The sequence below is a fragment of the Corynebacterium sp. KPL1824 genome, assembly GCF_000478095.1.
Taxonomy (GTDB): domain Bacteria; phylum Actinomycetota; class Actinomycetes; order Mycobacteriales; family Mycobacteriaceae; genus Corynebacterium; species Corynebacterium accolens.
Window position 1 is genome coordinate 386010 of sequence record NZ_KI515750.1, and the last position, 57259, is coordinate 443268.

A 57259-nucleotide genomic window follows, 5' to 3' on the forward strand; every position below is an offset into this window, starting at 1 on the left:
GTTTGTACCTGCGGAATAAGGCTGGAGGAAATCACCGAGCCATTCGTGCCGTAATAGTCATTCGTAGCGAAGTTGATCTCCGGTTTTTCGGGCTTATCGCTGATGATGGTCACGGCCTGCTCAGAAAAGTTCTTCGGGATAGTCACCACCATCAAGTACTTGCCCTTGACCAGACCCTCATCACCTTCTTCCTTATTGACCTCAGAGAATTTGAGGTAATCGGTCTCTAGCAGGCCCTCGACCACTTGGTCGCCATAGTTGGTGTGCTTGCCCTGCTTGTCCACGCCGGCGTCTTCATTGACCACTGCGAGGTCAATATTGCGCATGTACTTGGATGGATCCCACATGGCCCACATCATGGTTCCGGCCACGATGATGGGCGCAACGAGGAAGAATACGATAAGCACCCGCGACAAAGCGCTGCGTGGGCGCCAGTCCAGGAGGCGGTGCCAGCCCAGCACTCCCCGGCCCTTATGTTCCTCGCCGCTTATCGAGGCCATCGCTGCGGTGTCCTCGGCACCGTGACCGCTATCGGCCGCACGACTCATAGTTGTCTCCTTATGGCAGTAGTTCAGCGTCCCCCTTGCCCCCATCTGCCCAGGAGCACCTCGCTGAAGCAGGAGAAGAAGGACGCCATTTACTTAGTTTTGCCAAACTTACCATTATTGGATGCGGGAGTCCGCATCGATTGTAATGTGGCGGTCATATTTTTCGGGTCGTCCGCGGTTGGCGGGGATATTTTCCCCACCGCGGCCTCAAGCAGCGGCCCACCCTGCGGTGCTGGTAGGCCGCTGCACAGAGAAGCTAGAAGCCGGCCTTCTTCAGGGCATCGGCCATGGTCCCCTTGGCTGCCGGGCGCCCGCGGGAGCCTCCACGATCGGAGTTGCGTCCGCCCTTCTTCCCCGCTGCGCGCGAAGGCTTTTGACCGCCGCGCTTGCCGGATCCGCGCTGCGAGTCGCCGCCACGGCGCTTCGGCGCGGGCTGGCCCGGCTCATCATCCAGCCGCAGCGATAGGCCGATGCGCTGGCGATCGACGTCGACCTCCATCACCTTGACCTTGACCACCTGGCCGGAGCGCACGACCTCATGGGGATCAGAAACAAACTGATGGCTCATTGCAGAGACATGGACGAGTCCGTCTTGGTGCACGCCGATATCCACAAACGCGCCGAAGGCCGCGACGTTGGTGACCGTGCCCTCCAGCACCATGCCTGGGGTAAGGTCAGAGACCTTATGCACGCCTTCTTTAAAGGTGGCGGTCTTAAACTCAGGGCGCGGATCGCGGCCGGGCTTATCCAGCTCGGCGATGATATCGCTCACAGTTGGGATACCGAAGGTTTCATCGGCGAAATTGGCGGGATCCAGCTTGTCCAGCACGCGGGTATTGCCAATGAGCTCGCCGATGCCCAGCCCCGTCTGCTCCGCTATCCGCGTCACGATGGGATAGGCCTCCGGGTGAACCGCGGACGCATCGAGCGGGTCCGCTCCCCCATTAATGCGCAGGAAGCCGGCGGACTGTTCAAAGGCCTTCGGCCCCAGGCGCGGCACCTTCTTCAGCTCCTTGCGGGTGGCAAAAGAGCCGTTGTCATTGCGGTAGGCCACGATATTGGCGGCAATGGTGGGGTTAATACCCGCCACGCGCTCCAATAGCGGCGCCGAGGCCGTATTGAGATCAACGCCAACGCCATTGACGGTGCTTTCCACCACGCCATCCAGCGTGCGCGCCAGCGACGTCTGGTTCACATCGTGCTGATACTGGCCCACGCCGATGGCCTTAGGATCGATCTTCACCAGCTCTGCCAGCGGATCCTGCAGGCGCCGGGCGATGGAGACCGCCCCCCGCAGCGAGACGTCCATATCGGGAAATTCCTCCGCCGCCAACTGCGATGCGGAGTAGACCGATGCCCCGGATTCGGAGACCACGACGGGCGTCGGACGCTGGCCGCCAGCCTGCTTGAGCAGGTCAGCAATCTCGTGTGCAAGTTTTTCCGTTTCCCTAGACGCAGTGCCATTGCCGATGGCCATAAGGTCAACCGAGTGCCGCGCGCACAGCGTGGACAGGGTCTGCACCGCCTGCGACCACTGGTTTTGCGGCTGGTGAGGATCGACAATGGTGGTATCGAGCACCTTGCCCGTTTTATCCACCACGGCACACTTGGTGCCGTTGCGGTAGCCCGGATCGAGGCCGATCGTCGCGCGCTGGCCCGCAGGGGCAGCAAGCAGCACGTCGCGCAGGTTCGTGGCAAAGACCTTGAGGGCGCCTTCTTCTGCTACTTCTTTCAAGCGCATGCGCACATCCAGGCTGGAGGAAACATACAATTTGGTGCGCCATCCCCAGTGCACAGCGTTATCCAGCCACGCGGAGCTGCGATCCAGACCGAAGCGATCCGCAATGAGGTCCTCGTAGTCGGCATCGTCACCGGCATCCAGGTGCAGCTGCAGCACTCCCTCGTTCTCCCCGCGCAGGAGCGCCAGAATGCGGTGGGAAGGAAGCGAAGAAAAAGGCTCGTTGAAGTCGAAGTAATCCTTGAACTTCGCGCCCTCGGCTTCCTTCCCCTCTACCACCTGCGCCTGCATGGCACCCTGGTTAAACATGCGCTCGCGCACGCCACCGACCAAGTCTGCATCGAGTGCGAAGCGATCAATGAGGATGGAGCGCGCACCCTCGAGCGCCTTCTTGGTATCGGGAAAACCTTCCGTGAGATAGTCCTGCGCCAGTTCCTCCGGCTGGGCCTGCGGCTGCGCGATCAATGTATCGGTCAGCTCTTCCAAGCCGGCTTCGCGCGCGATATCCGCCTTTGTCTTTCGCCGCTTTTTATACGGCAGGTACAAATCCTCAAGCCGCGCCTTGGTATCGCAGGCAAGGATCTGGCCGCGCAGGTCATCGCTAAGCTTGCCCTGCTCATCAATGGCGGCAAGGACCGTCTCTTTGCGCTCTTCTAGCTCGCGCAGGTAGGTGGCCCGCTCTTCGATGGTGCGCAGTTGCGCGTCATCCAAACCACCCGTGACCTCCTTGCGATAGCGCGCAATGAAAGGCACGGTATTTCCCTCCGCAAGGAGTTTCAGCGCCGTCGAAACCTGGGTGTCTTGAGCGCCGATCTCCGCCGCGATGGTAGCCGCAATATTCACGTAGATTCCTCACACTTCTATTTCAAAGCTTGGTACGGGACCCACCCAATCTACCGCATGCCTTGTCCACCGCCCCGGCCTGCCACCGCCGGACACACAAAAATCCTCTCCCTCCCGCACGCTACAAGCAGGAAGAAGAGGAGTAAAAGACGCCCCGATTTAGTGGATGACTACCTCGGCCCGATCGCCGCCGGTGCAGCTTACCCGCGAGGAGCTGCCGGAGCAGTACATCGTATAGGTACCACCGGTAGTAGGAGAATAAACGCTCAAGGTGGCATCCGTTCCGCCGCCGGCCACCCAGTTATTCATGAAGGTGTTGTAGACGTTTTTGGCAAAGGCCTCTGAGGTTTTGCTCGTGGCCGCGTAATAGCTCGTGTAATCGCCCCACGAGTGCCCATTGCCACTGCTTGCAGCCGCCTGTGCTGGTGCGGGCGCGGGAGCCTGTTCGGTCTTGGTCACGGTAGCTTCACTGCCAGACTTCCCGTCGTCCTTGGCATCGACCTTGGTGGAGTCAACCTTTTGCTGGAATTGGCTTTCCTGCGCGGTGGCGCTGGACTTATTGCCATTTCCCTGCACGAAAAAGAATGCGGCAGCAGCAACGGCCAATAGCGCCACAACTCCCAAAATGATCGCCGCAATCATGGCCCCATTCCCGCCGCGACTCTGTTGCGGCTGAGAATACGCAGGGTACTGGTTGTACTGCGGCTGTTGGTTGTATCCGCCAAAGTCATTTCCATTGGGAGAAGTCATGCGAGAGAATCCTTGGAGAGCAAGTAAAAAATGCGAGTAAATGCTGCACTTACAGTAGCACTACCCAGCATCGATACACGTTTTTCTAGAGAGCTTTTCTTAAATTTCTTCGGAGGGTTCTGCGCTCCATACCGGCTCGGCCGACCACGCGAATTCGGTATGGCCGATTTCCGTGCTCCCCAACCACGCCGCGGTGGGCGGTAGGCACTCAGCAACCACCGGCGCGACGGAAGGCAGGGCTGCTGTGGTATCGCCATTGACGATGACCCGCCACAGCGGCGTTCCTTCCGCCGCGGTTCCATTGCTGAAGGCATATTCTTGAGCCAATGGGCTATCTTTCGGCGCCGATGGGGCAACCACGGTGGCAAAAATATTTACCGGCGTAAAACCTGCATCGCGTAATTTCTGCGGCATATCTTCCTGGCATCCTTCCCATTCTTCCTGGGTCATCAGCACAGAAAGATCCACGCTGACCTGCACTACTGTGGCTCTCCTTCAGATTCACGCTCGCGCACGTGCGCTAGATATGCCTTGTCCGCCTTGCTCAATTCCACGTGTTCCAATAACTCGGGGCGGCGCTGCCAGGTGCGCTCTAATGCTTGTTCCCTGCGCCACCTATCTACCAGCCCATGGTTTCCAGACGTCAAAACCTCCGGCACCGCAAGCCCGCGCCACTCCCGCGGCTTGGTATAGCTCGGTCCCTCTAACAGGCCATCAGAAAAGGAATCCTCCTCATGCGAGCGCTTATTGCCCAATACCCCGGGGATAAGGCGGACGACGGCTTCTGCAATCACCAATACGGCGACCTCCCCGCCAATGAGCACATAATCCCCGATGGATACCTCCCGAACGCGGTAGCGCTTCTTTGCATCTTCAACCACGCGCTGGTCGATGCCCTCGTAACGCCCACAGGCAAAAACAATATGCTCCTCGGTAGACCATGCCCGCGCATCCGCCTGGGTAAAAGGCGCGCCAGCCGGGGTGGGAACCAAGAGCAGCGGGAGATCGCTATCTTCACTGTTGCTCTCTCGCTCCTCGTGCGCCACTTCGGGGCCATACGCCTGAGCTTCGACGCCCTCTAATTCATCGTGGCGCGGGCGGTTGAGGTGCGGCAGGGAGGAGTCGAGTGTGGGAGCGGTGGTCCCGAGTGCGACATCGTCAAGCGCAGGGCCCCATACCTCAGGCTTCATAACCATTCCTGGGCCGCCGCCAAAGGGCGAGTCATCGACCGATTTATGCGCATCCGTGGCCCACTGGCGCAGATCGTGCACGCCCACCTCGAGGCGGCCCTGCTCGATGGCCTTGCCCAAAAGGGCATGGCGCAGCGGCTGCAGGTATTCCGGAAAGATGGTCACCACATCGAGCCTCATAGATCCAACAACCCTTCTGGGGGTTGGATGGTGCACGTGCCGGCTTCCACATCGACCTCGGGGACGATGGCATGGACAAAGGGAACCAAGGCGGAGCTGCCCGAAGCCAGCTCAACCTCCAAGAGGTCTTGGCTAGGCCCGTGCACGACGGAAACCACAGCTCCGATATCTTCCCCGTCGCGGATAACGCGCAAACCTTCGAGCTCATGATCATAAAAGCCCTCGTCATCATCTTCTAACGGGGCGGCGAAAAATTGGGTGCCGCGCAGGCTATCCGCTTGGGTGCGATCGGCAATTTCCTTGCACGTCACCAAAAGCCTGCCCTTGTGGCTGCGCACCGCAGAGATGGTCAACTCGTGTTCCTTGCGGCCCTGCCTTCCCTGCAGTTTTTCTCCCACTGCAAAGCGCACCTCAGGCTCATCGGTGGTGGGTTCTACCACCACTTCTCCCTTGATACCGTGCGACTTAATGACGCGCCCAATCATCAATTCCATGGCGCAAAGTTTACCGCATGCACCCCGTTGCCTTTATCTCCTGCCGCGTTCCCCACAATCCCGCCGCCAAGGATTAGGCTTGTGGCATGAACGACTCACCCAACCCTGCTTCCGAGCCACGCGGTGCACATCAGGAGGCACCGCACTCGCCCTTGATTGACCTTGACCTCGTAGCCTTGGCGCCTGCCACCGATCCTGAGCGCAAGCGCCCTGGGGTCAAGCGGGTCTTGAACGGTGAGCGCGCCAACCTCATCCTTTTTAGCTTCGCACCGGGGCAAACCTTGCCGGACCACAAAGCCGCCCACCCGATTACCGTGCAGGCCATACGCGGCGAGGTGAAGTTCACCTGCGGGGAGAAAACGGTCACCCTATCCCCGGGTAATATGGTGCACTTGCCGGCTTATACAGTACATAGCGTTGCCGCGCCCCAACCGGATGTTAATTTGGATTCGCCCGCACAACAGGCGGACGCGCAGCCTGCACTGATGCTTTTAACGATGCTTACGGGCTAATTGAAATACACACACGGTTAGGACAGATTTTGGATACAACGCAGTCTCATAACAAGCCTTATCACCACGGCAACCTCCACGACGAGCTGCTGCGCATCGCCGTGCAATTAGGCAAAGAAAAAGGTCCTGAGGCTATTACCATCCGCGCCGTCACCCGCGCGGCAGGAGTGTCCCCTACGTCCGCTTACCGGCACTTTAAGGACCAGGAAGAGCTACACGATAAGGTGGCCGAACTCGCCACCGATGAGCTCGTGCGCCGCCTGCACCGCACCACCAATGAAGCTGGTGACCTTGCCTTCCCCGATCACCTCGTGCAGATAGGTTTTGCCTACCTCGACTTCGCCCTGGATGAAACGAATTTCTTCCGCTGCATGCTGGAGTGGAAGGCGCTGCGCTTTATGCTCGGCGTGGACCCGTCAACCCCCGATGATCCAAAAAGCGAACACCTGAACCTGATTCAGCGCTACTTCGATCTCTTGGCGCGCCATGCGCAGGCCCTAGGCCAAACGCCCAAGAAAGAATACTTCCTGCACAATAGCTTGCTGTCCTGGTCCGCCGTCCACGGGTTTACCGTGCTTGCCATTGACGGCCCCCTGTCCAAGCTGCCGCGGGAAGAAATCTATAAGCTTTTCAAGCCCGTCGTCGCAGGCAGCCTGCGCGGAATGGACTTTGAAGATCCGGACGATGTATATGGCAATTACCCCCAGTTGCGCCCACACGATGGGGAGCATTAGGCACTAGCCTGCGGCGGCCGCGCGCTGGCCAAGCGCGCAAAGTCCCCCACTCGCCACCGTATGTCAATGCAACGATGGCAGGTGGGGGATGAAGTTTATGCAAGCGCCCTCTTATTGGTAGAGGGCGCTAGAAACCCGAGCAGATTACTCTGCGGACTCCTCAGAAGCTTCTGCTTCAGCGTCTGCTTCGCCGGCAGCAGCAGCGGCAGCCTCAGCTGCAGCAGCCTCTTCAGCTTCCTTCTTCTTCTTTGCTTCTTCCTTGGCCTTCTTCTTTTCGGTGATGGCCTCGATGGTTGGGCCGTTATTAGCCTCAGCCAATGCCTCGTTGAAGAGGTCCAGCTTGGACTTCTTCTCCTCAGCAACCTTCAGGGTGCCCTCTGCGCCCGGCAGGCCCTTGTGCTTCTGCCAGTCACCGGTGACCTTCAGCAGTGCCAAGACCGGCTCGGTGGGCTGTGCACCAACGGACAACCAGTGCTGTGCGCGCTCGGAGTCGATCTTGATGAGGGAAGGCTCTTCCTTCGGGTGGTAGATGCCGATGTTCTCGATGACCTTGCCGCTGCGGCGGGTACGAGCATCAGCGATAACTACGCGGTATTCAGCGGCGCGGATCTTACCTACGCGCTGCAGTTTAATTTTGACAGCCATGATGGCTCCTTTTCTAGTCACTGGGCAGTTCAGACACGCGCCTTTTAGCGCGCCGGTTCAACCCTTGGATTTTATCTGCGCGTGACGTACCGGCCGACCGTAGACGGGAACGGTGTTACGCAGAATGAAACGTCTCATTATCAGCAGCAATTCGCACCGCTGCGATAACCTGAACCATTTTAGCGTGTGCAGGCAGTATTTTAAAATCTCCGCTTCCCTACGCTTAGCCTGGGCTCGTTATGCTTCCGAGACCTTTAAAGAGTACCCTTATGAGCCGAATGCAATCCTTTGACCCTGAAGGCTTAAAAGTACGCCGCGTTTGTGCCTCCCACGGACAAGCGCACGAAATGACGTTTTATGACAACAGATTCCCCACGCAACTTTCGATATCGCTATGACCTCGACGGTCTGCGCGGTATCGCAATTGGCCTCGTAGTTATCTACCACGTCTTTGTCGGTCGTGTCTCTGGCGGCGTGGATGTCTTCTTACTGCTTTCCGGTTACTTCTTCTTAGGCTCCCAGCTGCGCTATGCCGGCAAGCCCAACGCATCTTTGAACCCCTGGTGGCCAATCTGGCGCACGTTGCGCCGCTTGGTGCCAAGCCTCGTTTTGGTCATCGGTGTGACGTATATCTTGGTGCGCCTTTTCACCCCGCAGCTCATGCGCACTGAATTTACCCAGCAAATCACGGCAACCATGCTGTACTACCAGAACTGGGAGCTGGCCCGCCAAAACGCCGACTACACCGCGGCCGCCGCCGATACTTCCCCGCTGCAGCATATGTGGTCGATGTCCGTGCAGGGCCAGTTTTACCTGATGGGCATTGCTTTCGCCCTCATTCTGGCCGCGATAATGAAACTGCGCCCGCAGGAGTCCTCGTTGCGCACCAGCCGCTTCCCCACGGTCAACCAGATTGCCGGTCCCATTCTCATCGTGGTGACCATCGCTTCCTTTGCCTATGCCTCGCGCCATGGGCTGCACGGAACGCCGGAGAACTACTACTCCACGTGGTCGCGCGCCTGGGAGCTGACCCTCGGCGCGGTACTTGCTATTTACGGCTCCGCCTGGAAGATTCCGGCCCGTTTTTATGACCTATTTACCGGCCTCGGCCTTTTCATGTTGGTCTTTACCGGCGCCATCATCGCAGAGACCACCGCCTATCCAGGTCCGCTATCGCTGTTGCCTCTGGGCGGCGCCGTGCTCATCATCTTGGGCGGTGGCGGCAAGATCTCCAAGGCCATGGCTTCTGGAAAGGCGCGTTGGCTAGGCGATGTCGCCTATCCGCTATACCTCTGGCACTGGCCGCTGCTCATTTTGTCCACCTCGTACTTGGGTCAGCAAACCCCGCCGTGGTGGCTGGGCATCATTATCATTGCCATCTCCCTGCTGCTTGCCGATGCCACGCACCGCTTCATCGAGCGCCCCTTGCGCCAGCACCGCAAGCGCCCCTTGGCAGAGGACCTTCCAGCCCACAAGGCTCTCTCCGGCCTATCCACCCGTGCTGGGGCCGGTCGGGCCATCGGCGGTGTCGTGGTCGCCAGCTGTGTCACCGCACTGCTTCTCATTCAGCCGCTGTGGCTGCGCACGCTGAATATCGCCGATGCGGAGATTCTCAACCCCAAGCAATATCCGGGCGCCACCACGTTCATTAATGACATCACCCCACCAGATGGCGTAGAGATCAAACCTGATCCCATCGTGGCCGGGGGCATCCAGCCGCCGGTCGCCGCAAACTGGTGCTTTGTTCCCGATAGCCAGCCCGCCGATTTCTTCTTTGAAACGCGCAGGGACGGCAAGACGCCGTGCATTTTCGGCGATACCAATTCCGAAAAAGAAGTCTATTTGGTGGGAGGATCCCACGCGGAGCAATACTCCTCTGCCCTCGACCACTTGGGCCGCGAGATGGGCTTCAAGCTGGTCCCCCTCCTGCGCCAAGGCTGCCCCATCGAGCTTGGCGATGACGTCACGGTCAGCCCCGAGTGCGCCGAGTGGGGCGAGCTGGTCATGGACCGCATTGCCGAGGCCCACCCAGCGCTGGTTATCTCCAATACCACCCGCCCGCAAAACGAATATGGGCATGGCCCCGATGCGGTCCCCGCCGGCTACCAAGCCTTCTGGGATGAGCTGTCCAAGCGCGATATCCCCTTCCTGGGCTTCCGCGATAACCCGTGGGGATTCGATGAAGACGGGGAGCCGCGCGAATTCGATGAGTGCTATGTAGCCAACGAGGATGCTGTGGGCTGTGGCATGCGATTCGAGCAGGTCTATCAACCTTATGATCCAGGCGCTGTAGTCCTATCGCAGTACGAGAACATGCTGTCCCTCGATACCGCGCCGTGGTTCTGCGATGCTAACGGCGATTGCCCGGTGGTCATTGGCAACACCATGGTCTACCGCGATATGCACCACATCACCAATGCCTTCGCGGATTCCGCGATACCGATGATCCGAGAAGCCCTTACGCCCTTCTTGAACGGCGAAAAGGTCCAGCAAGAGGCACCGGAAATCTCCCCCGAAGAGGCGGAGGCAGCACTAGAGGAATCGCCGGCTGCCCCCACCACCGGTGGCACGCGGCGCGCCAACCCAGTGCCGTATCCCAATACCCCGGAAAACGATCCGGTGTAAACGCTCCCGCGCGATGGCACGCACAAAGGTGGCCCATTACCTGCGAAGTAATGGGCCACCTTTTATTTATGACTCTGCGCGGCTACTTTTTGCCCTTGCCAAAGTTGAGGTTATCGAGGTCGATATTCTCCATGCCTTTCGGCATCTTGGGCATGCCGGGGATCTTTCCACCGCCGAGGCCACCGGCACCGCCGGCGCCGCCCATTTGCTGCTGCAGCTGCTGTAGCTCTTCCATCGACGGCATCCCGCCGCCCATGCCCGGCATACCGCCCGGCATCTTGGGGCCGCGGTTGCCACCGCCGCCCTTGCCCTTCTTGCGCTTGCCGTTTTTGCCCTTGCGGCCCTTGGGCTTCTTCTTGGTGGCAGAGCGACCGCCACCGCCCATGCCAAATTGCCCGGCCATCTTGGACATCATCTTCTTGGCCTGGTTGAAGCGCTCGATGAGCTGGTTGACCTCGGACACGCTCACACCGGAACCATTGGCGATGCGCTTGCGGCGCGACGCGTTCAGAATCTTTGGGTTCTCGCGTTCTTCTGGGGTCATACCGCGGATGATCGCCTGGATGCGGTCCAGCTGCTTTTCATCCACCATGGCGGCCATCTCATTCATCTGCTTGCCGCCAGGCATCATCTTCAGCAGGTTGCCAATCGGACCCATCTTGCGGATCATCAGCATCTGATCAAGGAAATCATTCAGCGTGAGCTCGCCGGAGCCCAGCTTGGAGGCTGCTTCCTCGGCCTTCTGGTGGTCCAAGGTGGCTTCCGCCTGCTCAATCAGGGAGAGCAGGTCACCCATGCCCAGGATGCGGCTGGACATGCGCTCTGGGTGGAAGACATCGAAATCATCGAGCTTCTCGCCGGTAGAGGCATACAAAATTGGTTTGCCGGTGACCTCACGAATGGACAGCGCTGCACCACCGCGGGCGTCACCATCCAGCTTCGTGAGAACCACGCCGGTAAAGTCCACGCCATCGCGGAAGGCCTCCGCCGTTTGCACGGCGTCTTGACCAATCATGGAATCGATGACGAAGAGAACTTCATCTGGGTTGACGGCATCGCGGATATTGCGCGCCTGCGTCATCAAGGTTTCATCAATACCCAAGCGGCCGGCGGTATCGATGATGACCACATCGTGCTGCTTCTGCTTTGCCTCAGCAATACCGCGCTTGGCGACGTCCACCGGGTCCCCGTGCGAGGTACCCATCTCGTGGTCATTGGAATCCAGGGAGGTGCCTGGATCTGGGGCGAAGGTCGGGACCTCCGCGCGCTCGCCGACGATCTGCAGCTGCTGCACAGCGCCTGGGCGCTGCAAGTCACAGGCCACGAGCATGGGGGTGTGCCCCTGCTTCGTGAGGTGCTTGGCCAATTTACCGGCCAGGGTGGTTTTACCAGCACCCTGCAGACCGGCCAGCATGATGACGGTCGGAGGATTCTTGGCCAGGTTCAACCGGCGGGTTTCGCCGCCAAGGATCTCAATGAGTTCCTCATTGACGATCTTGACCACCTGTTGGGCGGGGTTGAGCGCCTCAGAGACTTCCGCGCCGCGGGCGCGTTCCTTGATGCGCTTGATAAACCCGCGCACCACCGTCAGAGAAACGTCAGCTTCCAGCAATGCCAAACGAATCTCACGAGTCGTGGCGTTGATATCCGCCTCAGTTAATTTGCCCTTGCCGCGCAGGCCCGCCAGGGCTGACTGTAGGCGGTCTGATAGTGAGTCAAACACTACGGATGCGCTCCCTTAAATTAGATCGATCTAAAGTTCAATTATCCAATCTTAGTCCCTAGCCAGGGCCCTGGTCACATTCCCCACCACCTGGGCGCGAGAAACCGAAGCGCCAAAGAAAACGTGCACAATCATCGTGGCGCCCAAAATCTCATGGCGCAGCCACATAAACTCCGGCAATGACTCCACCAAATAACCCAATGCACCTATTCTCTCCACGGTGCGAATCTCTAAGATTCCGCCTACGTTAAAGGCTGCCGTCGTGGGCTCACCTGCGATATCGGGAAGCTCTGTGTACGTACGCGAATTATAGGACTGGATAAACCTATCCGGTTCCGCGGCCTCTGTGAGCGTCTTTTGCACGGTACGGATGACAAATTCCGCCTGATAGTCACCAGCATCACCGCGCACGAAATTGGCCCGCACGATGGTCCACCCCAAGGCGGAAATCAGCGCAAAAATGCGCTTAAACTCTGCCTTATTGGCACCAGACCACGTCACTGTGACCACTTCCTCTTGCCAATCGACCGCCAGGCCTACCCCGTAATCGTCCTGGGGAACGCGAACTAAAGGGTGGGTGACTATGCGAGGCTTATTCGCTTCCAAAGCGCGGGCCACGATAAGGCCCTGCGCCTGCGCGGTGCGGGCGGACCAGACCCCAGGGCCCGTCGATAAGGCATCCGCCTTGGACAAGGTCGCAAGCAGCGAAATGGTCAATTGGTCATAATGGCAGACGTTTAATAGGGCATCGCGCGCGGCATCCGAGCGCGGATCCATCGTCGCCGCCAATCGCGCCAGGCTCGTATGCTCTGCCACCACGGTTTGCACGCGGGAGATATCTGCAAGGTTAAACCGCATGCGCGCGGCCTGCCGCGCCACCATCTCTGCTCCTACTTGCTCGTGCGGGCGGTCATGGCCCTTTCCCAAATCGTGATACAACGCAGCCAAGAGGAGGAGATCTGGGCGGGCCACCGATGTGCGCACCTCGGCGCAGCGCGTCACGGTGGCAACCAAGTGATAATCCACGGAATGCATGTGGCTGCGTTCCCTGGGCAATAATCCGCGCACATGGCCCCATTCGGGGACTAAACGCTCCCACAGCCCATAGCGATCCAACTCCGCAATCACCCGTGGGGTATGGGCCGGCGAGGACAAGATGGCGAAAAAGTCATCCACGGCCGCCCGCGGCCACCGCTGCGGTGGGGGCGGTAATTCCTGCAGCGCTCGCCACGTCGCTAGCGATACGGAATAGCCCGTGCGCGCCGCGGCCGCCGCAACGCGGGTCAATAACCATGGATCTTCACAATTGGGTGTGCGGGCCAGGGAGATAACGGCGCCATCGGCCACGACGTCCACGTCGAGGGGACGTCGCACGCGGTCTCGCCCCTGCGCCGGACCAGCGCTGCGGCTACCCAAAACGCCGCGGGCTGTGGCCAAGCTACGCTCTACTGCCTCATCGACCGCAGAGGCAGCAGTAACCAACGCCGCGGTGAGCTCATAGCGGCTGCTAAAGCCCAATTCATCAGCAACATCTGCGGCAAAGTCCGGATCCAAAATATCGCGGTGGCGGCGAGCCTTGACGTGCAGCAGGGTCCGGGCATCGAGTAGCAGCCGCCGCTCTTCCTCCAGCGCGGGCAGATCACATAGGTTGCCCAGGGCTAAAGCGCGCAGGAGCTGAATATCGCGCAATCCCCCACGCCCGTTTTTTAAGTCTGGGTTGGTCATGGTGGCGACGGCGCCGGAGCGGTTCCACCGGGCGATGGCGATATCGACGAAGCTATCAAAGCCCCGCTGCAGCTGCCGCCGCCACGCGTGCAGGAGGCGCTGACGGGCGTCATCGACAAGCGGCTTATCGCCTGCGATATACGTCAGATCCAATTGAGCGAAGCCAGCCGAGGCATCCTGCAGGGCAATCTCCGCGCACTCCTGCGGGGTACGCAGGGCAAAGTCCAACCGATACTTGGCATCCCACACCGGGTACCACAAGTTTTCTACCTGGCTGGGGTCTGGCTCGTGGTCCTCCGGGAAAATCAGGATGACATCAATATCGGAATAGGGAGTCATCTCCTGCCGGGCCACAGAGCCGGTTGCTGCTAGCGCCGTGTGCGGCGGCAGGTCCAAACCCTGGAGTATGCGCACCGCCGCGGCATAAGCCTCGCTGCGAAGAGCGGATGCTGCCACCATGTGTGCTTAAAGGGCGGTCTCGCCGCGCTCCCCGGTGCGGATGCGGATGACGTCTTCTACCGGGGTAATCCAAATCTTGCCATCGCCAATCTTGCCGGTATAAGCGGCATCCACGATGGCATCAATGAGGTCTTCCACCTGGTCATCAGCGGTCAAAACCTCCAGCTTCACCTTGGGCACAAAGTCCGTGGCGTACTCGGCGCCGCGGTAGACCTCGCTGTGCCCGCTCTGCTGCCCAAAGCCCTGGCTTTCGGTCACGGTAAGGCCGTGGACATCCTGCTGTTTTAATGCCTCCCGGATATCCGGCAGAGTAAACGGCTTCACAATGGCGGTAATAAGTTTCATTTAATTCTCCTGAAGAAAAGTAAAATTCAACGGCCAAACCTGGCGCGGATATGCTGCATTCCAGTCTAGCCCCGCCCAACTTCCGAATGTGCCCGAATTAAGGTGGCAATCGGCAAATTACGGCTGGCTCCCCGCTGCGCTAAGCACCGCGGCAGCGCAAAAGAAGCGCGGGCCGCACCCCTCCTTGGAGAAGGTACGCACCCGCGTTACTCATGAGGAAAGAATAACCCTAGATTTCGTCTTCATCTGCATAGACGGTCTGGATTTTCTCATTATTGTGTTTGGCGTGCTTGACGTCAGTAACCGCAACGCCATAGATGGAACGGCCCAGGTAGAACGAGCCCACCGAGCCGATAATCCACACGCCGAAGCAGGCGATGAGGCCTTTGATAAGAAGGCCCAAAGAAAAGCCATCTTGGCCAAAATCCACCACGAGCTTGGCGACGATAATAAGCGGCACCGCCAAACCCACGGTCGGGCCCATCAGGTTGGCACGGGTCAAGGCATCCGGCGCGCGCCACAAGGAGACCACGGTTGCCACCACGAGGATGGTGGCGACAATGAGCAAGATCGAAGCAATAATCTCGTAAACAGCCATGACTTATCGCCGACCTTTCGAAATAATGCGTGCCATAGACAAGGTCGGCAAAATACCGGCCGCGATGGCGCCAATCAGGGCAATGTCATAGGCCAAGGGGGCATTGTTGATCATTGACCAGCCGAGGTACATGCAGATCATGCCGTAAAAGACGATGTCTGACATCACCGCGCGGGTGAGTTCATCGCGGGTGCGCAGCGCTAATAGCACCCCGCACCAAGCGGCCCCGCCCATGATGAACACGCACACCAGTACAACCCAACCGAATGGGGACAATGTTGCAAAATCAATCATCGGTCGGTCTCCTTCCTGCGTTGAATTTTCCGGGCGAGGTGCTTGGGCTTTTCGACGTCCGCTTGGCTCTCCGAAAGCGGAGTGTCCTCCGCCCGCGCGAGGTCCGGCGAGCGCATATAGCGACCCAGGGTATCCAAGGGGAATTCGTAGAAAGCCTCATCGAGCTCCGTCGTATCCCCTTGCCCAGGAACGCCATAGTCGATGCTCTTCACGCGCGGTGCCAAGTGCTCTTCCATATCGGCCAAGTCAGCCACAATCGCCGCAGGATCGGAACCCTGTACCGCTTGTACTAGCACGATGCGGGGCAAGCCCTTGCGCGGTGGTTCGCGCAGTCCCAACGACAGCGTGCCAGGGGTGGCGGTGATGGACGAGGTGAACCAAAAAATCTCCCAGGCGCTGGTAACGCGCAGTGGATACCGGATGATCACCGGGTGGTATTCGTTATCGGGCTTAAATGCTGACATCGCCAGGGTGAACCCAGCAACGAAAATCTCCTTGATGAGCCAGAGTGCATAAGCTACGGCATGCATTTATCGGCCCTCCTGAATGTCATCGATATTAGGTAGTGCGGCTGAATCATCACCCAAGATGGTGTCAGTATAAGCCGTCGTGTCCAGCAGTTGCTCGGCTGCGGTTTCCACCGCATCAATAACCACGCCGGAGAAAATGAACATGCCCAGCGAGACCAAGATGAGCGCTGCGGAAGGCGCCATCAGCTTCTTGCGGATGATGAGCTCATCGGGAACCTTGTCCGAGGGCAAATCGTGTCCCCAGAAGGCTTCGCGCCAGACGCGCAACATCGCCAAGAATGCGGCGAAGGAAGCGATGATGATGGCGGCAATAGCAATCCAGGCCCAAGCGCCGCCGTTGCGGGCGACCTCGAAGACGATCATGAGCTTGCCCCACATGCCGGAGAATGGTGGGAAGCCCACCACGGAGAAGGCACCGGCGGCAAAAATCCAGGCGATGATGGTATCGCGGCGCGCGAGGCCGGATAGCTTGGTCAAGTCACCCGTACCGTAGGTCTCTTCGATGGCACCGGACGCCAGGATCAACGAGCCAACGGTCACCATGTGGTGAATCGTGTACATGATACCGGCGGCCAGAGCGCGGCTTGGGTCTTCCGAGGTAAAGGCCAGCATCACCAAGATGAACGGCATACCGTTGAGCATCTGGTAACCCAGCACGCGGCGAATGGTCTTTTCGGTCAGACCACCAAAGGCACCGATCATCATCGAGATCAGCATGAGGACGATGATAAGGACGTTCCACCGCTGCTCAAGATCGAAAAGCTGCACGTACAGCCGGTAGAGCATGTAGACGGCGACCTTCGTGTGCAGGCCGGAGAAAAGGCCCATCACCGCGGCCGACGTGCCTGGATAGGTACGCGGTAGCCAAGACTGCACCGGGAAGACACCGGCCTTGGCGGTAATCGCAATAAGGATAATGCCCGCGGCGACGGTGACCGGGCCGTTGCCGGCAGCGGCCCCCTGCAGGGCAGCCAGGTTAACCGAGCCGGTGACGGAATAGATATAACCGACACCAACCACCAGCAGCGTGGAGGCAAAAAGGTTAACGAGGACGAACGCGCGTCCTGCCGCCAAGCGCGACCACGTGCCCGACATGGTGATAAGGCCGTACGACGGCAGCAGCATGACCTCAATGAATACGAAGAAGTTAAAGAGGTCAGCGGTCAGCAGCGCACCGCACACACCAGTAATAAGGATCAGGGTGAGCGACGGATAGTAACGAGATTTCGTCTCCCCGCCCACGATGGCGAACCAGTTAGCACCAAAGGCCACGATCATCGTGGTGATGATCATCAGCGCGGAGAAGGCGTCCGCAACGAGCGGAATACCCACATTGCCTACGTAGAGGCCCACGGTATGCGCCACTACCCCATTGTTCATGGTGTAGATCAACAGTCCCAGGCCGGCGAAGACACCGACCCCGGGAATGATGAGCATGATCGCATCGCGGACGGCGCGCCACGGCGCCAGCAAGGCAAGAGCCGCGGCAATGAGCGGAATGCCCGGGAAAAGTGGAAGAAGTTGGGCTACAACATCAGCCATTATTTTTCATCCTCCTTCTTCCTATTTACCCCGCGCTCAGCCACGGGAGTGTCGTGGTCTACCCGGCCAATGCGATCGAGCTCATTCGCGGATTCTTCCAAAATCGCACGGTTCTGGGCATCGCGGCCCAAGGTAGAAAATGCGTGATCGATGGTGTTGTCATCGACGGGTTCCACCACATCGGTGTCATCGTTTTTACCCATCGCGGCCATGGTCAACAAGATGGTCGAGGTTGCCATGGAGATAACAACGGCCGTCAGCACGAATGCCTGCGGTAGCGGATCTGCCATCTGGTCATGCGGTACTTCCGAGGGAAAGGCTTCGCCTCGGTAGGAGTACACGCCAGTGGCCAACAAAGTCAGGTTGGCACCGTGGCCGAATGCCATCATGCCCAACACAATGCGGACCAAGCCGCGTTGCTGAATGAGATAGACGGCGCCACCGATGAGGATGGCGATAGTTAACGCGAGAATCATTACTTCTCCCCTCCTCGGTTGGCGTTAGAACGGCGACGTTGCTTTGTCTTTGTCTTTGCCTCTTTGGGGCTCAGCAAAGCGAGCGGATCCGTCGACGGGTTGATTGGGTCTGGATACGGATCGTCCGCATCCTCAACGGCGATGCGCGGCGTGGCCGGCAGGGCCGAGTCATCGTCATGAATCCACGGCAGGAAGTCCCGCTCGGTACCTGGCCTGAGGTAGCCGCCCAAGGCGTTGATGGCCATCGTGAGCATGCCCAACACGGCCAGGTAAATACCGAGGTCGAAGATGAGGGACGTCGTCCAGTGCTGGCCAAAGGCTTCACCGTGCAGGGCGGTGAGGAAACCACCATTGCCAAAGCCGTCGTGCCAGTAGCCAATAAAGCCTGCCAATAGCGCCGTTATGATGCCAATTCCGGTGAGGTGAACTGGGGTCATCCGGCCGAAGACAATTTCATCGGAGCCGCGGGACAGGTAGGTCAAGCCAATAGCCGCACCCATGATGAGCGCCGCTGGGAATCCACCGCCGGAGGAATTGTGCCCGCGGAAGAACACGATGACGGACATGATGATGAGCAAAGGAATGACAATATTGATTCCCTTGCGCAGCGGCACGGAGTTCAGCTGCGACTGACCGAATGGCGCTGGGCGCGTACCCGAGCTGAACGGGAAGCGCGGCAGCGTCGTGGTAATGGCTGCGATAACGACGGCGGCCATGCCCAACACGGACAGCTCGCCCAAAGTATCGAGTGCACGGAATTCCACGATGATGGTGGCCACGACGTTATCGCCACCCGTGATATCCGGTGCCTCGTCGAGGTACCACAGCGCCAAGTCCGAACGTTCGTGGCGGCCCATCAGGCCCCACACGCCGAGGAAGGCAGCGATACCGGCCAACACGGCGATAACGATGGAGCCTACCCTGCGGGATTTATCAGTAACCGGCTGGAAGGTCTCCGGCAGGTAACGCAGCACCATCATCATGACGACCACGGACAGGGCTTCCACCATGAACTGCGTCAGTGCCACGTCCGGTGCACCCAAGAGGAACATCTGCAAGGTAACGCCGGTACCTGCGATGCCGATCATGACGGCGCCGGTGAGGCGGTTCTTGGTACGAACCAGCCCGAATACGGACAAGGCAATGATGCCCAACGGCAGCAGGTCCCACGGGTTATCGAGACCATCGACGCGCGGTTGCAGCGGTACGCCGTCGACGCCCTCACCAAACAAGGTAGTACCGGCGAGGACGATAATCACGATGACAATCGGCAGGATGTGCCGGGACGGGTTGTGGGAATCGGACATCTTGCCCAATACCTGGCCGAGCTTGGCGCAGCCATCCTGCAGGCTTTGCAGGAGCTCGTTGCCGCTGCGCGGCATGAAGTTCCGGCCCTCGAAAGCCGGCCACATCTTCTTGCGGGCAAAGAGACCAGCGATACCGGCCACCAGCACGAGAATCGAGATGATGAATGGCACGTTGATTCCATGCCATACCGCAAGGTGAGAATGCGTTTCCATGCCCACAGCGGCAACGGCATGCTCCAAAGGCTCATCGAAAATACCCAGGACGAAGACGAGCGGCAGGGACATAAAGCCCGGTAGCGCAGCAGGAAGCCACAGGGCAACTGGGGCTTCGTGGACATCGTCCATAGAGCGCGGCCCATCGAAGAATGCACCGAAGACGATCTTTGCCGAGTAGGTGAAGGTAAAGAACGCACCGATACCCGCCACGGCAAGCAAGATTGCTTGGCCTGCGCCGCCAATGGGGGCATCCTCGAAGGCGGTAAGCATGCCTTCCTTGGACACGAAGCCCAGCAGCGGAGGAACCGCAGCCATGGAGGCGGCGCCGATGACGACAGAGCCAAACGTCCACGGCATCTTATTCCACAGCGGGCCAAGGCGACGGATATCGCGCGAACCCGCTTCATGGTCAATGACGCCGATGAGCATGAAGAGCGAGGACTTAAAGAGCGCGTGTGCCAGGGTGTGCACCAGTGCTGCCCCAATAGCGAACGGGGTACCGACACCGATGGTGGCCACAATCCAACCCAGGTGAGACACGGTGGAATAAGCGGTCAGCTTCTTCAAGTCCGTCTTTTGCACCGCGAATACCGCGGACATAACAGCCGTGCCCATACCGACGACGATGAGCACCCAGTTCCACACGGCGACATCGTAGAAGATCGTGGAGAAGCGAATAAGCAAGTAGATGCCCGCCTTGACCACGGCCGCGGCGTGCAGGAACGCCGAGACTGGCGTCGCAGCAGCCATAGCTTCTGGCAGCCAGAAGTGGAATGGGAATTGAGCGGACTTGGTAAAGGCGGACGCCGCGATAAGCACGGCAACGCTTGCGGTCACGCCTGGACGGTCGTCCCATACCGAGGATGCGAGGATCTCAGAAATGGTGGTCGAACCGGTGGTCACTGCGGCAATTCCCAATGCCGTCAATAGTGTAAGGCCACCGATGAACGTCAGGATTAAGGTACGCTGTGAACCTGCCTCTCCCCCGGAGCCAGAACGCGCAATGAGCATGAAGGAAGCCAAGGAGACAAGCTCCCAGGCGAGGAATAGGACAACAACGTCATTGGCCAGAACCAGCAACAAGATGGACAGCGTAAACGCCGTCATCAATGTATAAAAGCTCGTATTTCCCTCATTTTTCGGGAGATACGCTGCCGAGTAGGTCAACACGACAGCGCCAATGACAAGAGCCAACATGGCGAAGAAGATGCTCAAAGCATCTCCGCGCAGAGCGAAACTTACATCAACCCCCGGTGCAATAAAATCGCGTACCCAGGTGGCTTGGAAACTGAGTTCCTCCCCCGCTGCAATGGCAGAAAAATCCTTAGCAATGAGCACCGCTGCGATGAGAAAGAGGACGGCTAATGGATAGCCCGCCTGTCGGTCCATGACCTTTACGGTCACCGGTGCCAAGATCACTGCCAATGCTGCGAGGAGGACAGCAAAAAGTAGCGTCACGAAATACTTGCCTCACGAACCTTGGTCTTGGAATGGTGCGAATTTCGCACCGAATCACTAAATACAGCCCTACCAGATTACCATTGCTCACCAGCTCAATGCAGATCACAGCAATCCACGGCTCCCCATGCTCGCAGGACATACCTGCAAGGCACATAGGCGCGAAAAACTCCCCAGCCCCCGCGACTACTTCATTTTATGAGCAGCCAGGTACTGGGGAGTTATCTAAAACGGTTGAGGGAGAAGACCCTATTTCTCACCTAACAAGGCATCGACGAATCCTTCAACTTCGAATGGCGCAAGGTCATCGGCGCCCTCACCCAAGCCCACAAGCTTGACTGGAACGCCCAATTCCTCTTGCACTTGGAAGACGATGCCGCCCTTCGCCGTGCCATCCAGCTTGGTGAGCACCACGCCGGAAATATCCACGACCTCGCGGAAAATGCGAGCCTGTGCCAGGCCGTTTTGGCCCACCGTGGCATCGAGAACCAAGAGGACCTCATCAACCTCGGTCTTCTTTTCTACGACGCGCTTGACCTTGCCCAGCTGATCCATCAGGTCCGTCGAGGTGTGCAGGCGGCCGGCCGTATCGACCAAGACGACATCGACCTGCTGTTCCACGCCGGTGGCCACGGCATCAAAGGCCACGGAGGCTGGGTCTGCGCCTTCCTTGCCGCGCACGGTTTCGGCGCCCACGCGGCGTCCCCACGTTTCTAGCTGGTCTGCAGCCGCAGCACGGAACGTATCTGCCGCACCCAACAGGACGCTGTGATCCATCGATACGAGGACGCGGGCGAGCTTACCGGTGGTGGTGGTCTTACCGGTGCCGTTGACGCCTACGACCATGACAATGGCGGGCTTTCCGTCATTGGGCATCGCGCGAATCGAGCGATCCATTTCTGGGTGGCAGGCCTCGATGAGGCATTCACGCAGCATCGCACGCGCCTCTTCCTCGCTCGACACGCCACGCTCAGCGATCTTGTCACGCAAAGAATCGGTGACCTTCATCGTGGACTTGGTGCCCAGATCCGCCATGATGAGGGTATCTTCGATTTCCTCCCAAGCGTCTTCGTCCAGATCACCTGCGGAAAGAATTCCCATCAGCCCCTGGCCGATGGCGTTCTGGGAACGAGAGAGGCGACCGCGCAGCCGGCCGAGACGGCCGCCTGCCGGAGCGATGTCTTCGGTGGGCTGGCCCGCCGCAGCAGGTTCGCCATCAGGCACAGGGGTTTGTTCTTTGGCTGCTTCTGCAGCATCCGTTTGTGCATCGGCGGCAGCCGCAGCTTCTTCGGCTTCCTCGCGGTTATCAACGCGTTCTTCGATGTGGTCAGCGTCTTTATCATCTACCACCGCATCGAAGACCGGCGATTCGTCTTCTACCTCGGCGGCCTCGACGGATACAACGTCTTCTGGGTCTTTTTCTTCATGGTCCGGCTCGCCGCGGTGCCGATCGTCTGTGCCTTCTGCTGCGGGTTTCTCGGCTGCAGCTGGGGCGGATTGCTCGCTGCCCTTTGCTTCTTTATCCTCTGCTTCCGCCTCACCGGAAGCAGGTGTGGAAGCCTGCGCGGAATCCGGCTTATCAGATTGGTCAGTTGCCTGATCTGCAGGTTCCTTATCCGCATCATCTGCGGCGGATTCCTGGCGGTCACCAGAGGCTGCAGAAGCGGCGGAGCCGACTCCCCCAGCTGCGGCCGCAGCGGCAGCGGCCGTACCGGCAGTGCCCTTACCTTCAGTCTTATCCGCCGCAGGCTTATCCGCGGCAGGCTTGGACTCCGCTTCCGAAGTGGAAGCAGACTCGGATTTGGACTCGGACTTAGCCTCATCGCCAGCGACGTCGGCTTTTCCTGTGTCCTTATCCTGGTTGGGTACGTCGCCGTCTTCTGCAGGTTTCTTGGATTCCGCGGGCTCTGCGGACTTCTTCGGCTGCTCGTCAGCTGCAGGTTCTTGGCGCTGCGGTTCTTCCTGCTTGGCCTCCTTTGTGGAGGCAGCGTCCTTATCCTTAGCCGGTTCAGGTCGCTTGGCCGCCGGTGGCTCTTCGCCGTTGAGCTGCGCATTGGCGATATCGGTAGCGCTCGGCTCCGATTGCTCCGATTTCTCCGAGGACTCCGGCTGCTGCTCCTGCTTAGCCTGCTGTGGCTGGGCCTGCTGCGGCTTCCCCTGCGCTACCTTTTCGGGTTCTTTTGAGCCCGCTGGGGCAAAGTTGAAGCCAGACTTGGCCTGGTAATTGCCGGACTTTTGCTCCTGCGTTAGCTGCTTAGGCTCTTCTTCCTTGGGTTTCTCGAAAGAAACCTTCTTGGATTCACCGCGCTTTTTGCCAATTGCAATAAAGACGACAATCAGCACAATGACAACGATTGCTATGCCGATCCATAACCATAAAGAATTCATGCCTCTATAGTGCCAGCCTTTCGGGCTTGCGGCACAAAAGGGAGGCGAAAACTTCTATTCCGTTGACTGCGGCGTACCACCTGAGTTCGGCGCATCAACCCCAAGCCGCGTCGCATCCCGGCTTGCTTGCTCGGCTCCCGGCGCGAGCCCGGCTGGATTCATGCGCTGGGAGATGACCCGGGTGATGCCATCGCCGCGCATGGTTACGCCATAGAGGACATTGGCCACATCCATGGTGGGCTTTTGGTGCGTGATGACGATGAGCTGGGAATCCTTCCGCAATTCCTCAAATAGGGCGATGAGCCGGCGCAGGTTGACATCATCAAGCGCTGCCTCGACCTCATCCATGACGTAGAACGGGCTGGGGCGCGCGCGGAAGATCGCCACGAGCATGGCCAGTGCGGTAAGGGATTTTTCGCCGCCGGAAAGCAGCGATAGGCGCTTGACCTTCTTGCCTGGCGGGCGGGCTTCGACCTCAATGCCGGTGGTGAGCATGTCTTCGGGCTCGGTAAGGATCAACCGGCCCTCTCCACCCGGGAAAAGGGTATTGAATACCTTGGGAAATTCGGCTTCCACATCCCGCCAGGCATCGGTAAATAGCTGCAGGATTTGCTTATCCACATCCGAAATTACCCCGGCGAGGTCCTGACGGGCTTGGATGACGTCATCGAGCTGCGTGGACAGGTAGCTGTATCGCTCTTCCAGCGCCTTATATTCTTCCAAGGCCAAGGGGTTGACCTTGCCCAGCGAGTTCAGATCCTTTTCTGCCTGCTGCAGCCGCGACTTTTCGGCGCTGCGGTCGAAATCTTCGCCCGGGGTGAAATCGCGCAAGAGGTCTGCGATGGCGATGCCCAGCTGTTCGCCGATCTTTTTCTCGGCTTCATCCAGGCGCACCTGTGCCTGCGAGCGGGCCAGTTCTGCTTCATGCGCCCGCGCGGTTAGCCGGTCGCTATTTTGGCGTGCGGCCGATACCGCCTGCTTGGCTTGCTGCAATTGGGAATTTAAGGAGTTGCGCTCGTGTACAAACTCATCGCGCTCGGAGGTGGCGCGACTTAAAAGCTGGTTCGCCCGCGCGGCCAAATCCTGTGCGTGTCGCGCCACTGCCGATGCCAATTGCCCCTGCGCCTTGCGGCGAGCCATGGCCTGTTCATGGCGGGCCTTCGCCTGGCGTTCGTGTTGGGCCTGACGCCGTAAATTATCGGCCTTGCCGGCAACTTGGCCCACGCGCTCTTGCGCCGAGCGGGCCGCGACTTGGGCCTCCATTTCCATGGACTTTACCTCTTCCAGCGCGGCCGAGGCGGCGTCCCTATCGGCGGACGAGGGCTCGTCTGGTTGATCGTCGGCGTCGACGCGGGCGAGCCTATCGCGGGCATCGGCAAGCTCCTGGTTGGCTTTCTGCAGCCGGATCTCGATCTCAGTGGCGCGCTGCGCGGATTTTTCCAGCTCCGCCTTATTCGCCTCGTACTGCTTCTCCAGGCGGTGATGATCGCGCTTCCAGGCATCGACTTCGGTATCGTGCTCCCGCAACGCGGCCTTGGCGGACGCGGCCGTCACGCGGGCATCTTCGGCGGCAATCTTTGCCCCCTCCAAAGTCCCGGAAAGCTCGTGCAGGGCTTGATTTGCCTGCTCTAGTTCTTCTTCAGCCTCCGCGATGCGGGCGGTGACCTCCACGGTAGACGAGGAACCGGTGCCGACCTCGACCCAGCCTTCGCCGATGACAACGCCGGAGGCGGTCACGGCGCGCAGGCGCGGATCCTCGGAGACGAGGCGCCGGCCGTGGGCAATATCGGGGACGAGGACGACATCGGCAAGCAGCCTGTGTAACGCCGCCGACACCGCAGATTGGACCGTTATGTGATCCAGCAACCAGGAGGTCTGCGGCGGCAGATCGGCATCGACGCGCCACGAGCTCGCAGGCGCTGCCGCCGCCGCATCCAGCAGCGCTGAGCGCGGGCCCTTCTCCAAATCCGCAATCAAGCCCTCGGTCAACTGCCCTGCCTGCGCCTCCGCAAAGGTGCCCAACGCGGCCGCAACCGCCGATTCATAGGTGGTGGAAATATACGCGGCCAATGGCTGGAATTCTTCGCCCACCTCGACCGACTCGGGAATGGTCTGGGACAGCGTATCGATGCGGGACCGCAGCGTATAGACACTGCGCTCGCGCTCGCGCTGGGCATCGCGGAGCTGATCCAAGCGCTTATCGGCAGCACCGGACTCGCTGGCAGCCCGCGTATGCGCCTCCTCCAAAGGCTGGCGCTCCGCGGCATAATTATCCAGCTTCTGCGCTACCTCAGCAGCTTCTGCCTGCGCATTCTGGGTGCGGCGCTGCAGCGAAGCCACGGCCTCTTCCTGCCGCGTCAACTCCTCTTCCGCGCTGGCTACCTGCCCCGCCGCCTTTTCCTCGGCGGCAAAAAGGCGCACCACGCCCTCGCGGCGATCCGCAATGGCACGCACCTGTGCCATATGTTCGTGCTCGGCGGCCTCGAATGCTTGCCGACGCTCCGCCACTTCCTCCCGGATGCTTTCTAACCGCTCCGCGGCTTCTTCCGCCGCCACCACGAGCTCCTCGTGCTCCTCGTCCGCGCGCGCCGCCTTGGCCTCTAAATCATCCGGATCCTGGCCGGCATAAGCGACCTGGGACCCGGCATTATCCGCCCGCTCCTCCGCGATGCGCTGGGTCGCCGCAATGCGCTCGGACAAGGTGGAGAGATCAAACCACAGTTTTTGGGCGGCTTCCGCTTGCGGATTGACCTCCTCTAGCTGGGTTTCCAGCTCCATTTGGTGCTCGGTCGCCTCTTCGAGCTGCGCCGTGGTCTCTTCCACCTGGGTGGATAGGGCCGTCGCGGTCTGCTCGGCAGCGGAAAGCTTCTGCCGCAGGCCGACGATGCGATCTCCGGCCAGGCGCAGGCGCGCATCGCGCACATCCGCCTGCACTGTTGCCGCGCGCTGGGCGGCTTCTGCCTGCCGCGCCAAGGGCTTGAGCTGTTTTCCCAGCTCATCGGTCAAATCCTGCAGGCGGTCCAAATTGGCCTGCATGCCCGTCAGCTTGCGCTGGGCCTTTTCTTTGCGGCGGCGGTGTTTGAGGACACCTGCGGCTTCCTCGATATAGGAGCGGCGATCCTCGGGGCGCGATTCCAGGATTTCAGAAAGCTTGCCCTGCCCCACGATGATGTGCATTTCCCGGCCAATGCCGGAATCAGAAAGCAGCTCCTGGATATCCATCAACCGGGCCTTTGCCCCGTTGATTTCGTATTCGCTCGCGCCATCGCGGAACATGCGGCGGGTAACGGATACCTCGGAGTACTCGATGGGCAGGGCACCATCGGCATTATCGATGGTGAGCGTAACCTCGGCCCTGCCCAATTGCTTGCGGTCGCCCGCACCGGCGAAGATGACGTCTTGCATCTTGCCGCCGCGCAGGGTTTTCGCGCTGGCTTCTCCCATGACCCACGCAAGGGCATCGACCACGTTGGACTTACCGGAACCATTCGGGCCGACGACGGCGCAGATGCCCGGCTCAAATTTGAGAGACGTCGCCGACGCGAATGACTTAAAGCCTTTGAGCGTCAGCGATTTCAGGTGCATTTGGGATAGTGTAGCAAGCCTTTAAGACACGAGCTGCAGCAAGCATTGGGTTGGCTATTAGCGCTCAACAAAGCCGCTTTCGCCCTTTGCGTCCGCCCACTGCTCGACCACGAGATCGACGCTGCCGGGGCGACGGGTGGTGCTCGGTTGCTCCTGCAATAGTTCCAAGAGCTTCTCGCAGTCTGTGCGCGGGCCCTCAGCAACAACCTGCACGCGACCATCTGCCAGGTTGGTCGCATGCCCAGAAAGGCCTAATTCCAGTGCGCGCGACCGCATCCACCAGCGAAAGCCCACGCCCTGCACGTTGCCGTGCACAAAGGCAGTCATTCTTTCCATGTCACTGCACCTTCCTTATTAGTAGCGATCGGCCTCGCCGCGATCGCGCAAGATTTTGCGGTCCGCATCGCTGCGGCGGGTCACGGGGTCAGAACCGTCCCAGCACTCCACACCGGGGACATCGGGAAGCATATCGCGGTGGAAGACCGGATCGATGCCCTTACTGCGCTGCTCGTTGAAGTTCTTTAACAATTGAATGGCCACGCCGGATAGCGGAACAATGGCGATGATATTCAGAATCACCATCGTCGCCGCACCGGTATCTGCCAGGGCGAAGACCAATGGCAGGGATCCGACTGCGCCGAACCAGACGAAGAACAGCACCACGAGGCGGAAGATATTGAGCACCGTTTTATTGGTGGTGAGGTATTCCAGGTTGGCTTCTGCCAAGTAGTAATTGCCCAAGATGGAAGAAAAGGCCAGGAAGAACAAGATGAAGCTGACGAAGTGAATGCCCCAGTGGCCAACCTCGGCGGACAAGGCCGCCTGGGTAAGGGAAACGCCCTCGGCCTCTTCGCCGTAGGCAACTTCCGGGCCGAGCAGGATCAGGAAGGCGGTAATGGTACAGACCACGATGGTGTCGAAGTACACGCCCAAGGTCTGCACCAAGCCCTGCTTTACCGGGTGGGAGACGGTGGCGGTAGCCGCGGCGTTAGGGGCAGACCCCTCGCCGGCCTCATTGGAAAACAGGCCGCGCTGGATGCCCTTCATCATCGCGGCGCCGATGCCCGCGCCGGCGATTTCCTTAAAGCCGAGCGCGTGGCCGATGATATCGCCCAGCATGCCCGGGACCTTGTCAAAGTTCGTAATGACCACGAAGCCGCCGATGAGCAGGTACGCCAGGGCCATAAACGGAACGACCACCTGGGTGATATTGGCAATGCGCTTTACGCCGCCAAAAATGATGAGGCCCGCGGCAATCGCGATGATGATGCCAATGATGGAGCCAAAGGTGGCATCGTCTTCGCGGCCGAAGGAAAAGGCCACGGCCTCTGCGATGGCGTTGGTCTGGAAGGAGTTATAGACCAAGCCGAAGGTAAAGACGATGGCGATAGAGAAAAGAACGCCGAGCGGGCCCCAGCCCAGGCCGCGCTTCATATAATAAGCCGGCCCGCCGCGGTACGTATCGCCATTGCGGACCTTCCACAGCTGCGCCAGTGTGGATTCCACGAAGGCGGTCGCGCCGCCGAGAAGGGCGATGATCCACATCCAGAAGACGGCGCCAGGTCCACCTACGGAAATGGCCACTGCCACACCGGCCACATTGCCGGTACCCACGCGCGATGCCGCAGAAATGGTAAACGCCTTAAATGCGGAGATACCTCCGCTTCCTGCGCCCTCATCCTCATCATCGCTTTGGGGCCGCTCGACGACGGCGCGCAGCATATCCGGCACCTTGCGGATCTGCACCACTGCGGTGCGCGCACCGAATAACAGGCCTGCACCAATGAGTAGCCAAGGCAGGATGTATGTCCACACGCCATCGTTAAATGTCGTGACGACATTTTCGAGAAATTCCATGCGAATTAATTTACTGCCTAAAGGTGCACAACGTGAACCTCACGGGGGCAGGCTTATTGGCAGTGGGGGCAATAATGGCTCGAGCGGCCCCCTAAAACGCACCGCTTTATGGGCGTGCCGCAACGGGAACATGGCTGGCCAACACGGCCATAGGCCGCAAGCGAGCGCGCAAAATAGCCGGATTCACCGTTGACGTTGACGTACAAAGAATCAAAGCTCGTTCCCCCCGCTTTGAGGGCGGCAGACATCACGGTCTGTGCCGCGCTCAATAGCGCCACGGCATCTTTCTGCCGCAGCGCCGAAGCCTTCTTGCGCGGTGAAATGCGCGCTGCCCACAGCGCTTCATCGGCGTAGATATTGCCAATTCCAGATACCAGCGTTTGATCCAATAGCGCCGTCTTTACCGCGGTTTTCTTCTTCCGCAGGCGGCGCGCGGCGCTGGCGATATCAAAATCGGGTTCCAGGGGATCTAAACCAATATGCGAGATCGCGGACCAGGGCGCATACAGCCAGTACCCAAAGGTGCGCTGATCCACGAAGTGCAGCTCGGTGGCATCGCTAAGTACTACCGTGATGCGGCGGTGCGGCGAATCAGTGTGGCCGATGCGCAGCTGCCCCGACATGCCCAAGTGAATAAAAAGCACGTCGCGGTGGCTATCCATCGGGTCCTCCCCCACGAATTCCAGCCACATGAATTTGCCGCGGCGGGCCACCGCGGCGATTTCCTTGCCCACGACAAGACCCGCCAGGGGTTCATCTTGGCCGCGGTTCGCCCGCGGGTGCGCAATGTCTACCGATGTAATTTCTTTACCCACGACGTAGGTTTCCACCCCGCGGCGCACCGATTCCACTTCGGGCAGTTCTGGCATTATTTAGCCTTCTTTATGAGCGGTCCCTTGCACCAGCAACGGGGTTTCGCGCAGGGTTTGGCATGCTTCTTGCGCGGCCTGCTGCTCCGCTAATTTCTTATTGTGCCCCTGCCCATTTCCCACGCTCAGCCCAGCGACGGTGGCAACCGCGCTGAAGGTTTGATCGTGTTCTGGGCCGGTGGCGGTAGCCGAATAGACCGGCATCGGTGCCTTTAGCTCAGCGCACAGCTCTTGCAAGGTGGTCTTCCAGTCCAAGTGGCGCCCGCTGACAGAGGCATTATCGATCTTTTCCGCGAAGAGGCGCAGGATGACATCGCGGGCGGTTTCAAAGCCGTGCTCGCGGTAAATGGCGCCGAAAATCGCCTCGGTGGTATCCGCAAGGATGGAATCCTTATCGCGCCCACCGGTGGACTGCTCGCCCTTGCCCAATAAGATATGCGGGCCCAGGTTAATCTCACGCGCGATATCGGAAAGCCCATAGCGCGAGACAATGGACGCGCGCATCTTAGAGATATCGGATTCCGGGCGCGATGGATACGTCACGTATAGCTTCGCGGCCACCGAGAGCCCCAAGACGGCATCGCCCAAGAACTCGAGGCGCTCATTATTGGGCAGGTGCCCGTTTTCATTGGCAAAGGAACGGTGCGTAAGCGCCAAGCGCAGGTTTTCCGGCTCCAAGGCAACGCCGAGCGATTCCAAGAGCGGGCTGTGGTCCACCGCCGCAAAGGCGGCCTCCCATGCCTCGTGCCCGGTTAGCTTCTTCTTGCGGCTCATAGGAACTTCTCCAGACCTGCCCAGCGCGGGTCTACCTTCTCCTCTTCCTCTTCTTCCCCAGAAATTCCGGTGGTCACACCCTCTGGGGTCTGAATATCGCAACCGTCTTCGCAGACGGGGGCGAACGGGAGGTCCAGGCCTGCTTCATCGATGACCGCCTGGAGCAGATCCAGCTCATCGTCTTCGATTTCTGGGATTTCATCGCCCGAGCCGGCATCATCAGAATCGGCGTCATCGCCGCTGACAAAAGATTCATCGGCGGCAAAGACCTGGGTCACGTGCAAATCCAGCTGTGGGTGGAGCTCTTTTAAGCAGCGCGCACACTCGCCCGTGAGAACGCCCGAGATATCCGCATCAACCAGAACGCCTGACCCCAGGGGGGTCAGGATCGCGGCAACGGTGAGATCTTCACCCTTAGGGATGGCGATCATTTCCACGCCAATCCTTTCCGGTGCAGGTCCCGTCTGGGTGCGTTGTTCCGGCATTGCGTCAGCGCCTTGGGCGTTTAATAATTCGCCCACATCGAACTTCAATGGAGATGTCATAACAGTTGGTAGTCTACCCTGCCTCGCAAACTCCGCGTAGTTGCTGGCACGGCCGCTTTTTCTGGCAAGAAACTGAAGGTTTGGGCATAAAGCGCTATGGCTTGCCGGTTTTCCCTTTCCTGCAGGCCGCAGCCGCCTTAGCCTAAAGGCATGACTTACCACTTGGCCGCGGCCTCAGGAGATTTGAGCGCTATCGCTCCTAGATTCGGAGTGTTGTGCTGCCTTCCCGTCACCTTCTTGGTCATCTCTGGGACAGTCCTCCATCGCCTGCCCAAGGCTGATCACTCTGGCATCTACGGCGACAGGGGCCTGCGCCTTTCCTCCGCCCTCATCCTCAGCTTGTGCGCGGGGCTTATCGCCGGCGCGATTTTGGTCATCCCTTCCGGACTCGACCTCACAGTACTTACCGGTGCCCTAGTGTTTTCGGCCAGCGCCGCCGCCATCACGTGGCTTTCGCGCGAAGCCCTTGCCTGCGCGCTGCTTAGCGTCGGCACCATGTTCCTTACCGCAGGCGCGGTCATTAGCCTCAGCGCGATGTTCTTCCCCCAAGACTTTATGAGCGGCTCGATGACCTCGCTCTCGTCCTACTTCACCACGGCCTTGGTCACCTTCCTCTTCCCTGGCCTGGTCAGCGCGGGAATCGTGGCCTTCGTGGCGGTCCAGAGCCAGCGCCCACACCCCACTGCACATGCTGTTGACGCCTCGCTTGCCGATGCCCCCTCATCCCCCACGCCGCACCACTCCAACTCGCGCAGCTCGGTCTAGACTCCCACAGGCACAATAAGTCCTGCTACACGGTGCCGCGATTTTCGCGATGTACCCCGTGCAGCAGGACTTTTTAAGCGTCGTGCCTTGTAGTTTAAGCGTTTAGCGCTCGGTATAACGGCGCTCGTAACCGTCATCGTCGCCATAGCGCGGGGCGCTAGCACCACCGCGAGAGGAACCAGCGTTGGTGGACGGCAGGTAGTCGCCGCCGCGAGAGCGCACGCCGGCCCCACCGCGCAAGGCGGAGCGATCGGAATTAACGGTGCGCAAGAGGCCGCTGAGGGAGCTTTCAAATTCGCTGAGCTTGCTATCTACAAAGTCGTCGCACTCCGTGCGCAGCCGGTTGGATTCGGTGTATGCGGTCTCCACGATCCGGTTGGCTTCTTCGTTGGCGCGGCGGACAACTTCAGATTCGGAAACCAAACGTTCTTGTTCCTGGCGGCCTTCGGCCACCGAGCGCTCGTATTCCTCGTTGGCCTGAGCAATGGTGCGGTCTGCATCTGCGCGGGCTTGCTCAACAGTGGACTGGGCGCGCGCCTCGGCATCAGCCATCAGCCGCTGGGCATGTTCTTCTGCCTGCGCGATCGTGGTATCGGCCTCTTGGCGCGCCTGGTTGACCATATCGGTGGCCTGCGCATTCGCCTCATTAATGGTGTTATCCGCACGCTCTTCGGCGCCGCGGATAATCTCGTCTTGCTTGTCTAAAACGTCCTGCGCATCGTCGATTTCTACGGGCAGCGCGTTACGCAGGTCATCGAGAAGCGCCAGCATCTCATGGCGGGGGACCAAGCAATTGGAGGTCATGGGAAAGCCAGAAGCCTGCTCCAAATGCTGAACTAATTCATCAAGGGATTCAAAGACACGGTACATGCTGGGAATTCTACAACGCAGCACCCCGCATTGTGTGGAGGGCGCGCCTTGAATCCTCAGGCCGGTGCAACGAGGGCTAATGCTCTCCGAGTTCGATTCGCACCCCGTGTGCGATTAGTCCATTTTCCCTCCACATACCCGCGGCACAGGTGCATGCGGCCGCGGTGCTTTCGCAGCAATGCAGAAACTCCCCACCTCCCCGCGCATGCGGAGAAATGGGGAGCCGTTGGTTATCGGAGTTTAGATAACGCCCTGTGCCAGCATGGCGTCAGCCACCTTCTTGAAGCCGGCGATATTGGAGCCAGCCACATAGTCGCCTTCACGGTCGTATTCCTTGGCCGTGTTGTCGATGTTCTTGAAGATGTTGCTCATGATGCCGCGCAGGCGGTCATCGGTGTATTCGAAGGACCAAGAGTCGCGGGATGCGTTCTGCTGCATCTCCAGTGCGGAGGTTGCCACGCCACCGGCGTTAGCAGCCTTGCCGGGTGCGAAGTTGATCTTGGAGTCCTGGAATACGTGCACCGCATCCGGGGTAGACGGCATGTTAGCGCCCTCTGCAACGTAGCGCACGCCGCCCTCGACGAGCTTCTTAGCGGACTCACCGTCGAGCTCGTTCTGGGTCGCACACGGCAGTGCAACATCAGCCTGGACATCCCAGATATTGCCACCCTCGTGGAACTCCACGCCGTTGCCAGCTTCCTTGGCGTAGGTGGAGATGCGCTCACGGCGGACTTCCTTGACATCGCGAAGCAGGTCAACGTCCACGCCATTCGGGGTGGTGATGTAGCCGGAGGAGTCAGACATTGCGACGACGGTAGCACCCAGTTCCTGTGCCTTTGCGGCGGCGTAGATGGCCACGTTACCGGAGCCGGAGACGATGACCTTGGCGCCATCGAAGGACTCGCCGTGGGTCTTCATCATTTCTTCGGTGATGTAGACGGCACCGAAACCGGTGGCCTCGGTACGCACCAAGGAACCGCCCCAGGTCAGGCCCTTACCGGTCAGGACGCCGGACTCGTGCTGGGTGGTCAGGCGGCGGAATTGGCCGAAGAGGAAGCCGATTTCGCGGCCGCCGACGCCGATATCGCCGGCAGGAACATCGCGGTACTCGCCAATGTGGCGGTGCAGCTCGGTCATAAAGGACTGGCAGAAGCGCATAACTTCCTGCTCAGACTTGCCCTTCGGGTCAAAGTCGGAGCCACCCTTGCCGCCACCGATGGGCAGGCCGGTCAGGGAGTTTTTAAAGATCTGCTCAAAGCCCAAGAACTTAATAATGCCCAGGTTTACCGAGGGGTGGAACCGCAGGCCACCCTTGTACGGGCCGAGCGCGGAGTTGAACTGCACACGGAAACCGCGGTTGACCTGCACCTCGCCGTTGTCATCAACCCATGGGACGCGGAAGATGAGCTGGCGCTCTGGCTCACACAGGCGCTCAACCAGACCGTAGTCTGCGTAGTGTGGGTCCTTATCCAGGACGATCTTGAGCGAATCCAGCACCTCAGACACCGCCTGGTGGAATTCCGGCTCGCCGGCGTTACGCTTGAGTAGCTTGTCGTAGTACTCAGAAATCTGGCTATCAACAGACATAGTGTATAAATCCCATTCTCGTGGAGTTTGACTAGCAGAAACCAGTTTCCTATCAATCTACCGATAATGCAAGTGCAATTATTTCTCACTCCCCCGCTTACCGGCTTTTACCTGCGATGATAAAGGTAAATATTTTCTGTCGAACGTTCGGATTCCTAGCGGAAAGCCGCCGAACGGGTCTCGGGCTTTATAATCGCGGGCATGCATATTGTTGTCGCGCCAGACTCTTTTAAAGGTACCGCTTCCGCCACGGAAGCCGCAGCCGGAATCGCCAACGGAATCCGCCAGCACTACCCCACCGCCACCGTCACCACCTTGCCCATGGCCGATGGCGGCGAAGGCACCGCCCAGGTGCTGGCCCAGGCCGCCGCGGCGGGCGGGCAAGAAACCCAGACCATTACCCTTCCCACAACTGATGCGGTGGGGCGCTTGACCGAGGCCCAGTATTTCCTCGCTGGACGCACGGCCTTCATCGACGTCGCCGCCGCCACGGGGCTGCCCGCGGTCCGCGACGCACTCGATCCCCTTCACGCGGATTCTTATGGCACGGGCGTGCTGCTTGCCGATGCCCAATCCCGCGGCGCCACCTCCATCGTGCTCGGCCTCGGTGGCACGGCCAGCATCGACGGTGGCATGGGAATCCTTGCTGCCCTCGGCGCTGCCGCCCACGATGCACGCGGCTATGCCCTGCCCAAGGGCGGCGCCCCGCTAGTGCAGCTCGATTCCATCGATACCGCGCAATTAAACATCAAAGCGGGCATGGTTGATTTCACACTCCTGGCCGATACCCGGGCTAAGGCCATGCAGGCTGCCACCATGTACGGGCCACAAAAAGGCGCAGAGGGCGAACAAATAGCCCTGCTTGCCGGGGCACTGCTCCAATTGTGCAAGGTCACCGGCACGGATCCGGAAACGGAATTTACCGGTGCCGCCGGTGGCATTCCCATCGGCCTTACCTGGCTTTCGCGCACCCTGTGGGGCACCGATGAGCACGCCCGCGTCGTCTCTGGCGGGGCCCACGTGGCGAAGGCCCTTGGTCTCGCGGATGCCATTTCTCAGGCGGACCTCGTCATCACCGGCGAAGGCGCCTTTGATGAGCAATCCTTAACCGGCAAGGTCGTCGGCACCGTCGCGGACCTGGCGGCGGAGTCCTCTACGCCCGTCGGCATCATTGCCGGGGCCATCAACCAGGACACCGAGCACGTCACCGCGGAGCTAGATCAAGAAGGTGGGATGCCGGAGCAGCTGGCTAGGGCGGCCCGGGACATCGTCAAGCAGCTGGGCTAAGGGCGAATCTCGACCGTCCACGGAAAGATGGCGGGGCGCTCATGCGCCAACTCATCCTCCAGCAGCACGTGATCCTTGGGCAATACGGCATGCGGCGTGAGCAAACGCGACAGCACCATGGCCAGCTGGTTCACGGAGCCGGTCGCTCCCGCCACCGCGATGTTATAGCGGTAGGCGTGCGCGCCTTCTAAATCGCGCTCTTCGTGTTCATCGCGGTAATTTTGCTGCAGCTGCTCCTCCAAGCCCTCAGGGAACTGGGGATCTGCCGGGCGAGTAACCTCGGCGGAGGTAAGCGATCCGCCCGCTACCAGCTTATCGGTGGCAGTGGTGAAAATTTCCTCCACGCGGTCCGCTTGCTCATCTGGAACCAATACATCGAATTGAATAGTCGGCATATAGCTGACCCTACCCTAACCAAAGGGATGAAAACTATGTCTTATTCCACAAACATCGCTTCCGTGGTCCACTCTGCGGATACTGACCTGGCGTGGCAGCGGGATTTTTACGAAGATCTGCACCGCCACCCCGAGCTTTCCCACGATGAGGAACGCACCGCGGCGCGCATCCGCGCCAAATTGGCGGAGTTTGAGTGCGAGGTAGAAGAAAACATCGGCGGGCACGGTATGGTGGCCATTTTCCGCAACGGCGATGGCCCCACCGCCCTCATGCGCGCCGATTTCGATGCCCTGCCGGTCAAGGAGGCCACCGGCGTGGCCTATTCCTCGACCAATGACTACATGCACGCCTGCGGGCACGACATGCACACCACGGCCTTGCTCGGTGCCTGTGCGCTTCTCAATGCCTCCCGCGACACCTGGTCCGGCACTTTTCTCGCTCTCTTCCAGCCGGCGGAGGAATCATCCATGGGCGCGAAATACATGATCGCCGATAACCTCACCGAGCGCGTCCCACGCCCCGATATTTGCTTAGGCCAGCACATCATGCCCGGCCGCGCCGGCACCGTCCGCCACACCGCCGGCCCCATCATGGCCGGCTGCGATTCCCTACGCATCCGCATCTTTGGTAAATCCGCCCACGCCTCCATGCCGCATAACTCCATCGACCCGACCTATACCGCGGCGATGATCGTTACCCGGCTCCAGGCCATCGTGGGCCGCGAGGTAGCACCGCACGAGTTCTTCGTCATCTCCGTGGGCGAGCTGCACTCCGGCGATAAAAACAACATCATCCCGGATTCCGCCGAGCTCGTGCTCAATACGCGCTTTTATGATCCAGCCCTGGCGGAGAAGGTCTATGCCTCCTTAGAGCGCATGGTGAAGGCAGAATGCGTGGCCTCCGGCTGCGAGAAGGACCCCACCTTCGAGTACTACGCGCACGGCGAGGTCACCGATAATGATGCCGCCGCGTATTCGCCCATCGACGAGGTCTTTACGGCCACGTTCGGGGAAGAATCCGTTACCGCCTCCCCCTCGACCGCTTCCGAAGACTTTTGTTACCTCCCCCAGGCCTGGGGCGTGCCGTACGTCTTTTGGCACGTAGGGTGCACCCCGGAATCTGAGCTAGCCGATCCCCCGGTCAACCACCAGGCCAACTTCCTGCCGGATTACGAGCCGACGGTCAAGGCCTCCACCCAAGCCGCCCATGCGGCGGTGCTGGCGTACCTGGGCGCTTAACTCACCATAAAAAATCCGCCGCGTCCACTCTCTCAATGGAGTGTGGGGCGCGGCGGCTTTTCAGTGCGCTAGTCCTTGATGGTCTCTCCCAAAATGTGGCACTGAATCATGTTGGTATTGCCGGAGATTCCCGGAGGGGTACCTGCAACAACGACGACCAAGTCATTCTCGTCGTACTCGTCCAAGTCCAGCAGGTACTTATCGATGGCCTCCATCATCTCATCCGTGGACTTGACGTCGGGGCTCAAGAAGGTCTCTGCACCCCAGGTCAGCGCCAGCTGGGCGCGCACGTCCTGGTCCGGGGTAAATACCAAAAGCGGCAGGTCAGAGTGCAGGCGGGCGACGCGCTTTGCGGTATCACCGGAGGAGGTGAAGGCAACGATAGCCTTCGCGTTCAGGCGCTCTGCAATATCGCGGGCGGAATAGGACATCACGCCGCGCTTGGTGCGCGGAACGTGCGCCAGCGGCGGGACCTGGCCATCAGTCTCGGAGCGCTTGACGATGCGCGACATGGTCCGCACCACGTTGTGTGGATCCGCGCCCACGGAGGTCTCGCCAGACAGCATCACCGCATCGGCGCCGTCGAGCACGGCGTTGGCCACGTCGGAAGCCTCCGCGCGGGTGGGGCGGGAGTTCTCGATCATGGAATCCAGCATCTGGGTGGCCACGATGACCGGCTTGGCGTTCTCGCGGGAAATCTGGATAGCGCGCTTCTGGAACAGTGGCACCTCTTCCAGCGGAACCTCAACGCCCAAGTCACCGCGGGCAATCATCACGGCATCGAAGGCCAAGATGATGGACTCGAGGGCATCGACAGCCTCGGGCTTTTCCAGCTTGGCGATGACCGGCACGCGGCGGCCTTCCTCGTCCATGATCTCGTGGACCTTGTCGACATCGGCAGGCGAACGCACGAAGGACAGCGCGATGTAGTCCACGCCGAGCTGCAGGGCAAAGCGTAGATCCTCGATGTCCTTCTCAGACAGGGCTGGCACAGAAATGCTCATGCCGGGCAGGGAGACGCCCTTGTTATTGGATACGGGACCACCCTCGGTTACCTCACACACCACGTCATTGCCGTCTACTTCCTTGCAGACGACGGCGACCTTGCCGTCATCGATAAGCAAGCGATCGCCGGGCTTCGCGTCTTGTGCCAAGCCCTTGTAGGTGGTGGATACGCGGTCGTGGGTGCCTTCGACATCGTCCACGGTGATGCGGACGATCTCGCCGTTATCCCACTGCTCTTCGCCGTTCTTAAACCGGCCAAGGCGGATCTTGGGGCCCTGAAGATCGGCCAAGATACCTACGTTCCGGCCGGTCTTTTCGGTGGCTTCGCGGACCCACTTGTAATTGGCCTCGTGGTCCGCATGCTCACCGTGCGACATGTTGAGGCGCGCGACGTTCATGCCGTCTTCTACAAGGCGCAAAATTCCGTCCCCGCTAGCTACCGCGGGGCCGAGAGTACAGACAATTTTGGTTCTTCTATCCAGCATTATTGGCCTATTCCATCGGGGAAATTGAACAACCCCCAACCTACTCCCTCGCGCGCGGCTAGGCCACAATTTTTTGGCGCCTTAACTACGGCAATCGGACACGATCACACATAACCGGTCATTTCCGGCCGGTAGCAGTGCCCGAGGTGCCGTTAGCATGCGTGGCTGCCACGCGTTTCTCGTCGCCCTCGCCGCCGTTTTCCGCCTGCTCGCGGTAGTACCGCGGGTCAACTTCCTCTGGAGTTTCGGGGCCCTTGCGTTGCCTGTCCAGCAAGAAAAAGACGATGAGACCTGCGATAAAGACAACGGCGGAGACGATGAGGTTTACGCGGACGCCGAAGATTTCGGTGGCCTCATCAGAGCGCATGCCTTCGATAAAGAAGCGGCCCAGAGTGTAGCCCACGACGTAGAGGGCGAATACCCGTCCGCGCCCCAGCTTCCATGCCTTGTGCGCCCACAGAAGGAACAGGCACACCAGCACGTTCCAAATGAGCTCATACAAAAACGTCGGGTGCACCGAAGCGATGACCTCGCCGGTAGAATGCCCGGAAACTGGGGCGTACTCCCCCGCCTCATCGACGCGGTAGTAAATATCCAGCGCCCACGGAACGTCGGTCGGCCGGCCGTAAAGTTCCTGATTGAACCAGTTGCCCAACCGGCCGATGCCCTGGGCAAGGATGAGGCCAGGCGCTACCGCGTCCGCGAATGGTGCAAGCGGGATCTTTTTGATTCGAAACATCACCCACAGCGCTACGGCGCTTAAGGCAACCGCACCCCAGATGCCAAGGCCACCATTGGTGACCTTGAAGGCGTCGACTGGGTCGCAGGTCTCACAGAAGTACTTCTGATTATCCGTGATGACGTGATAGAGCCGCCCGCCCACGATGCCAGCGGGGATGACGACGATGGTCGCGTCCCACACGGTATCGGGATTGCCGCCCCGGGCTGTGTATCGCCGCAGCGTCATCCACATGCCCACGAGGATGCCGGCGATGATGCACAGCGCATACGCATGGATTGGAATGGAGCCAAGATGCCACACCACGCCCTGCGGCGGGGAGGGGATATTTGCAAGATTCTGAGTATGCACGTAGATAGTGTGCCTTATCGGCGTGCCCGTGAGCTAGTTTGGGGTCACTTTTCCTAGGAACTTTTACGCGACGGACACGCCGGGTGCTGGCCCGCGGCCACCAGGGAGCGTGCTAAGGCGGTGGGATCCTGGGCCGCCATGACGGATTCGCCGACCAATACCGCATCCGCCCCGCGGGAGGCATAGTGGAAGAGGTTGCGAGCATTATTCACCCCACCCACGGCGATGCGCAGGAGGGATTCCGGCAGGCCCGGGGCAATATCGTTGAAGGCCTCCCGGTTGATCTCATCAGAGGCAAGGGACCACGCATTGATCGCGATGACACTGCTGCCGGCCTTGATGGCACGGTTGACCTCCCCGCAGGTTCGCACCTCCACGATGGCGGTCATCCCTAACGATTCCGCCCGGTCCAAAAGGGCTTCCAATCGAGCTTGTTCTAAAAGCTCGACCTGCAGCGGGATTGCATCGGCGCCAAAACAACGAGCCTCATGAATCTGGTACGGATCCACGATGAGGTCGCGCGCCATCATCGGAATATCGATAGCAGCGCGCGCGGCCGCCATATCCTCAAGCGAACCGTTAAAGCGCCGCGTATCCGTTTGGCAGGCCATCAGATGCACGCCGCAGTTTTCAAAGGTGCGCGCCCATTCGGCCATCTGCTCGGCCGAGCCCACGTGGGCAATTTCCCCGGTATAAGGAACAGCGCGCTTGAGCTCAGTAATGACCGAACACCCTGGTTTTAAAAGCGCCGCGCGGGCATCGCGGGGAGGCTCCATGTCCCGGGAGCGCGCCTTGATGTCTTGGAAGGAAACGCGTGCTTCGCGCGCGGCGACATCCTCAAGCACCCCAGCGACCAGGTGATCGACGGCTATGGGTGTGGGCATGAGCACCTCCCTCCAAGCGCGATTAAGATCACACTTAGATTAACGCTATGCGAGGCGTTTCCGGAAATTGCGCTGCGCGAACGGGGCTATTTGCGGCCCACATCGGTCGGGTCGATATCGCTATCGAGCGCGTCCCACATCACGCGGCCGGAATCGGATGAGGTCTCCAAATCTTCCGCCAGCTTTTCTTGGCGGGCGGCGGGGGTTTCGTACTTGCTCGATGCCTTGGCCTTGTCCTTGCCTGGGTTCTGGGCGAGGAGGACGGCGCCAAAGAACGCTAGGGCCGCACCAATAATGGCCACGATGGGGCCAAGTTTGGTGACCTCCACCGAGATGACGGTGGCCCACTCGGAGATTGCGGCAGAATCCACCGCGTTCTCATTCGCGGACGCGCCCTGCAATATTTTTTGCGCGCGCTGGGCGTCAGCACCGCTGGTCAGCAGGCTAATGGGGCTCCACGCGGCGCCGGCCGCGGCGAGGGCGCACACAATGGCCACGATGCGCCGCCCCGTTCGGCGCAGCGCAATCCCCGCGAGCACCCCGGCGAGGAGGACCAGTGTTAATGCCATCAGCTCTAGGGACCACGCGGAACCCACGATCTCATTGGTTGCCGAGCCCGATTTATCGTCCTCGCTTACCGCTTTTACCCAGGTGCTGCGGGAAGAAAACCACAGCACCGCCGTGCCCACCGCAATAAGGAGCGGGCCAAGTCGCCTCGTCATCAGGAATCATCCCCTAAAAGAACTCTCGCATCGAAGCAGGTCCGGTCTCCAGTGTGGCACGCCGCGCCGCGCTGCCGCACGGTCAGCAAGATGGTATCGCCATCGCAATCAAGGCGCACACCGAGCACGTCCTGCGTATGTCCGGAGGTCTCGCCCTTAATCCAATACTCGCCGCGCGAGCGCGAGAAATAAGTGCCCTTGCGCGTCGCCAGCGTGTGGGCCAGCGCGTGGTCATCCATCCAGGCAAGCATAAGCACTTCGCCGGAATCGGATTGGGCAACCGCCGGCACGAGCCCTTGCTCATTGCGCTTGAGCAGCGCAGCTATCTGCGGGTCTAGCTCATAATCTGCGGGAGTGTTCACCGGCGCACCTCGTATCCGGAGTCTGCCAGCGCCTTTTTGACCTCGCCTATTTCTACCTCCCCAAAGTGGAAGATGCTGGCTGCCAGCACGGCATCGGCACCGGCTTCAACGGCGGGTGGAAAATCCGCTGCCGCACCCGCCCCACCGGAGGCGATGACGGGAATATTCACCGTTTCGCGCACCGCGCGCAGAAGCTCGAGGTCGAATCCGGCCTTCGTGCCATCGGCGTCCATGGAGTTTAAAAGGATCTCCCCCACGCCCAGTTCGGCGCCGGTGCGGGCCCATTCCACTGCATCGATGCCAGCCGATGTCGTCCCGCCGTGAGTCGTGACTTCAAACCCCGACGGTGCGTGCGCCGCGTCGGTGCGCCGCGCGTCCACGGATAAGACGATGCACTGCGAGCCAAAGACCTCTGCCAATTCGCGCAGCAGGTCTGGATTGCCAATCGCCGCGGTATTGACCGATACCTTATCCGCACCGGTGCGCAGGAGCTCGCGGACATTGTCAACGCTGCGCACTCCCCCGCCCACGGTGAGAGGGATAAAGACCTGATCGGCGGTGCGGCGTACCACATCGAGCATGGTGGACCGGCCGTGCTTGGACGCGGAGACATCGAGGAACGTCAACTCGTCCGCGCCCAATTCCTCATAGCGCGCGGCTAATTCCACGGGGTCTCCTGCATCGCGCAGGTGGGCAAAATTTACGCCCTTGACTACGCGGCCTTGATCCACATCAAGGCACGGGATAATGCGTACGGCTACAGCCATGCGGGGCTTACTCCTTCACAGGTTTAATCTGAGTGATGAGATAGGATTTCTAGGATTGTCTCGTGCACCTGCGGCGTACCGGAGACCATACCCCGCGACTGCACGGTCCACGCATTGCCCTCCGGATCCGTGATGATGCCCCCAGCGGCCTTAATAAGGAGCGCTCCCGCCGCGTTATCCCACGGGTGCGGCGAGAAATTCACGGCACCGTCAAATACGCCCTGGGCCACGAAGGCATTATCTAGTCCCACCGAGCCCGTGATGCGCGGCCGCAAGCCGGATTCGCGCAGCTCGTGGAATGCCGCAGTGGGAAGGTTGGAAAAACATCCCACGTGCCCACGGGCATCATCGAATTCTGGGGACTCTTCCCCGCCACCGAAACCGCCGGACGGCCCACCGGCAGAACGCAGCGGCGAGCCGTCGCTGGCCACCAAGCGCCTGCCCAAGAGGGGAAAATCTGAGATGGCCGCGACAGTCTGGCCCTCGTGAACCAAAGCCACCAAGATACCCGCCATGGGGTTGCCCGCGGAATAATTCGCGGTCCCATCGATTGGATCGACCACCCACACGGTGTCGTGGATGCTTCCGCCGGATTCCTCCCCATAGACCGGGATACCGGTCATCTGCTGCAAGATATCGCGCAGCTGCTTTTCGATGGCCAAGTCCACCTCTGTGGCAAAATCGCCCCTGCTTTTAAAGTGGGCCGGTGGCGCCCCGATGCCGGATCGAAAGATGGGCTCAACCTGGTCAACGGCCGCCTCCGCAAAGGCCACCAATTCGCGCGGATCCATCATCGCTTACTCTTCCTCGGGGTCATAAGGATCGATGGGCACCTCTGCGGGCAGCGGCTCTACCTCTGCCACCGCCGCTAGCGCCTCCTCCAGGCTGAAGTTTCCCTCATACAGCGCCTTGCCGATGATCGCCGAATCGATGCCCTCATTTTCATACCGGGCCAGCTCGCTAACATCCGCCAGGGAGGAAATGCCACCGGAGGCGGTGACCTTGGCATCGGTTGCCATTGCTACCTCGCGCAATAATTCCACATTGGGCCCAGAAAGCGTCCCGTCCTTGGACACATCCGTGACCACGAAGCGTTGGCATCCTGCGGCATCGAGGCGCTCGAGCACCTCCCAGAGATCCCCGCCATCGGAGACCCAGCCATTGCCCTTCGTGCGCCATTCGCCATCTTCTAAGCGCACCGCCAAATCCACGGCGACCTTTTCGCCATAGTGCCCAAGAATCTTTTCTACCCACTCTGGGTTCTCTAAGGCGGCGGTGCCAATATTGATGCGGTTCGCGCCGGTAGCCAGCGCGCGCTCTACCCCGGCATCATCGCGGATGCCACCGGTAAGCTCGACATTAATGCCGAGTTCTTGGGTAATCCCCGCCATCTGCTCGTGGTTGGAACCGCGATTAAAGGCGGCATCGAGGTCAACAAAGTGCAGCCACTGGGCGCCTTGGCGCTGCCATTCAAGGGCTGCATCCCGCGGGGCACCGTAGACCTTTTCGGTGCCGGCCTCTCCCTGATCCAAACGCACGGCCTTGCCGCCGGCGACATCGACTGCGGGCAAAAGCGTAAAAGTCATGGTCTCATCCTACCTAGAGCGTGTGCATCCAGTTTTCCAATAGCTGCGCGCCCGCATCCCCGGATTTTTCGGGGTGGAATTGCGTGGCCCAGAGCGCGCCATTTTCCACCGCCGCCACGAAAGAATCGCCAGCGTGCGTGGACCAGCTCACCAGCGGCGGGCGGGTAATGACGGTTTCCAATTCCCAGCGGCGTACGCCGTAGGAATGCACGAAATAAAAACGTTCATCGACGTTAAGCCCGGCAAACATGGCGCTGCCATCTGGCATCTCGACGGTATTCCAGCCCATATGCGGCAACACGTCGGATTGCAGGCGCTCGACCGTACCCGGCCATTCGCCGCAGCCTGTGGAGTGGATGCCGTGCTCGACGCCGGCATCGAAAAGCACCTGCATACCCACACAAATGCCCATGACCGGCCGCTCTCCTGCCAGCCGCTGGCCGATGACCCTCGGCCCATTCACCGCCTTAAGCCCTGTCATGCAGGCATCGAACGCGCCCACGCCGGGAACCAGCAGCCCGTCTGCCTCGAGGGCCTGATAAGGATCCGCCGTGACGGTGACCTCCGCCCCGACGCGCTCGAGGGCACGCTGGGCAGAGCGAATATTGCCCGCGCCGTAGTCCAATAACACCACCGATTTTGTCATGGGCTATACCTTACGCATTCGACGCAAACGAGTGCGGATATCGTTGGTCTCGCTGATACGAGTCCGGCCCAGGATGAAGTCCGCCGTGGTAAGCAGCAAACCGGCGATCAGGATCGCAACTCCCGCTCCGAAGGCGCCGTCGTAGCCGTAGCCTGCCACCATGGCACCGAGCAAGGTCGAGCCTAGACCGGTGCCGCTATCGTAGAAAATATTCCAAATCGCCGAGGCCTCCGAGACCCGCTCGCGGGGCAGCCGGTCAAACATGGATAGCAAGGCCTCGTTTTGCGCGATACCGAAGGCGCCACCGAATAGAACCGCGCCGAGCACCAGCCACCAGATGGAGCTTTCCATAAATAGGGTCAGCGAAATCGTCCCGACGCCGATGATCGCCATGATCTGGCTTGGAATGTACAGGCTGCCTGGGGCCCCAGTGCGGTCTGCCACCACGCCGGCGAAGTACCGGAAGATCATCGCCGCGCCGCCCACGATGGACAGCATGATGCCGGCGAGGCTGGCGCCCCTTGCGGCATCGAGCTCCTGCATCGCAGGGGACAAGAACGAGGAAATGGCACCGTAGCTCATGGAGAAGGTGGTCAAGGCCAAGGCCGGAACCGCAACCAGCTTCCAGGTAGGAACCCGAATGATATTGACTTCTTCATCATTATCCTCGGCCAAGGTGACCTTGATCTTGGGGATGCGCAGGCACATGGCAAAGCCCAAGAAGCCAATGAGGCCGGCGGTGATATAGGTCGAGGCGTAGCCTAAGGAATCCGCCATGAACAGGCCGAGCGGCAAGAAGATCATCTGCCCCAAGCCTGTAAATACACCAATCATGCCGGTGGCCTTGCCCAGCAGACGCACCGGGGAGAGCTCTGCAATCAGCGCGGATTCGGACACGGTGAGGGCGCCGAAGCCCACCCCGCGCATGGCGGAAAATAGCAAGACGATCCAGGCCTCGGTACCCAACAGGTGGCCGAAGGCCGGCACGCCCAAGGTAAAGGCGGACAGCGCCATCACGCGCCTGTAGCCCCAGCGGCGCAACAGCCACGGCGATATGATCTGCGTGGCAACCGTAAAGGCCATGAAGATACCGGTGGATCCACCCGCCAGGGTCGCGGAACCGCCGGAGTCAATGACGGCCAGCGGCACCACGGGAAGCAGGATGGACCAAGCGCCAAAGGCGGCGGCGATGGCTACCATCGTCGGCGTATAGCCGGGCACCTTCCAAATATTGGTCTCTTGAGATTCGCTCATTTACTAAAGCCTCCAACCATCCAGGCAATGGCCGCGGCCGCGGTGATAACGGCTAAAAGCGCGGCGACAACCGTAAAAAACTTCGAGCCCTGCTGATACGCGGACCAGGCCCCTCCTACCAAGAGGCCTGCCACCAGAAACAGGATGAGGATCATAAACTGCACGGGCTACAGGGCTCCCTTCGTCGAAGGGATGCCGGTCTGGCGCGGATCGTGGTCCACGGCAGCGCGCAGCGCGCGGGCTACCGCCTTGTATTCCGCCTCGGTCACGTGGTGCGGATCGCGGCCGTAGCGCACGTTGACGTGCAGGGTAATGGCTGCGTGCGTGGCCAAGGATTCGAAGAAGTGGCGGTTAATCACCGTGGCATAGTGCCCGCCGATGACCTGCCATTGCAGGTGCTCCGGCTCGCCATTCATCACGAAATAGGCGCGGCCCGAAAAATCCACGACCGCCTCTACCAGCGCCTCATCCATGGGTAGTAATTGGGAGCCGAAGCGGCGGATCCCGGCCTTATCCCCCACTGCTTCGCGCAGGGCCTGGCCTAATACGATGGCGGTATCTTCCACGGTGTGGTGGGCGTCTACCTCCACGTCACCGGTGGCCTTAACCTGCAGGTCAAAGAGCCCGTGTGTGGCAAATGCGGTAAGCATATGGTCAAAGAACGGCAGCCCAGTGGAAATGTCGCTTTTCCCAGTGCCGTCAAGGTCGATGGAAACGGCGATGTCCGATTCCGATGTAGCTCTTTGGGCACGCCCCACACGGTTTGTCATAAATCACTCCTTTGAAGTATCCGCTCCTACTGTAGTCGCTAGTTTTTCTGCCGCAGCCAGAAAGGCCGCATTTTCTTCTGGCAGGCCAATGGTCACGCGCAAGTACCCGTCGATCCCTACATCGCGGATGAGCACCTCTTCATCCAAGAACTGCTCCCACACGCGGTGTTGGTCCGCGAAATTGCCAAAGAAAAGGAAATTCGATTCGCTCGGCATGACGGTATAGCCCATCTCGCGCAGGCGCCCGGCCACCATGTCGCGTTCGGCGGCGATGGTTTCCACGGTGGCGAGGGTATCTGCGCTGTGGCGCAGGGCCACAGTGGCCGCGGCCTGGGATAAGACGGAGAGGTGATATGGCAGGCGCACCAGCATGATGGCCTCCACGAAGGCCGGGTCCGCCACGAAGTAACCCAGGCGCCCGCCAGCAAAGTCGAAGGCCTTCGACATCGTGCGCGACACCACGAGCTTGGTGGGGTATTTTTCCAACAGGCTCGTCGCGGACGGCGAGTCAGAAAACTCTGCGTAGGCTTCGTCGACGATGACGATGCCGGGAGCGGCATCGACAAGCGCGGCAATATCGTCCAAGCTGGTTACCCCGCCGGTGGGGTTATTCGGGGTGGTAATAAAGATGACGTCGGGCTGGTGCTCGGCCACCGCCGCCAAGGCGCGGTCCATATCTATGACGAAGTTCTCATCGCGCGGGCACTCGATAAACCGGGTGTGGGTACCGGCAGACAGGATCGGGTGCATGGAATACGACGGCGTAAATCCCAGCACGCTGCGCCCGGGCCCGCCGAAGGCCTGCAACAGCTGCTGCAGGATCTCATTGGAGCCGTTGGCGGCCCAGACCTGCTCGTAGGTGACATCCACGCCGGTTTGCTGCGAAACGTAGCGGGCTAGCTCGGTGCGCAGTTCGACCGCATCGCGCTCTGGGTAGCGGTTGAGCGAGTTGGCGCAGCGGCGGACCTCGTCCACGAGGGCATCGACAAGCGCGGGCGAAGGCGGGAAAGGATTCTCGTTGGTATTGAGCTGGTAGGCCACCCGCAGCTGCGGGGCGCCATAGGCGGTCTCGCCGCGCAATTCCTCGCGCAGCGGTAGGTCATGTAGCTGGGCCATTTATTTCTCCTCGAATCGGGCGCGGATGGCCTCCCCGTGGGCGGGAAGGCGCTCGGCATTGGCAAAGGCGATGACGTTGGGGGCGATTTCTTCCAGGGCGCCGCGGTCATAATCGATGAGGTTGACCGGCCGGAGGAAGGTGTGGGTAGAAAGCCCCGCGGAAAACCGCGCCGTGCCCGAGGTGGGCAGCACGTGGTTGGAACCGGCCGAATAGTCCCCCAAGGGCACGGGGGAATACGCGCCGACGAAAATGGCGCCGGCGTGGTTGATGCGCTCTGCCACGGCGCGCGCATCCGCGGTGTGGATTTCTAGGTGCTCGGCGGCATACGCATTCGCCACGGCGATGCCCGCGTCCAGGGAATCCACCAGGACGATGCCGGATTGTTCGCCGGTTAAGGCCTCGGCGGCGCGGGCGGAGTTCTCCGTTGCCGTATAGCGGCGCTCGACCTCCTGCTGCACCTGCTGGGCCACGCTTTCCGATGCCGTAATCAGCACGCTTGCCGCCATCGGATCATGCTCTGCCTGGGAGATGAGATCGTAGGCCACGTAGACGGGGTTCGCGGTCTCATCCGCCAAGATGGCGATTTCGGTCGGGCCGGCCTCCGCGTCGGTGCCTACCACCCCGCGCACCGCCCTTTTGGCTGCGGCGACAAAGATATTGCCCGGCCCGGTAATCATGTCCACGGGCTCTACGTCTTCGTCCGCATCGCCGTAGGCCAAAAGCGCGACCGCTTGGCCCCCGCCGACGGCCCAGACTTCCTCCACGCCCAGCATGTGGCACGTGGCCAAGACCGTGGGGTGCGGCAGGCCGCCGTGCTCCTTTTGCGGCGGGGAGGCAACCACCAGGCTGGAGGCACCGGCCTCTTGCGCGGGCACGGTATTCATGATGACAGAGGACGGGTAGACCGCCTTGCCGCCGGGCACGTAGAGGCCAACGCGCTCGATGGGGCGGAATACCTCGGTCACGGTGGCGCCGGGGGCCAGCTGCGTGGTGTGCGACTCCGGCTTTTGATCCGCATGCACGCGGCGCACCCGCTCGATGGAGGCCTCGATGGCCGCGCGCACCAGGGGATCAAGCTCGTCGGCGGCCCGCTGCAGTTCCGCCTCAGGCACGCGCAGGGACGGCGGGCGCACCCCATCGAAGTGCTCCCCATAATCCAACGCCGCCTGGGTGCCCTCATCGCGCACCTTATTGACCATCGGCACGACGGTCCCCATGACGGAATTCACATCGGTGCCGCCGCGCGGAAGGACGCGGCGCAGCGTAGCGGGGCGGAGCTGTTGACCGCGGAGATCGATGGTTCGAAGCATTCCTGGCTCACTTTCTGGTTGATCACCGTGGGCTATATCTGTAGACAAACCAATATACTATCGCCCAAAGCGCCGCGGGAACACCCTCTTGGGCGATAGACTCAAAGCAAATTCCAGCGAAGGCGAGTGTGCGGTGCATGATGATCGAATTTGAATCCACCAGTCTTGAGCGGCACCTGCGCGCCATCGTCCGCGAGAATGACTTTTCCTATTGGGCCTTGCCCACTGGAGAACTCGTCATCTCCCATGGGCAGGAGGGATCCACCCTGGTGTCTGTGTCGCAGGCCGACGATGTGGTAATCCACCTGCACACCACTCCGCGCGGTGCGGTTGCGCTGGGCAATGCCGCCGAGCTGTCCCGCTTCATCACCACATGGAATGCCGATTGCCTCTACCCCACCGCCCTGCTGGATTATGACGAGGCGGGCTCGCTGGTGCTGTGTGGGCAGAGCCACTTCACCACCGGGACGGCACCAACCCACGATCAATTGGCCGCGTTTGTGCCCGCCGCGCTCCGCGGCGCCGAGGTGCTCATGAGCGTGGCGACGCGCGAATTTCCGGCCCTTGCCCAAGAACCAGAGCTGTTGCTAGCTCAAGACGATGCTGCTTCCCCGCCCGCAGTCACCCTGGATTTCCTCGCCGCCACTCTGCCGCAGATAGGGATCGACAGCTTCCATAGCGATGGTGACATCTGCCTATTTGCCCTGGTCAATTCCATCGCCTGCACCTTCACCCTCGACTCTGGGCCAAGCCTCATCATTACCGGCCGGTGGACTCTCAATGCGGATGAGGACGAGTTCACCCGTTTGTTTTTGATCTGCAATGACTGGAACTTGATAAGCCACAGCGCCACGGCTTACTGCCGCGCCAGCGACGACGGCCTCCACGTCCACGTCGACGTGCCGACGCTTATTGGGGCGGGTCTAAGCCAAGACCAGTTGCAGCGGGTTTTAAGCCAGAGCCTCGATGCGATCCTGCACGCTATCGATGAAATCGCGCGGGAATTTTGCGGCAGCTCCCCGGTTAAGTGGGCGTAACTTCCCGTTGCGGCTCATCCGCAGCCTCTCGCCCCACAACTTCCCAGTCCGCGTCGGAGCTAATAAACGCGGTGCACCAGTAGGAAAACATGGCCAAAAATGGCGCTACCGCCCAGGCCACGGCGGGAGAAAAGTTCGGCGCAAACTCCACGACATCGCCTGGGTTCTCCGGCGGGTGCGTCGCGGTGATGCCGCCAAAGACGTAGAAGGACACGGCACCGGCGAAGGCGCATGCCCCCACCCACAGCAACATCGCGAGACCGCGCCCGCGGCGCTGGACAAATGCGGCTAGCCCCAGGCACAGCCCCAAGAAACCCGTAACGAGCGCAAAGGTCATAAACGCAACGAATTGCGCGTTGCCCACCGCTTCAATGGCATAGCCGCCACCGTCGACAGCGCGGCCGGTCATCGTGGGGCGCATAAAACCCCAGAGCGCGCCGCAGATGCCGAAAACGAGCAGGGAACACGCGAGGAGCCCCGCACCAAAACCGAGAGTGCGGGGCAAGCGAGCTTGGCGGGAAGACACTTTAGTTACAGAAGGTCCAGTTGCCGTCCTCGCGGCGGAAACGAACGGTGGAGGTATCGGTACCTTCCGAGTTTGACACGCTCACGGTGGCGGAGGCGTCATCGCCGTTGACCACAACGTCATTGACCGATTCCAGCTTGGTGGAGGTAGGAATGGCCTCTAGCTGGTTGGCAAATTCGTTGATCTGGGGATTGCCCTGGCCTTGCTGGCGCATGGAGTTTGCGTATTCGGAAAAGGACTGGTTGGGCAGGCTGTCAACGTAGTTGAGGTACTGCTGGAAATCCCCGGACTCGCCTTCGCGCACGGCCCGGCAGGCGTGGGCTGGCATGTAGCCAAAGTATTCCTTGACGTTGTCAATCTCATGCTGCCCGCGCACCAACTGCTCAATGGCCTGCTTATCGCCATCGTTGGCTTCTTGTCCGCCTTCAATGGGCTTAATGTCCTGGGCGTTGGCGAAGGGATCGTCCCCGTTGTGCATGGGGTTCGTATTAGCGCCCTCATTGCCGCCTTCTTCGCCCTTGTCCTTAGGGTCCTCGGCGGCCTTCTTCTTATCCTTTTCTTCCTTTTCCTTCTTATCCTTGTCGGCGTCTTTGTCCTCAGACTTCTTCGCCGATTCCTTTGCGGAGGTCTCAGTAGACGAGGAGGCGGACGAAGACGACGCGGTCTTCGTCGAATCGTCCTCGTCATCTGAGCTGCATGCAGCTAAGGCAAGCGGGGCAACCATAGCGACCGCAAAAAGGGACTTCTTAGCAGGGGTCAAAAAGGACAAGGGAGAGCTCCTGAATCAATCTTTCGAATGCGAAGCCGCCTCACGACGGGTTCTTATGTCCCCGCAATCCTAACAATGCAAGTTTGCAAGGGACATTATTGCAGTCTGAAAAGTACCTGTGAGCTATTCCTTAGCGCGGCGAAACACGTACAATTTCCACTGTGCAACTACATCGCGAGGCCATCATCGACGCCGCCACGACCCTATTGAATACGTATGGGCTTGCCGATGTCACCATGCGCCGCGTCGCCTCCTCCCTCGGCGTTGCCCCGGGGGCGCTGTATTGGCACATCGCCAATAAGCAGGCGCTCATTGCCGCTCTTGCTGAAGATATTATCGCCCCCGTCGCCGGATCCACGCTGGAAGAGATTAGCCTGCACCTGCGCGAATTGCTCCTGGCCCGGCGCGATGGCGCGGAGGTAGCCATCGCCGGCCTCTCGCAGCCGGATTCCCAGGCCTGGGATCACCTCGTCGCGCAGTTTAGCTCCGCCACCTGCCCCGATTTCGATGCCGCCGCACGCAAGGCCGCTGCCCTTTCCGCCGTGCACCTCGTCCTGGGCGCCACGCTGCTCGAGCAATCCCAGCGCCAGCTGCTAGAAACCACCGGCGGGACCACCGCGGCGGACTACCGCGCCGATTTGGTGCGTGGCGTGCGGATTATCAATGCCGGATTGCAGCACAGCGAGGCGGATTAAAACGCTTCACCCCCGCGGCGGATTTCCGCCAAGCACAAGCGAGTACGATCTCTGTGCAGCAGCCCTCCTAGATAGTCACCTCAGAAGAAAGGCCATTTTCGTGTCGTATCCCGCGCATGGCGTATTGATCGATGTCACTGCGGAAAAAGTCGTGCTTCACCGCAGCCTGCTCTCGCGCAGCTTGGGCGCGCCTGCCACCGCAGAAATCGCCCTTGATGCCATCGATGACCTGCGCGCCCACGAACCCACCGCCACCGGTTTTGGTTCCTTGTCCTTAGGCAGCGCCGGCAGCATTGCCTTCGCCCCGCACCAAGACCCCCACAGCGTGGCGCGCGCCATTAAGGCGGCGCAGCAGGGCGACGCACCCGCGGAAGCCGCAGCCCCATCCTCTAGCGAAGAATCCTCCGTGGGCAACCCGGGGCTTGATTTCGTCGCGGTTGATGTAGAAACCGCCAATGATAATTGGGGTTCCATCTGCCAGATCGGCGCCGTGCGTTACCGCGATGGCGGGGAAACCGCGTCCCAGTCGTGGCTGTGCACCCCTCCCCCAGGCTTGGAGCACTTTGCCGAAGTCAATATCTCCATCCACGGTATTACCGCCGCCGATGTCGAAGGAGCAATGCCCTTTGCCACAGCGGCCGCAGAGCTGTTTGATTTCATCGGCAGCGATGTCATCGTCGCGCACAATGTCCAGTTTGACTCCTCAGCGCTGCGCTCCGGATTGCTGGCCGCCGGCGCCGATGTCCCCACCGTCCCGCTGGCCTGCTCACTCGCTTTGTCTCGCGATGCCTCAAGGCAAGGTGTTATCTCGGTGGCCAACCACAAGCTTCCTACCGTCGTAAGCCACCTTGGCGGCGCCTCTTTTACCCACCACGATGCCACCGAGGACGCCCGCGCCGCCGGCACCATCATCACCGGGCTAGCCCAGCGCTTTGGGCATACCGGAAGCATCACCGATCTCTTTACCAGCCGGGAGTTTAGCCTCGGCAGGCTCGAATCCTCGGCCATCCTGCCGGTTCTGCGCGCGCATACCGCGCCCACCTCCGGCGACGATCTGGGCGCCGGCACCGATTTCCGCGATTCCACCCGGTCCGCCGGAACCAACAAGAAGCCCGCGTCTTCCGGCCGGGCGCCGTGGCAGGCCGTGGCCACCCCGGATACCATCCCGGATCCCAATCCCGACGCCGATCCTCAAGGCGCACTCTACGGCCAACACGTCACCCTGACCGGCGATTTCGAGCCGTACGATAAGGGACTGCTGTGGCAGGGCATCGCCAAGCGCGGCGGGCAAGTGGGCAAAAACGTCACCAAGAAGACCACGCTGCTTGTCGTCGGCGAATGGGCAAAGAAGACCTCCAAGGAAAAGCGCGCCGAAGAGCTGCAGGAAAAGGGCCAGGACATCACCATGTGGTCCGGTGCCCAGCTCTTTTCTGAGCTGGAGCTCGACGCCGAGCCGCCTTTTTAAACCCGCAGGGAACCACCCGGCTATTTCTCCAGTCCAATAAGGGCGGATACTCACGACCCTGGAGAAATCGCCATGACCTTGACGCTCGATGCACCCCGCCCCACCACCACTAATTTGCTGCCGGCGCTATTCGCGCGGTCGTGGATTAAGCACCAGCGGCTTTCCGATGACGGCTTTTGCTACTCCCTCGCCACCATCCAGCTCTCCCCCAACCTGTCGATGGCGCTAGTCTTTCCCGGGCAGCGCACCTTTCGCCGGCTCAGCCACCGCGGCCTTGCGGACCTGGATGTCTCGACCCGCCAGGCGTGGAATTGTGCCTCGCTGAACCTGCAGCGCGCCGCGCTCGACTCGCAGGGCCTGCGCTTTTGGACGCGCCCAGCTCGCTGCGCCCTGCCTGCCGCAGCGCCCTATGGCGGCCTGCAAGTTCGCTCCCACGGCGCCCCGATTTCCTCCTGGTTGGCCCACCCAGAAACCTTTACCGTGCTGGATAAGCACATGCGCCGCCTCATGCGCTCGCATTCTTTGACCTACCTGGTGCCGGATTCCGCGACGGTTTTTGTCTTCGCCCACTTACCCGATGAATATGCTCGCGACCTCGCCCGCGCCGCCGCCGAACAACTTCCAGGCCATCGCACCGTTTTACATTCGCGCCCGCTAGTATGGTCTAACGGATTTCCCCGCGAATTATGAGAGGAGCACCATGGCGGAAAGCAGGATGTCGCGGCTGAGCAATCAGTACCACGCCTGGACCCGCAGCCACCCCACGGCGGCGGAGGATTTTCGCACCGCCATCGAGGACCTGCTCAATGACGCCGGCATCATCTTTGACCGGGTATCGACGCGCGTCAAGGCCTGGTCTTCACTCAAGCGCAAGGCCAAGAAGCGGGGCGAGGGCGGCGATTTCATCTACCCCACCCCGTGGGACGATATCCACGATGTCATGGGCGTGCGCGTCACCTTGTACCACTCCACCACCATTCCCAATGCGCTAGACGTGCTGGGCGAATCTTTCAAGGTCGTGCGCTCTGTGGATAAGGCGGCCGAGACCCGCATTTCCGGTGGCTTTGGCTACGGTTCCCACCACCTGGTGCTCACCGTGACGGATGATAGCGCGGCGGCCATGGAGGAGCTCGCCGATTTTGTGGGTTGGACCTTTGAGGTGCAAATCCGCACCGTGCTGCAGCACGCGTGGGCGGAATTCGAGCACGATATCCGCTATAAGCAGGGCCCTACCCCGCCCTCGCCCGAGGTCGACCGCCTATTTACGCTGGCCGCCGGCCTCATCGAACTTGCCGATCAGCAATTCGATGAAATCGCCGCGCTCAAGGCCCCGCGCACGGAGGCGGACACGGATGTGGAGCTTACTCCGGAAACCCTGCCTGGCGTCCTGGCCATCATTTTGGGCAATCGCTTCCCGCTTTCGCGTTCGGAGCACTACCGCTTCCTCGCGGAAATCTTGGAGGAAAACGATATCCGGTCCTTGGACCAGCTGGAGCAGCTGCTTGACGATGACGCCATTGCCCACGTCCACGACACCATGCGCTATCGCTTTCGGCCCGGCCAAGTGCGCCTTATCGATGACCTGCTGCTCAATAAGTTTGGCAAGCAGCACATCGAGGCAACCGCTGAATCCGGCGACCGCGCCGGCCGCCGGCGCCGCCTGAACGCGCGCCTTAAGGCGCTGCGCGCCAACTCCTAGCGGAACCCGCCGCGGAATTTTTCCATATCACGGCGCTCCTTCTTCGTCGGCCGGCCCGCGCCGCGGGGGCGCACCGGTACGGATGGCATGAACTCCTTGGGCGGCGGCGGGGGCGCGTGATCGGTATAGCAGGTGCGCGCCACCGGCGCGCCCACGCGCTTGGCGACGGTAGCCAGCACTTCCAAATCGTGCTCGTGGTGGTTGCGCCACACGCGCACCCTATCGCCTGGCACGACTTGTTGCGCGGGTTTGACCGCTTCACCGTTGATTTTCACGTGCCCGGCGCGCACTGCGGTGGCCGCGGCGGATCGGGTTTTGAACATGCGCACCGCCCATACCCAAGCATCAATGCGGACGGGGCGGCCGCTTGGCTCCGGGGTAGGCATTAATAATTATTGTGGTTCTCGTTGACGATTTTGCGAATCTTCAACCAGTTATATCCGCCACCCACCACGGCGATGATAAGGCCCAAAACCATCCAAGCGGCCAAATTAGCAGAAAGCACACCTAAAACAACTCCTGCGCCGAGGCCACCGGCAACGGAAATAACGGCGTTGCGGGAGTGCTTGCGCACCTGCTGCTTGCGCTGCGCAATGGGGTTATTCGGTCGCTGCTGCATAGTCATGACCCAGATCCTACCTCAACCCAGGCAGAGCCTGCTTCGCGCGCGCTGATTTCGCCTTGGGAAAGCGCGGCGAGCATCGCCTGGAGCTCATCGAGCCCACCCGGGCGCACGGCGACGGTAAAGGTTACGGCTGCACCGTACTCGGTATCGGTGATATCGATGCCGCGCCCGCGCAAATCCGCCTCGAGGCGCCCGGCCGTGGCGTGCGGGCATTCCACGGTATAAAGCTCCCGGCGCGCCCGGGTGACCGCCTCGACCTTTTCCATGGCCTCGCTGACCGCCCCGCCATAGGCATGCACAAGCCCGCCCGCACCCAGCTTGATGCCACCGAAGTAGCGCACGACCACCGCGCAAATATCGAGCATTCCAGAGCCGTTCACCACATCCAACATGGGCTTTCCAGCGGTCCCGGAAGGCTCGCCATCATCGGAGGAACGCTCCACTGGGTTCGCGTCGTCGACGTGGTAGACATAGGCGGAGCAATGGTGGCGGGCATCGGGAAAGCGCTGGCGGGCGGCATCGATAAACGCCCGTGCTTCTTCCTCGTTTGTGACCCGGCCGATCAGGGTGATAAACCGCGAGCGCTTGATCTCAATTTCGTGTTCTACCTGGCCGGTGGGGCGCCGATAGGTATCGCGCATTAGGCCACCAGGAAATCGTACTCGGGGGTATTCGGCTGCAGGTGCTGCACCGAGATCTTGGACTCGGCCATCCGCTCCTTCAGCCCTGCCAGGTCTTCGGCGCGGCTTAGCTGGATGCCCACCAGCGCGGCACCGGTCTCGCGGTTATTGCGCTTGAGGTACTCGAATAGAGTGATGTCATCGCTAGGCCCCAGGATTTCAGACAGGAAGTGGCGCAGCTGGCCTGGTTCCTGCGGGAAATTGACCAAGAAGTAGTGCTTCAGGCCGCGGTGCACCAGCGAGCGCTCCATGATTTCGGCGTAGCGCAACACGTCATTATTTCCCCCAGAAATCACGCAGACCACCGTCGAACCCGGCTCCAGCGGCACACGCTGCAGCCCAGCCACGGACAGCGCACCGGCGGGCTCGGCGATAATGCCCTCATTCTGGTACAGGTTGAGCAGGTCCGTGCACACCGCCCCCTCAGAGACCGTGTCCCAGTGCAGGCGCGATTGGTTGGCCTCCAAAATCTCATACGGCAGCGCGCCCAGGCGCTTGACCGCCGCGCCATCGACGAACGGATCCACGCTCTCTAGTGCCACCGGCCCGCCGTTGCGGAAGGCTGCTCTTAGCGATGCCGCCCCTTCCGGCTCCACCCCCACCACCTTCGCGTGCGGCGCCATATCCGCCATGTAAGAGGTGATGCCAGAAATCAGCCCGCCGCCGCCGACG

At 60.6% G+C, this 57259-nt stretch carries 57 protein-coding genes (2 of these 57 only partly in view); 11 read left to right on the plus strand and 46 right to left on the minus strand.

The window, feature by feature from the left end; all coding sequences use genetic code 11:
- From HMPREF1267_RS08135 to rimM, 6 genes are all read right to left on the minus strand, one after another.
- Nucleotides 1–548, minus strand: the 5' end (the start) of a protein-coding gene (locus tag HMPREF1267_RS08135; protein WP_023028924.1) for a YhgE/Pip domain-containing protein. It extends 1660 nt beyond the left edge of the window; only the first 548 of its 2208 coding nucleotides appear in the window; it begins with the start codon at nt 546–548; its stop codon lies off the left edge, out of view.
- A gap of 256 nt (nt 549–804) precedes the next feature.
- Entirely contained in the window at nt 805–3129 is a 2325-nt protein-coding gene (locus HMPREF1267_RS08140) for a Tex family protein (RefSeq protein WP_023028925.1), read from the minus strand.
- 159 nt (nt 3130–3288) lie between these two features.
- Entirely contained in the window at nt 3289–3879 is a 591-nt protein-coding gene (locus HMPREF1267_RS08145; RefSeq protein ID WP_023017301.1) for a hypothetical protein, read from the minus strand.
- Between the two features lie 99 nt (nt 3880–3978).
- Nucleotides 3979–4359 (minus strand): hypothetical protein, encoded by a 381-nt coding sequence (locus tag HMPREF1267_RS08150; RefSeq protein WP_023028926.1) that lies wholly within the window; start codon nt 4357–4359, stop codon nt 3979–3981.
- Nucleotides 4359–5249: a tRNA (guanosine(37)-N1)-methyltransferase TrmD gene (gene trmD / locus HMPREF1267_RS08155; protein WP_023028927.1), complete on the minus strand. Its 891-nt coding sequence runs from the start codon at nt 5247–5249 to the stop codon at nt 4359–4361. Before trmD ends, HMPREF1267_RS08150 begins: the two co-directional genes overlap by 1 nt.
- The gene (gene rimM, locus HMPREF1267_RS08160) at nt 5246–5743 is read right to left on the minus strand and encodes a ribosome maturation factor RimM (protein WP_005283666.1); all 498 of its coding nucleotides are present in this window, start codon (nt 5741–5743) and stop codon (nt 5246–5248) included. The genes trmD and rimM overlap by 4 nt, the downstream gene beginning before the upstream one ends.
- A gap of 86 nt (nt 5744–5829) precedes the next feature.
- Here rimM and HMPREF1267_RS08165 point away from each other — a divergent pair, with 86 nt between their 5' ends.
- Nucleotides 5830–6255, plus strand: coding sequence for a cupin domain-containing protein (locus tag HMPREF1267_RS08165; protein WP_023028929.1), 426 nt, complete (start codon nt 5830–5832; stop codon nt 6253–6255).
- A gap of 29 nt (nt 6256–6284) precedes the next feature.
- Complete coding sequence (locus HMPREF1267_RS08170) at nt 6285–6989, plus strand: TetR/AcrR family transcriptional regulator (RefSeq protein WP_023028930.1); 705 nt, start codon at nt 6285–6287, stop codon at nt 6987–6989.
- A gap of 144 nt (nt 6990–7133) precedes the next feature.
- On the opposite strand, the gene rpsP is transcribed toward HMPREF1267_RS08170, so the two are convergent.
- Entirely contained in the window at nt 7134–7634 is a 501-nt protein-coding gene (gene rpsP, locus HMPREF1267_RS08175) for a 30S ribosomal protein S16 (RefSeq protein WP_005283672.1), read from the minus strand.
- A gap of 357 nt (nt 7635–7991) precedes the next feature.
- Here rpsP and HMPREF1267_RS08180 point away from each other — a divergent pair, with 357 nt between their 5' ends.
- Nucleotides 7992–10259: an acyltransferase family protein gene (locus HMPREF1267_RS08180; RefSeq protein ID WP_023017295.1), complete on the plus strand. Its 2268-nt coding sequence runs from the start codon at nt 7992–7994 to the stop codon at nt 10257–10259.
- Between the two features lie 82 nt (nt 10260–10341).
- On the opposite strand, the gene ffh is transcribed toward HMPREF1267_RS08180, so the two are convergent.
- From ffh to HMPREF1267_RS08260, 16 genes are all read right to left on the minus strand, one after another.
- The gene (gene ffh, locus HMPREF1267_RS08185) at nt 10342–11982 is read right to left on the minus strand and encodes a signal recognition particle protein (protein ID WP_005278622.1); all 1641 of its coding nucleotides are present in this window, start codon (nt 11980–11982) and stop codon (nt 10342–10344) included.
- A 51-nt stretch (nt 11983–12033) separates the two neighbouring features.
- The gene (locus HMPREF1267_RS08190; RefSeq protein WP_023028931.1) at nt 12034–14166 is read right to left on the minus strand and encodes a [protein-PII] uridylyltransferase; all 2133 of its coding nucleotides are present in this window, start codon (nt 14164–14166) and stop codon (nt 12034–12036) included.
- Between the two features lie 6 nt (nt 14167–14172).
- Nucleotides 14173–14511, minus strand: coding sequence for a P-II family nitrogen regulator (locus HMPREF1267_RS08195; RefSeq protein ID WP_005278617.1), 339 nt, complete (start codon nt 14509–14511; stop codon nt 14173–14175).
- A gap of 229 nt (nt 14512–14740) precedes the next feature.
- Nucleotides 14741–15109, minus strand: coding sequence for a Na+/H+ antiporter subunit G (locus HMPREF1267_RS08200; RefSeq protein ID WP_005278614.1), 369 nt, complete (start codon nt 15107–15109; stop codon nt 14741–14743).
- A 3-nt stretch (nt 15110–15112) separates the two neighbouring features.
- Complete coding sequence (locus HMPREF1267_RS08205; RefSeq protein WP_005278611.1) at nt 15113–15403, minus strand: cation:proton antiporter; 291 nt, start codon at nt 15401–15403, stop codon at nt 15113–15115.
- Nucleotides 15400–15933, minus strand: a complete 534-nt coding sequence (locus tag HMPREF1267_RS08210) for a monovalent cation/H+ antiporter subunit E (RefSeq protein ID WP_005278609.1) — start codon at nt 15931–15933, stop codon at nt 15400–15402. Before HMPREF1267_RS08210 ends, HMPREF1267_RS08205 begins: the two co-directional genes overlap by 4 nt.
- Complete coding sequence (locus HMPREF1267_RS08215; RefSeq protein ID WP_005278607.1) at nt 15934–17475, minus strand: monovalent cation/H+ antiporter subunit D family protein; 1542 nt, start codon at nt 17473–17475, stop codon at nt 15934–15936.
- On the minus strand, nt 17475–17951 hold the full coding sequence (locus tag HMPREF1267_RS08220; protein ID WP_005278605.1) for a sodium:proton antiporter: 477 nt from the start codon (nt 17949–17951) through the stop codon (nt 17475–17477). Before HMPREF1267_RS08220 ends, HMPREF1267_RS08215 begins: the two co-directional genes overlap by 1 nt.
- Nucleotides 17951–20932 carry a DUF4040 family protein gene (locus HMPREF1267_RS08225; protein WP_023028932.1) on the minus strand — a complete coding sequence of 994 codons (2982 nt, stop codon included), beginning with the start codon at nt 20930–20932 and terminating at the stop codon, nt 17951–17953. The genes HMPREF1267_RS08220 and HMPREF1267_RS08225 overlap by 1 nt, the downstream gene beginning before the upstream one ends.
- Nucleotides 20933–21181: 249 nt before the next feature.
- Nucleotides 21182–23320, minus strand: a complete 2139-nt coding sequence (ftsY, locus tag HMPREF1267_RS08230; protein ID WP_023028933.1) for a signal recognition particle-docking protein FtsY — start codon at nt 23318–23320, stop codon at nt 21182–21184.
- 54 nt (nt 23321–23374) lie between these two features.
- Entirely contained in the window at nt 23375–26905 is a 3531-nt protein-coding gene (smc, locus tag HMPREF1267_RS08235; RefSeq protein ID WP_023028934.1) for a chromosome segregation protein SMC, read from the minus strand.
- 57 nt (nt 26906–26962) lie between these two features.
- Nucleotides 26963–27241, minus strand: coding sequence for an acylphosphatase (locus HMPREF1267_RS08240; RefSeq protein WP_023028935.1), 279 nt, complete (start codon nt 27239–27241; stop codon nt 26963–26965).
- A gap of 18 nt (nt 27242–27259) precedes the next feature.
- Entirely contained in the window at nt 27260–28762 is a 1503-nt protein-coding gene (locus HMPREF1267_RS08245) for a sodium:alanine symporter family protein (protein WP_023017288.1), read from the minus strand.
- 53 nt (nt 28763–28815) lie between these two features.
- Nucleotides 28816–29631, minus strand: a complete 816-nt coding sequence (gene mutM, locus HMPREF1267_RS08250; protein WP_023017287.1) for a bifunctional DNA-formamidopyrimidine glycosylase/DNA-(apurinic or apyrimidinic site) lyase — start codon at nt 29629–29631, stop codon at nt 28816–28818.
- 3 nt (nt 29632–29634) lie between these two features.
- Nucleotides 29635–30405 carry a ribonuclease III gene (gene rnc / locus HMPREF1267_RS08255; protein ID WP_005283703.1) on the minus strand — a complete coding sequence of 257 codons (771 nt, stop codon included), beginning with the start codon at nt 30403–30405 and terminating at the stop codon, nt 29635–29637.
- On the minus strand, nt 30402–30950 hold the full coding sequence (locus HMPREF1267_RS08260) for a DUF177 domain-containing protein (protein WP_023028936.1): 549 nt from the start codon (nt 30948–30950) through the stop codon (nt 30402–30404). Before HMPREF1267_RS08260 ends, rnc begins: the two co-directional genes overlap by 4 nt.
- A gap of 150 nt (nt 30951–31100) precedes the next feature.
- Between HMPREF1267_RS08260 and HMPREF1267_RS08265 the strand changes: the two genes are divergently transcribed.
- A complete protein-coding gene (locus HMPREF1267_RS08265) occupies nt 31101–31715 on the plus strand; it encodes a hypothetical protein (protein ID WP_023028937.1) in 615 nt (204 codons plus the stop codon).
- 102 nt (nt 31716–31817) lie between these two features.
- On the opposite strand, the gene HMPREF1267_RS08270 is transcribed toward HMPREF1267_RS08265, so the two are convergent.
- On the minus strand, nt 31818–32585 hold the full coding sequence (locus HMPREF1267_RS08270) for a DivIVA domain-containing protein (protein WP_023028938.1): 768 nt from the start codon (nt 32583–32585) through the stop codon (nt 31818–31820).
- Nucleotides 32586–32825: 240 nt separating this feature from the next.
- Nucleotides 32826–34172: an NADP-specific glutamate dehydrogenase gene (gdhA, locus tag HMPREF1267_RS08275; protein WP_023022958.1), complete on the minus strand. Its 1347-nt coding sequence runs from the start codon at nt 34170–34172 to the stop codon at nt 32826–32828.
- A gap of 201 nt (nt 34173–34373) precedes the next feature.
- On the opposite strand from gdhA, the gene HMPREF1267_RS08280 reads away from it, so the two are divergent.
- Complete coding sequence (locus tag HMPREF1267_RS08280) at nt 34374–35459, plus strand: glycerate kinase (protein WP_023028939.1); 1086 nt, start codon at nt 34374–34376, stop codon at nt 35457–35459.
- On the opposite strand, the gene HMPREF1267_RS08285 is transcribed toward HMPREF1267_RS08280, so the two are convergent.
- Complete coding sequence (locus tag HMPREF1267_RS08285) at nt 35456–35854, minus strand: hypothetical protein (protein WP_023028940.1); 399 nt, start codon at nt 35852–35854, stop codon at nt 35456–35458. The genes HMPREF1267_RS08280 and HMPREF1267_RS08285 overlap by 4 nt on opposite strands.
- A gap of 27 nt (nt 35855–35881) precedes the next feature.
- Here HMPREF1267_RS08285 and HMPREF1267_RS08290 point away from each other — a divergent pair, with 27 nt between their 5' ends.
- Nucleotides 35882–37093, plus strand: a complete 1212-nt coding sequence (locus HMPREF1267_RS08290; RefSeq protein WP_034667153.1) for an amidohydrolase — start codon at nt 35882–35884, stop codon at nt 37091–37093.
- Nucleotides 37094–37161: 68 nt separating this feature from the next.
- On the opposite strand, the gene pyk is transcribed toward HMPREF1267_RS08290, so the two are convergent.
- The 14 genes from pyk to hisD form a co-directional block, all read right to left on the minus strand.
- Nucleotides 37162–38580 (minus strand): pyruvate kinase, encoded by a 1419-nt coding sequence (pyk, locus tag HMPREF1267_RS08295; protein WP_175279200.1) that lies wholly within the window; start codon nt 38578–38580, stop codon nt 37162–37164.
- A gap of 121 nt (nt 38581–38701) precedes the next feature.
- Nucleotides 38702–39673: a prolipoprotein diacylglyceryl transferase gene (gene lgt, locus HMPREF1267_RS08300; protein WP_023028942.1), complete on the minus strand. Its 972-nt coding sequence runs from the start codon at nt 39671–39673 to the stop codon at nt 38702–38704.
- A 53-nt stretch (nt 39674–39726) separates the two neighbouring features.
- On the minus strand, nt 39727–40557 hold the full coding sequence (locus HMPREF1267_RS08305) for an indole-3-glycerol-phosphate synthase (protein WP_005278561.1): 831 nt from the start codon (nt 40555–40557) through the stop codon (nt 39727–39729).
- 86 nt (nt 40558–40643) lie between these two features.
- Nucleotides 40644–41279, minus strand: coding sequence for a TIGR02234 family membrane protein (locus tag HMPREF1267_RS08310; protein WP_005283730.1), 636 nt, complete (start codon nt 41277–41279; stop codon nt 40644–40646).
- Nucleotides 41279–41641: a phosphoribosyl-AMP cyclohydrolase gene (gene hisI, locus HMPREF1267_RS08315; RefSeq protein WP_005278556.1), complete on the minus strand. Its 363-nt coding sequence runs from the start codon at nt 41639–41641 to the stop codon at nt 41279–41281. The genes HMPREF1267_RS08310 and hisI overlap by 1 nt, the downstream gene beginning before the upstream one ends.
- Nucleotides 41638–42408, minus strand: coding sequence for an imidazole glycerol phosphate synthase subunit HisF (hisF, locus tag HMPREF1267_RS08320; RefSeq protein WP_005278553.1), 771 nt, complete (start codon nt 42406–42408; stop codon nt 41638–41640). Before hisF ends, hisI begins: the two co-directional genes overlap by 4 nt.
- Before the next feature lie 23 nt (nt 42409–42431).
- Nucleotides 42432–43202 (minus strand): inositol monophosphatase, encoded by a 771-nt coding sequence (locus HMPREF1267_RS08325; protein WP_023028943.1) that lies wholly within the window; start codon nt 43200–43202, stop codon nt 42432–42434.
- Nucleotides 43203–43205: 3 nt separating this feature from the next.
- The gene (gene priA, locus HMPREF1267_RS08330) at nt 43206–43994 is read right to left on the minus strand and encodes a bifunctional 1-(5-phosphoribosyl)-5-((5-phosphoribosylamino)methylideneamino)imidazole-4-carboxamide isomerase/phosphoribosylanthranilate isomerase PriA (protein WP_023017279.1); all 789 of its coding nucleotides are present in this window, start codon (nt 43992–43994) and stop codon (nt 43206–43208) included.
- Between the two features lie 13 nt (nt 43995–44007).
- A complete protein-coding gene (gene hisH, locus HMPREF1267_RS08335; RefSeq protein ID WP_023028944.1) occupies nt 44008–44640 on the minus strand; it encodes an imidazole glycerol phosphate synthase subunit HisH in 633 nt (210 codons plus the stop codon).
- A gap of 3 nt (nt 44641–44643) precedes the next feature.
- Nucleotides 44644–45894, minus strand: a complete 1251-nt coding sequence (locus HMPREF1267_RS08340; RefSeq protein WP_023017277.1) for an MFS transporter — start codon at nt 45892–45894, stop codon at nt 44644–44646.
- Entirely contained in the window at nt 45891–46058 is a 168-nt protein-coding gene (locus HMPREF1267_RS13005) for a hypothetical protein (protein ID WP_023017276.1), read from the minus strand. The genes HMPREF1267_RS08340 and HMPREF1267_RS13005 overlap by 4 nt, the downstream gene beginning before the upstream one ends.
- Nucleotides 46059–46061: 3 nt before the next feature.
- Nucleotides 46062–46664 carry an imidazoleglycerol-phosphate dehydratase HisB gene (hisB, locus tag HMPREF1267_RS08350; protein WP_023028945.1) on the minus strand — a complete coding sequence of 201 codons (603 nt, stop codon included), beginning with the start codon at nt 46662–46664 and terminating at the stop codon, nt 46062–46064.
- A 3-nt stretch (nt 46665–46667) separates the two neighbouring features.
- Entirely contained in the window at nt 46668–47780 is a 1113-nt protein-coding gene (locus tag HMPREF1267_RS08355; protein ID WP_023028946.1) for a histidinol-phosphate transaminase, read from the minus strand.
- Entirely contained in the window at nt 47781–49091 is a 1311-nt protein-coding gene (gene hisD / locus HMPREF1267_RS08360; protein ID WP_023028947.1) for a histidinol dehydrogenase, read from the minus strand.
- A 137-nt stretch (nt 49092–49228) separates the two neighbouring features.
- On the opposite strand from hisD, the gene HMPREF1267_RS08365 reads away from it, so the two are divergent.
- Nucleotides 49229–50128, plus strand: a complete 900-nt coding sequence (locus HMPREF1267_RS08365; RefSeq protein ID WP_023028948.1) for a YbjN domain-containing protein — start codon at nt 49229–49231, stop codon at nt 50126–50128.
- Here the strand turns inward: HMPREF1267_RS08365 and HMPREF1267_RS12355 are convergent.
- Nucleotides 50115–50654, minus strand: a complete 540-nt coding sequence (locus HMPREF1267_RS12355) for a hypothetical protein (RefSeq protein WP_023017271.1) — start codon at nt 50652–50654, stop codon at nt 50115–50117. The genes HMPREF1267_RS08365 and HMPREF1267_RS12355 overlap by 14 nt on opposite strands.
- Nucleotide 50655: 1 nt before the next feature.
- Nucleotides 50656–51423: a hypothetical protein gene (locus HMPREF1267_RS08375; protein ID WP_023028949.1), complete on the minus strand. Its 768-nt coding sequence runs from the start codon at nt 51421–51423 to the stop codon at nt 50656–50658.
- Nucleotides 51424–51584: 161 nt separating this feature from the next.
- Between HMPREF1267_RS08375 and HMPREF1267_RS08380 the strand changes: the two genes are divergently transcribed.
- The 4 genes from HMPREF1267_RS08380 (at nt 51585) to HMPREF1267_RS08395 (ending at nt 55282) form a co-directional block, all read left to right on the plus strand.
- Nucleotides 51585–52118 (plus strand): TetR family transcriptional regulator, encoded by a 534-nt coding sequence (locus tag HMPREF1267_RS08380; protein WP_023017269.1) that lies wholly within the window; start codon nt 51585–51587, stop codon nt 52116–52118.
- A gap of 100 nt (nt 52119–52218) precedes the next feature.
- Nucleotides 52219–53583, plus strand: coding sequence for an exonuclease domain-containing protein (locus HMPREF1267_RS08385; RefSeq protein ID WP_023017268.1), 1365 nt, complete (start codon nt 52219–52221; stop codon nt 53581–53583).
- A 72-nt stretch (nt 53584–53655) separates the two neighbouring features.
- Nucleotides 53656–54273, plus strand: coding sequence for a hypothetical protein (locus HMPREF1267_RS08390; protein WP_023028950.1), 618 nt, complete (start codon nt 53656–53658; stop codon nt 54271–54273).
- A 10-nt stretch (nt 54274–54283) separates the two neighbouring features.
- Entirely contained in the window at nt 54284–55282 is a 999-nt protein-coding gene (locus HMPREF1267_RS08395; protein ID WP_023017266.1) for a GTP pyrophosphokinase family protein, read from the plus strand.
- On the opposite strand, the gene HMPREF1267_RS08400 is transcribed toward HMPREF1267_RS08395, so the two are convergent.
- The 4 genes in view from HMPREF1267_RS08400 to ilvA are tightly spaced (each overlapping or abutting the next) and all read right to left on the minus strand, a layout consistent with a single transcriptional unit that may run on beyond the window.
- On the minus strand, nt 55279–55668 hold the full coding sequence (locus HMPREF1267_RS08400; RefSeq protein ID WP_023017265.1) for an RNA-binding S4 domain-containing protein: 390 nt from the start codon (nt 55666–55668) through the stop codon (nt 55279–55281). The two genes, HMPREF1267_RS08395 and HMPREF1267_RS08400, sit on opposite strands and share 4 nt — an antisense overlap.
- Nucleotides 55668–55907, minus strand: a complete 240-nt coding sequence (locus HMPREF1267_RS08405) for a hypothetical protein (RefSeq protein ID WP_005278507.1) — start codon at nt 55905–55907, stop codon at nt 55668–55670. Before HMPREF1267_RS08405 ends, HMPREF1267_RS08400 begins: the two co-directional genes overlap by 1 nt.
- Nucleotides 55904–56548, minus strand: a complete 645-nt coding sequence (locus tag HMPREF1267_RS08410) for a YigZ family protein (RefSeq protein WP_005283783.1) — start codon at nt 56546–56548, stop codon at nt 55904–55906. The genes HMPREF1267_RS08405 and HMPREF1267_RS08410 overlap by 4 nt, the downstream gene beginning before the upstream one ends.
- Nucleotides 56548–57259: the 3' portion of a threonine ammonia-lyase IlvA gene (gene ilvA / locus HMPREF1267_RS08415; protein ID WP_023017264.1), read on the minus strand. 557 nt of this gene lie beyond the right edge of the window; only the last 712 of its 1269 coding nucleotides appear in the window; its start codon lies off the right edge, out of view; its stop codon occupies nt 56548–56550. The genes HMPREF1267_RS08410 and ilvA overlap by 1 nt, the downstream gene beginning before the upstream one ends.

Coding starts and splice junctions, on each gene's coding strand:
- HMPREF1267_RS08325 (WP_023028943.1), bottom strand. CDS start 43,202: ATGATGGATCCGCGCGAATTGGTGGCCTTTGCGGAGGCGGCCGTTGAC.
- HMPREF1267_RS08165 (WP_023028929.1), top strand. CDS start 5,830: ATGAACGACTCACCCAACCCTGCTTCCGAGCCACGCGGTGCACATCAG.
- HMPREF1267_RS08290 (WP_034667153.1), top strand. CDS start 35,882: ATGAAAACTATGTCTTATTCCACAAACATCGCTTCCGTGGTCCACTCT.
- mutM (WP_023017287.1), bottom strand. CDS start 29,631: ATGCCAGAACTGCCCGAAGTGGAATCGGTGCGCCGCGGGGTGGAAACC.
- HMPREF1267_RS08400 (WP_023017265.1), bottom strand. CDS start 55,668: ATGCCTACCCCGGAGCCAAGCGGCCGCCCCGTCCGCATTGATGCTTGG.
- HMPREF1267_RS08145 (WP_023017301.1), bottom strand. CDS start 3,879: ATGACTTCTCCCAATGGAAATGACTTTGGCGGATACAACCAACAGCCG.
- rnc (WP_005283703.1), bottom strand. CDS start 30,405: ATGAGCCGCAAGAAGAAGCTAACCGGGCACGAGGCATGGGAGGCCGCC.
- HMPREF1267_RS08265 (WP_023028937.1), top strand. CDS start 31,101: ATGACTTACCACTTGGCCGCGGCCTCAGGAGATTTGAGCGCTATCGCT.
- HMPREF1267_RS08245 (WP_023017288.1), bottom strand. CDS start 28,762: ATGGAATTTCTCGAAAATGTCGTCACGACATTTAACGATGGCGTGTGG.
- trmD (WP_023028927.1), bottom strand. CDS start 5,249: ATGAGGCTCGATGTGGTGACCATCTTTCCGGAATACCTGCAGCCGCTG.
- gdhA (WP_023022958.1), bottom strand. CDS start 34,172: ATGTCTGTTGATAGCCAGATTTCTGAGTACTACGACAAGCTACTCAAG.
- HMPREF1267_RS08310 (WP_005283730.1), bottom strand. CDS start 41,279: ATGACGAGGCGACTTGGCCCGCTCCTTATTGCGGTGGGCACGGCGGTG.
- HMPREF1267_RS08215 (WP_005278607.1), bottom strand. CDS start 17,475: ATGGCTGATGTTGTAGCCCAACTTCTTCCACTTTTCCCGGGCATTCCG.
- hisD (WP_023028947.1), bottom strand. CDS start 49,091: ATGCTTCGAACCATCGATCTCCGCGGTCAACAGCTCCGCCCCGCTACG.
- HMPREF1267_RS08240 (WP_023028935.1), bottom strand. CDS start 27,241: ATGGAAAGAATGACTGCCTTTGTGCACGGCAACGTGCAGGGCGTGGGC.
- HMPREF1267_RS08180 (WP_023017295.1), top strand. CDS start 7,992: ATGACAACAGATTCCCCACGCAACTTTCGATATCGCTATGACCTCGAC.
- HMPREF1267_RS08205 (WP_005278611.1), bottom strand. CDS start 15,403: ATGATTGATTTTGCAACATTGTCCCCATTCGGTTGGGTTGTACTGGTG.
- HMPREF1267_RS08190 (WP_023028931.1), bottom strand. CDS start 14,166: ATGGTGGCAGCATCCGCTCTTCGCAGCGAGGCTTATGCCGCGGCGGTG.
- hisF (WP_005278553.1), bottom strand. CDS start 42,408: ATGGCTGTAGCCGTACGCATTATCCCGTGCCTTGATGTGGATCAAGGC.
- HMPREF1267_RS08195 (WP_005278617.1), bottom strand. CDS start 14,511: ATGAAACTTATTACCGCCATTGTGAAGCCGTTTACTCTGCCGGATATC.
- priA (WP_023017279.1), bottom strand. CDS start 43,994: ATGACTTTTACGCTTTTGCCCGCAGTCGATGTCGCCGGCGGCAAGGCC.
- HMPREF1267_RS08220 (WP_005278605.1), bottom strand. CDS start 17,951: ATGATTCTCGCGTTAACTATCGCCATCCTCATCGGTGGCGCCGTCTAT.
- hisH (WP_023028944.1), bottom strand. CDS start 44,640: ATGACAAAATCGGTGGTGTTATTGGACTACGGCGCGGGCAATATTCGC.
- HMPREF1267_RS08395 (WP_023017266.1), top strand. CDS start 54,284: ATGGCGGAAAGCAGGATGTCGCGGCTGAGCAATCAGTACCACGCCTGG.
- HMPREF1267_RS08305 (WP_005278561.1), bottom strand. CDS start 40,557: ATGCCCACACCCATAGCCGTCGATCACCTGGTCGCTGGGGTGCTTGAG.
- HMPREF1267_RS08210 (WP_005278609.1), bottom strand. CDS start 15,933: ATGCATGCCGTAGCTTATGCACTCTGGCTCATCAAGGAGATTTTCGTT.
- rimM (WP_005283666.1), bottom strand. CDS start 5,743: ATGGAATTGATGATTGGGCGCGTCATTAAGTCGCACGGTATCAAGGGA.
- HMPREF1267_RS08410 (WP_005283783.1), bottom strand. CDS start 56,548: ATGCGCGATACCTATCGGCGCCCCACCGGCCAGGTAGAACACGAAATT.
- HMPREF1267_RS08270 (WP_023028938.1), bottom strand. CDS start 32,585: ATGTACCGTGTCTTTGAATCCCTTGATGAATTAGTTCAGCATTTGGAG.
- HMPREF1267_RS08200 (WP_005278614.1), bottom strand. CDS start 15,109: ATGGCTGTTTACGAGATTATTGCTTCGATCTTGCTCATTGTCGCCACC.
- HMPREF1267_RS08340 (WP_023017277.1), bottom strand. CDS start 45,894: ATGAGCGAATCTCAAGAGACCAATATTTGGAAGGTGCCCGGCTATACG.
- HMPREF1267_RS08365 (WP_023028948.1), top strand. CDS start 49,229: ATGATGATCGAATTTGAATCCACCAGTCTTGAGCGGCACCTGCGCGCC.
- HMPREF1267_RS08280 (WP_023028939.1), top strand. CDS start 34,374: ATGCATATTGTTGTCGCGCCAGACTCTTTTAAAGGTACCGCTTCCGCC.
- HMPREF1267_RS08285 (WP_023028940.1), bottom strand. CDS start 35,854: ATGCCGACTATTCAATTCGATGTATTGGTTCCAGATGAGCAAGCGGAC.
- ftsY (WP_023028933.1), bottom strand. CDS start 23,320: ATGAATTCTTTATGGTTATGGATCGGCATAGCAATCGTTGTCATTGTG.
- hisB (WP_023028945.1), bottom strand. CDS start 46,664: ATGACAAACCGTGTGGGGCGTGCCCAAAGAGCTACATCGGAATCGGAC.
- smc (WP_023028934.1), bottom strand. CDS start 26,905: ATGCACCTGAAATCGCTGACGCTCAAAGGCTTTAAGTCATTCGCGTCG.
- HMPREF1267_RS08260 (WP_023028936.1), bottom strand. CDS start 30,950: ATGACATCTCCATTGAAGTTCGATGTGGGCGAATTATTAAACGCCCAA.
- HMPREF1267_RS08405 (WP_005278507.1), bottom strand. CDS start 55,907: ATGACTATGCAGCAGCGACCGAATAACCCCATTGCGCAGCGCAAGCAG.
- rpsP (WP_005283672.1), bottom strand. CDS start 7,634: ATGGCTGTCAAAATTAAACTGCAGCGCGTAGGTAAGATCCGCGCCGCT.
- HMPREF1267_RS08355 (WP_023028946.1), bottom strand. CDS start 47,780: ATGGCCCAGCTACATGACCTACCGCTGCGCGAGGAATTGCGCGGCGAG.
- HMPREF1267_RS08390 (WP_023028950.1), top strand. CDS start 53,656: ATGACCTTGACGCTCGATGCACCCCGCCCCACCACCACTAATTTGCTG.